Below are 56,848 nucleotides of genomic sequence, written 5' to 3' on the forward strand. Positions count from 1 at the left end.
GGTCCGCATAGGCGCCCTCGACCCGCACGCCCCAGTGCAGATAGCCCTCCGCGCAGTGGGTGGCGCCCGCGACCGTTCCGAGCTCCTGTCCGCGCTCCACGTGCTCTCCGCGCGGGAGCCCGGTGCTGACGGGCTCGAAAGAGGACCGGACGCCCTCTCCGTGGTCCACCACGATCACGCCCCGCCCGGCCACCGTCCCGGCGAAGGCGACGGTGCCCGGAGCGGGGGAGAGGACCGCCGTCCCTTGGGCGGCCGCGAGGTCCGCGCCGCGGTGGCCGCTGAGCCACCGCTGAGGCGGCGGGCGGAACGGACGGAGGACCCTCGGGCGGGGAGAGAGCGGCCAGGTCCAACGGCTCTCCTCGGCTCGCGGACTCGGGCTCCTCTCGCCTGCCTGGGCCGGCGGGCCCTCCAACGGCCTCCCCGGGAGCGCGGCGAGCGGCAGGCCCGCCACGGTGAGCAGGAGAGCGTGGAGGAGCAGTGCGCGGAACAGGTTCATGGCTTCGATTCTGTGCCGGAGAGGCCGGGGCATGTGCCCGCTTCCGTCCGAATGTGGACAACGTTCTGGGGCGGGCTGCCGCGCCCCTAGGCGCCCCGCGCCGTGTATGATGGTGCCTGCAGTGTGCCTTGTGCGCGCTGACTTCGCGTGGTGCTGCTTTTCACCTCTCTGATTCCCTGCAGGCTTCGGTCCGGCTGACGCCGGTGTGCCGGCAGGGCGCCTGACAGGCGGCGCGCCACCAGGGCCTCCCTCGCCGAGGGCGGCATGAACCGAGAAGAACTATGGACAAGGGCCCGCATGCCCCTCTACAGGCGCGGGGTCCTACCCTTGTCCGGAAGGAGTGACGACATGCCCGTCGTTACCATGCGTCAGATGCTCGACTCCGGCGTCCACTTCGGACACCAGACCCGCCGGTGGAACCCGAAGATGAAGCGCTTCATCTTCACCGAGCGCAACGGCATCTACATCATCGACCTCCAGCAGTCGCTGTCCTACGTCGACCGCGCGTACGACTTCGTCAAGCAGACCGTCGCGCACGGCGGCACGATCCTCTTCGTGGGCACCAAGAAGCAGGCCCAGGAGGCCATCGCGGAGCAGGCCAACCGCGTCGGCCAGCCGTACGTGAACCACCGCTGGCTCGGCGGCATGCTCACCAACTTCCAGACGGTCTCCAAGCGCGTTGCCCGCATGAAGGAGCTCGAGGAGATCGACTTCGAGGACGTCGCCGGCTCCGGCCACACGAAGAAGGAGCTCCTCCTCCTCAAGCGCGAGCTCACCAAGCTCCAGTCGAACCTCGGCGGCATCCGCAACCTCTCCAAGTCCCCCTCCGCCATCTGGGTTGTGGACACCAAGAAGGAGCACCTCGCGGTCGACGAGGCCAAGAAGCTCGGCATCCCGGTGGTCGCCATCCTCGACACGAACTGCGACCCGGACGAGGTCTCCTACCCGATCCCGGGCAACGACGACTCGATCCGCTCCGTCAACCTCCTCACGCGCGTCATCGCCGACGCCGTCGCGGACGGCCTCATGGCCCGCAACGGCGGCTCGAAGGACGCCGCCGAGGAGCCCATGGCCGAGTGGGAGCGCGAGCTCCTCGAGCAGGGCCAGTCGGAGAAGTCCGAGACCGCCGAGGCCCCGGCCGCGGCTGCCGACGACGCCAAGTAAGCCCACCTTCTCCACGATCACCAGAGACAAGAAGGGTTCTGATGCCTAACTACACTGCTGCAGACATCAAGGCGCTCCGCGAGCGCACCGGCGCCGGCATGATGGACGTCAAGAAGGCTCTCGACGAGGCCAACGGCGACACGGCCAAGGCGATGGAGATCATCCGCGTCAAGGGCCTCAAGGGCGCCACGAAGCGCGAGGGCCGCTCGGCAGCGGAGGGCCTGGTGGCCGCCCGCGTCGAGAACGGCGTCGGCTACATGATCGAGGTCAACTGCGAGACCGACTTCGTGGCGAAGGCCCCGAAGTTCGTCGAGCTGGCCAACACGGTGCTCGACGCCGCGGTGGCGAGCGGCGCCGGCGATCTCGAGACCCTTCTCGGCGCGGACGTCCAGGGCAAGAAGCTCTCGGACTACGTCGTCGAAGAGGGCGCGACGCTCGGCGAGAAGGTCGTCGTCCGCCGCATCGCCCGCGTCGAGGGCCCCACGGTGGACGCCTACCTGCACAAGACGTCCAAGGACCTCCCGGCGCAGGTCGGCGTTCTCATGGCCGTGGACGGCACGGGCGAGCAGGCTCAGACGGTGGCCCACGACGTCGCGGTCCACACGGCCGCCATGGCCCCGACCTACCTCTCTCGTGACGAGGTCCCGGCGGACACGGTCGAGAACGAGCGCCGCATCGCGGACGAGACCGCTCGCGCCGAGGGCAAGCCGGAGCAGGCTCTGACGAAGATCGTCGAGGGCCGTCTCACGGGCTTCTTCAAGGAGATCGTCCTCGTGGACCAGGCCTTCGCCAAGGACGCCAAGCAGACGGTCGGCAAGGTGTTCGAGGCCGCCGGCGTCAAGCCGGTCGCCTTCGCGCGCTTCCGCGTCGGCTCCTGACCCCGTCGGCGGGCTCGGCGCACGCTGAGCCCGCCGATCAGGTGTGATCGAGGCCGGCCGCCCTTCGGGGTGGCCGGCCTCTTCTGTCCGCTAGAGTTGTGACACGGCACCGAATTCCAGGGCGCTGCTCTCGAGCACGTCGCGTTGAGCGCCGCCCGCTGACTTGAGGAGAACGTTCCGTGGTGAATCCCCAGACGACCAAGCACCGCCGCCGAGTGCTGCTGAAGCTCTCCGGCGAGGTCTTCGGAGCAGGGAAGCTGGGTGTGGACACGGCCACGATCCGCGGGATCGCGGAGCAGATCGCGCGCACGGTCGGCGAGGTCGAGGTCGCCGTCGTCGTCGGCGGCGGAAACTTCTTCCGGGGCGCCGAGCTCAGCCAGAACGGCATGGACCGCTCCCGCGCGGACTACATGGGCATGCTGGGCACCGTCATGAACTGCCTGGCCCTCCAGGACTTCCTCGAGCAGGCGGGCGTGGACACGCGCGTGCAGTCGGCCATCACGATGGGACAGGTGGCGGAGGCCTACATTCCCCGCCGCGCGATCCGGCACCTGGAGAAGGGCCGCGTGGTCATCTTCGGCGCGGGCGCCGGACTCCCGTACTTCTCCACGGACACCGTGGCCGCGCAGCGCGCCCTCGAGGTGCACGCGGACGAGGTCCTCATGGCCAAGAGCGGCGTGGACGGCGTCTACACGGCGGACCCGCACAAGGACGCGAACGCCGAGCGCCTGGACCACCTGACCTACAGCGAGGCGTTCCAGCGGGACATCCGCGTCATGGACCAGACCGCCTTCGCCCTGTGCAAGGACAACGCCCTCGCCATGCGCGTCTTCGGCATGGAGGGGGAGGGGAACGTCACCAAGGCGATCCTCGGCGAGAACATCGGAACCTCCGTCACGGCCTGACGGCCTCCACCCGAACCACCTTCGCCGCCCGCAGCGCGGACGGCTCCGAGCATTCCAGTTGAGGAGAGCACCATGATCGCGGAAACCCTGAAGAACGCAGAAGAGATGATGGACCGATCCATCGAGGCCGCCCGCGAGGACTTCGCGAGCGTCCGCACCGGCCGTGCCAACCCGGGCCTCTACAGCAAGGTCCTCGTGGACTACTACGGCGCGCCGACGCCGCTGCAGCAGCTCGCGCAGTTCGCCACCCCGGACGCCCGGACCCTGCTCATCACGCCGTTCGACGTCTCGGCGCTGCGCTCCATCGAGAAGGCCCTCTCCGACTCGGAGATCGGCGCCAACCCGTCCAATGACGGCAAGGTCATCCGCGTCGTCATGCCGGAGCTCACGGAGGAGCGCCGCAAGGAGTACGTGAAGCTCGTCCGCGGCAAGGCGGAGGACGCCCGCGTCTCCGTGCGCAACGCGCGCCGCAAGGCCAAGGAGGCCGTGGACAAGATGGTCAAGGACAAGGACTCCGAGGTGTCCGAGGACGAGGGCGCCCGCGCGGAGAAGGAGCTGGACGCCAAGACCAAGCTCCACATCGAGAAGATCGACGAGATGCTGAAGTCCAAGGAGTCCGAGCTCCTCTCCGTCTGACCGGCTGAGGCCGGCCGGACACCGCCCACCGTCCATCTTCACGAGGGAGCGCCCGCCAGCATGACCGCTGTCCACGTCCCCGCGCCGGCGCCGAAGAACTCGCGCGCGGGCCGAGACCTGCCGGCCGCGATCAGCGTCGGCGTCGGCCTCGGCGCAGTCGTGCTCGTCGGCGTCGTCTGGTTCGAGCCGCTCTTCGTGGCCACGTGCACGGCGTTCGCCGTCCTGGGCGTCTGGGAGGTGTGCCGGGCGCTGCGCCTCTCGAGGATCCGCGTCCCTCAGGCCCCGCTCTTCGCGGCGGCCGCGGTCATGCCCACCGCCGCATACCTGGGCGGCGAGCAGGTGCTCACGTTCGCGCTGGTGGTGACGGCGGTCGCCGTCGTCGTCTTCAGAGCCTTCGAGCCCGGCGAGGCGCCCTTCCGGGGCGTGCTCGCCGGGCTCTTCGTGCTCATGTGGGTGCCGTTCTTCATCTCGTTCGCGCTGCTGCTCGTGCACCTGCCGGAGGGGAAGTTCCGGCTGCTCGTCCTGCTCATCCTCGTGGTCTCGAACGACACGTTCGGCTACATCTTCGGCGTGCTCTTCGGCAAGCACCCGATGGCGCCCACGGTGAGCCCCAAGAAGTCCTGGGAGGGCATGGCCGGCTCGGTGCTCGGCTCCGCCGTGGTCGGCATGGTCTGCGGCGTGGTGTTCCTCGGGGCGCCGTGGTGGTTCGGCGTCATTCTCGCGTTCGCCGTCGTCGTCGCCGCCACCGCCGGCGACCTGGCCGAGTCGATGGTCAAACGGGAGCTCGGCATCAAGGACATGTCGAGCATGCTGCCCGGGCACGGCGGCGTCATGGACCGGCTGGACTCGATGGTGTTCGGCGTGGTCGTGGCCTACGCCGTCTCGCTCGTCTTCCTCCTGACGGCGGCGTGATGGCAGAGCGGGCTGCAGCAGAGCAGGGCGCGGGAGGCGCCAGGCGGTTCACCCGTCCGTCCGCCAGGGCGTTCACCCGGCCGTCCGCGGGAGTGCAGCGCTCCGGAGCGGAGGCTCCCTTCCGCAGCGTTCCCGCCGACCGCCCCGGATACTCGCCGCGTGACGTGGTCCGCTATGTCGCCGGGGAGGGCCCCGCCTGCTTCGCGGCGGTCCGCGGGGGATACGACCCCGCCGAAGTGGATGCGCTCGTCGACCGGCGCGAGGACCGCCTGGCCCTCGAGGACGCGCGCGCCCGTCGCGAGGAGATCGGGCCTCAGACTCACGACGACGAGCTGGCCGAGGACATCGGCGCCCTGCTTTCACGGGCCAAGCGGGACCGGGGGAGCCGCTTCCGCCCGCCCTCGCGCCGCCGGGCGCAGGGATACCAGGCCGAGGCCGTGGACAGGCTCTGCGAGGAGATCCTGGCCTTCTTCGAGGACCCGGACGCCCCGGAGGCCCTCACCGCCTCCGAGGTCCGGCGCAGGGCGCTTCCGCAGGCCGAGGGGCGCGAGGCCGGCCTGCCGGGCTACGAGGAGTGCCAGGTGGACGCGTTCCTCGAGGACGCCGCACGGCTCATCGCCGTGACGGCGGGATGGGACAAGGAGAGGCCTAGGCGTCCTCGCCGAGCTCGAGGATGACCTCCCGGACCACTTCGCCGCGGGAGGTGGCGAAGGAGCGCTCCTCGCCCATCTCGGTGAAGCCCCGGCCGGTGAGGATGCGCACGGCTGCCTCGTTGTCTGCCACGGCGCGGGCGCGCAGGGGGCGCTCCGGGAAGTCCTGGAGGAACTTCTCGACGGCGGCGGTGGTGATCCCGCGGCCCCAAAACTCCTTGCCGAGCCAGTAGCTGAGGCTGCGCACGTCGTCCTCGATGAAGCTGAGGATGTGGCCGGCCACGCTGCCGTCCACCTCGATGGTGCGGGCCACGATCGAGTCCTCGTTGAGGATGTACTGCCAGTGCTGGTCGAAGACCCCGCGGTCGAAGGGATCCTTGGCGCCGAAGGCGGCCATGTGGTTCGCGTCCTGGTCCTGCTGGTGGACGAAGAAGCTGTCGAGGTCGGACGCCTCGACCGGACGCAAGCGAAGCGAGAAAGTCATGTAGACCACACTAGTCCACCCCTCGAGACGCGGCTCACGTCCGCTTCCCCCGGCGCGCTCCTCGCGGGCGTCCAGGCTCATCCCGGATAATGGCCGGGTGACTTCCTCCTCCGCCTTCGCACCCCTGCCTCCGGGTCGCCTGCGCAGCGTCGCGCTGCTCGGCTCCACCGGGTCGATCGGCACCCAGGCGCTGGACATCGTGCGGCGCAGCCCGGACGCGTTCCGCGTGGACGTCCTGGCCGCCGGCGGGTCCCAGCCGGAGCTGCTCGCGGACCAGATCGCGGAGTTCCGGCCGCAGCGCGTCGCGGTGGCCAGCGGCTCCGCGGACGCGCTCCGCGGGCTGCTCGCGGAACGCGGCGTGCGGGAGGCGCCCCAGATCGAGACCGGCGAGGACGCGGTGGCGTCCGCCGCGGGGTCGGGCGCGGACGTGGTGCTCAACGGCATGACCGGCTCGCGCGGGCTGCGGCCTACCCTGGCGGCGCTCGAGGCGGGGTCCATGCTGGCGCTCGCCAACAAGGAGTCGCTCATCGTCGGCGGCCGCATCGTGAAGGAGGCCGCGGCAGAGGGCCAGATCGTCCCCGTGGACTCGGAGCACTCGGCCATCGCCCAGGCCCTGCGCTCGGGCGCGCCGGAGGAGGTGGAGCGCCTCATCGTCACCGCGTCCGGCGGGCCCTTCCGGGGGATGAGCGCGGCCGAGCTCCGGAGCGTCACCCCGGAGCAGGCCCTCGCGCACCCCACGTGGGACATGGGCCGCGTGGTCACCACCAACTCCGCCTCCATGGTCAACAAGGCGCTCGAGGTCATCGAGGCCCACTATCTCTTCGACGTCCCGCTCGAGCGGATCGACGTCGCCGTCCATCCGCAGTCCATGGTCCACTCGATGGTGGAGTTCATCGACGGCTCCACGATCGCCCAGGTGAGCCCGCCGGACATGCGCCTGCCGATCGCGCTCGGCCTCGCGTGGCCGGCCCGCGTCCGCGGCGCGGCGCGTCCCGCGGAGTTCGCCGCTCCGAGCCGCTGGGACTTCGAGCCGCTGGACGAGGACGTCTTCCCCGCGGTCCGCATCGCCAAGGAGGCCTGCGCCGCCTCCGGCACCCACCTCGCCGTCTTCAACGCGGCCAACGAGGAGGCCGTGGACGCCTTCCACGAGCGCCGCATCGCGTTCCCGGAGATCCTCGACGTGGTCAGAGCGGCCCTGGACCGCCACGAGGGCATCGCCGCCCCGAGCCTCGAGGACGTCCTCGCGGCCGAGGAGAAGGCCCGCGCCTTCGCCCGAGCCCGGATCGGCGGCTCCGCAGAGGCAGGGGAGGTGCGCTAGTGGGCGTCGCTCTCTTCGTCCTCGGCGTCGTCCTCATCGCGCTCGGCGTCTTCGTCTCGGTGGTGCTCCACGAGTTCGGCCACTTCATCCCGGCCAAGCTCTTCGGCGCCCGCATCCCGCAGTTCTTCTTCGGCGCGGGCCGCACCCTGTGGTCCTTCCGGCGGGGCGAGACCGAGTTCGGCATCAAGGCGATCCCGCTCATGGGCTACGTCCAGATCGTCGGCATGGTCCCGCCGCGTCCCGAGGACCCGGACGGCACGGTCCCCGCCGCCACCACCTCCCTCTTCGGCCGCATGGTCGAGGACACGCGCGCCGGGGACCTCGAGCACGTCCGCCCCGGCGAGGAGCACCGCCTCTTCTACCGGATGGCGGTGTGGAAGCGCGTCGTCGTCATGCTCGGCGGGCCGCTCGTCAACCTCGTGCTCGGCCTCCTGCTCATCAGCACCGTCGTCATGGGGTTCGGCACCGCGAAGCCGACGACGACGGTCGGCTACGTCTCCCAGTGCGTCAAGACCGGCGAGGCGGCCCAGGGGAGCGCCCGGCAGGAGTGCACCGCGAAGGACGCCAAGACCCCGGCCCTCCAGGCCGGCCTCAAGGCGGGGGACCGGATCGTCTCCTTCGACGGGCACGCGGCAGGGGACTGGGCGTCCGCGCAGCAGTCCATCCGCGACGCGGCGGGCCGCACGGTGCCGATCGTCGTCGAGCGGGACGGGAAGCGGCTGAGCCTCTCGGTCACGCCCATCCGCACCCAGCGGCCCGAGGCGGACGCCCTCGGCAAGCCGGCCACGGACGCGAGCGGCAAGGTGAAGACGAGCGAGGTCGGATTCATCGGCGTGGCGCCCGTGCAGGAGGTCACCCCGGGCACGTTCGGGGAGGCGCTCAGCCTCACCGGCCAGAACATCACCTCGGTGGCCAACGTGGTCCTCCACCTGCCGCAGCGGCTCTACCAGGTGGGCAAGGTCACGCTCGGCCTCGAGGAGAGGGACCCGAACGGTCCCATGAGCGTCGTCGGCGTCGGGCGGATCGGCGGCGAGATCACCGCGGACTCGGAGATCCCCTGGAAGTCGAAGATCGCCTCGGTGCTGCTCATCCTCGGCAGCCTCAACATCGCGCTGTTCGTCTTCAACCTCATCCCGCTCACCCCGCTGGACGGCGGCAACATCGCCGCGGCCCTGTGGGACGGCGTCCGCCGTCTCTGGGCCCGGCTGCGCGGGAAGGCGGAGCCCCGTCCCTTCGACACCGCCCGCCTCGCGCCCCTGTCCGTCGCCGTGTTCGGGGTCTTCGGACTCATGAGCATCCTGCTCATCTACGCGGACCTCTTCCATCCGGTCTCGCTGAGATGACCCGCGGGGCTCCGCTCCCTGTCAGCGCCCAGCGCGCCGGACTACTGTAGAACCCATACGACCAATCCCCTTCAGGAGAATCGCCACATGACCTCGGTCAACCTCGGAATGCCCTCCGCTCCGCCTCCCACCCTCTCGCCGCGCCGCAAGACCCGGCAGATCCGGGTCGGCAGCGTGGGCGTCGGCAGCGAGTCTCCCGTGAGCGTCCAGTCCATGACGACGACGGCGACGACGGACATCAACGGCACTCTGCAGCAGATCGCCGAGCTCACGGCGGCCGGGTGCGACATCGTCCGCGTGGCCTGCCCCTCGCAGGATGACGCGGAGGCGCTGCCCGTCATCGCCAAGAAGTCCCAGATCCCGGTCATCGCGGACATCCACTTCCAGCCGAAGTACGTCTTCCAGGCCATCGACGCGGGCTGCGCGGGCGTGCGCGTCAACCCGGGCAACATCCGGAAGTTCGACGACCAGGTCAAGGAGATCTCCAAGGCGGCCAAGGACGCCGGGGTCTCCATCCGCATCGGCGTCAACGCCGGCTCGCTGGACAAGCGGATCATGGAGAAGTACGGGAAGGCCACCCCCGAGGCCCTCGTGGAGTCCGCGGTGTGGGAGGCCTCGCTCTTCGAGGAGCACGACTTCCACGACTTCAAGATCTCGGTCAAGCACAACGATCCTGTGGTCATGGTCCGGGCCTACGAGCTCCTCGCGGAGCGGGGGGACTGGCCCCTGCACCTCGGCGTCACAGAGGCTGGCCCGGCCTTCCAGGGCACCATCAAGTCCGCCACGGCCTTCGGCGCGCTCCTCTCCCGGGGCATCGGGGACACCATCCGCGTCTCCCTCTCCGCCCCGCCCGCGGAGGAGGTCAAGGTCGGCCTCCAGATCCTGCAGTCGCTCAACCTGCGCGAGCGCAAGCTCGAGATCGTCTCCTGCCCCTCCTGCGGCCGCGCCCAGGTGGACGTCTACAAGCTCGCGGACGAGGTGACCGCCGGCCTCGAGGGCATGGAGGTCCCGCTCCGCGTGGCCGTCATGGGCTGCGTGGTCAACGGCCCGGGCGAGGCGCGCGAGGCTGACCTCGGCGTGGCCTCCGGCAACGGCAAGGGCCAGATCTTCGTCAAGGGCGAGGTCATCAAGACCGTCCCCGAGGACCAGATCGTGGAGACGCTCATCGACGAGGCCATGCGCATCGCCGAGGAGATGGGCGAGGACGTCGAGGCCGGCAGCCCCAGCGTCTCGGTCTCCTAGGTCCGGCGTGCCGTTCCCCCGTCCGGCCCGGACCGCCCGAGTGCGCGAGCTGGGACGGGAGGACACGGCCCTGCTCAGCTCCTATCTGGACCGCCACGCCGTGAGCGCGGCCTTTCTCCGGGACCGTCTCGAGGCCGCGGGCCACGCCGGCCGCACCGCGCAGGACGCCCGGTTCTACGGCCTCATCACCGGCGCCCGCGGACAGGAGGAGCTGGGCGGCGTGGCCTTCATGGGGGTCAACCTGTTTCCGCACGGCCCCTGGGACGAGGTGCGCGGAGCGGCCCGGCTGCTCGTGGACCGGCTCTACCGGGAGAGCTCCCTTCGCCCGGCCTCGGTGTACGGTCCGGCTCGGCCTGTGCTCGCGGTGGCGGAGCAGCTGCAGATCCACGGCGTCACCCCCGTGGAGACGCGCGCCCATCAGCCGCTCATGGTCCTGACCCGGGAGCGGTTCGAGGAGACGGCCGTCTCCTGGGAGGAGCCGCTGCCCGAGCTGGGTCTGGCCCGCCCGGAGAACGCAGACGAGATCCTGCGGGCGAGCATCGCGATGTTCACCGAGGAGGTGGGCCACTCGCCCGTGGAGCCGTCCGTCAGGGGAGGACGCAGGTACGTCCCCGACGCCCGCGCCTACCAGGCCCGCGTGGACCAGCTCATGGCGCTCGGCCGGACCTACGCGAGGATCGAGCACGGCGAGGTCCTCTTCAAGGCGGAGCTCTCCTCCCTGTCACGCCAGACGGCCGCGGTTCAGGGCGTCTGGCTCAACCCCCGGATGAGGGGGCGGGGGCTCTCCGCCCCGTACATGCGGGCGCTCGCCGGGCAGGTCCTCCAGCGGAGCGAGTCCGTCTCCCTCTACGTCAACGGGTACAACTACCGGGCTCTCGCGGCCTACGCCCGAGCCGGGTTCGAGCAGGCGGGGACCTACGCCACCGTCATGCTCTGAGGGGCCGGGCCGGACTCCCGGGGGAGCCCCGGACTCTTGCTAGATTGGAGGGACGCGCGAGCCGCCGCACAGCTCCGGCCCGCCCAGCACGTCCGTCCGAGCAAAGGTGTTGCCCGTGGTCCTCAAGATGTCCAGCCTCTTCCTCCGCACGCTCCGCGAGGACCCGGTTGACGCCGAGGTCATGAGCCACAAGCTCCTCGTCCGCGCCGGATACATCCGCCGCGCTGCTCCGGGCATCTACTCGTGGCTGCCGCTCGGCCTCGCCGTCCTCGGCAAGGTGGAGCGGATCGTCCGCGAGGAGATGAACGCGATGGGCGGCCAGGAGGTCCACTTCCCGGCCCTGCTGCCGCGCGAGCCGTACGAGGCCACCGGCCGCTGGGAGGAGTACGGGGAGAACCTCTTCCGGCTCAAGGACCGCAAGGACGCGGACTACCTGCTCGCCCCCACGCACGAGGAGATGTTCACGCTTCTCGTCAAGGACCTCTACTCGTCCTACAAGGACCTCCCGGTCACGCTCTACCAGATCCAGACCAAGTACCGGGACGAGGCGCGTCCCCGGGCGGGCCTGCTCCGCGGCCGCGAGTTCATCATGAAGGACTCCTACTCGTTCGACACGACGGACGAGGGCCTCGACGCCTCCTACGCCAAGCACCGGGAGGCGTACCTCAAGATCTTCGAGCGCCTGGGCCTCGAGGTCATCCCGGTGTTCGCCACGGCCGGCGCCATGGGCGGCTCGAAGTCGGAGGAGTTCCTCCACCCGTCCGAGGTCGGCGAGGACACGTTCGTCCGCTCCGCCGGCGGCTACGCGGCCAACGTCGAGGCCGTGACCACCGTGGTTCCGGAGAAGAAGGACTTCTCCAGCGCCCCGCCCGCCCAGGTGGTGGACACCCCGGACTCGCCGACGATCTCCACGCTCGTGGACTTCGTCAACGACGAGTACCCGCAGGCCGCACGCGAATGGACCGCCGCGGACACCCTCAAGAACGTGGTCCTCGCCGTCACGGGCCCGGACGGAGAGCGCCAGCTCGTCGTCGTCGGCATCCCGGGGGACCGGGAGGCGGACCTCAAGCGCATCGAGGCCGGCATCGGAGCCGTGCTCGGGCTGGCCGGCGAGCCGGACGTCGAGCCGGCCACGGACGCGGACCTCGCCAAGCACCCGCTCCTCGTCAAGGGCTACATCGGCCCGGGCGAGTCCCTCGACGCGCCGGTGCTCGGCAGCAAGGGCAGCACGGGCATCCCGTACTTCCTCGACCCCCGCGTCGTGGAGGGCACCACGTGGGTGACGGGCGCCAACGCCAAGCAGAGGCACGTGCTCGGGCTCGTGGCGGGACGCGACTTCCAGGCCGACGGCTTCGTGGAGTGCGCCCAGGTCCTCGCGGGGGACGAGGCGCCGGACGGTTCCGGGCCGCTCGAGATCGCCCGCGGCATGGAGATGGGCCACATCTTCCAGCTCGGCCGCAAGTACGCCGAGTCGCTCGGGCTCAAGGTACTGGACGAGAACGGCAAGCTCGTGACGGTGACCATGGGCTCCTACGGCATCGGCGTGACCCGCGCGCTCGCGGCCATCGCCGAGCAGAGCCATGACGAGCACGGCCTCGTCTGGCCCGCTCAGGTGGCGCCCGCCGAGGTGCACGTCGTCGCCGCCGGCAAGCAGGCCGAGATCCTCGAGGGGGCGGACGCGCTCGCCGCCGATCTCGAGGGCGCAGGGCTCGAGGTCCTGCTCGACGATCGGCCCAAGGTCTCGCCCGGCGTGAAGTTCGGCGACGCCGAGCTCATCGGCGTTCCGGTCATCGTGGTCGTGGGCCGCGCCTTCAAGGACGGCCGGGTCGAGGTCAAGGACCGCCGCAGCGGTGAGCGGACCGAGGTGGAGCTCGCCCAGGTCGCAGACGCCGTGCGGGACCTCCTCCGCAAGGCCTGACCCGTGGAGGCGTTCCTGGGGGCTGGGCTCTTCGGGGACGTCTCGCCGTGGCTGCTCGCCCTCGTCTTCGCGGCCGGACTGGCTGCGGGGTGGGTGGACGCCGTTGTCGGCGGCGGAGGGCTCATCCAGCTGCCCGTGGTGCTCATGCTGCCCGGGCTCAGCCCGCTCCAGGCGGTGGCGACCAACAAGGTGGGCAGCGTCTTCGGCACCACCGTGAGCGCAGCCACCTATGCGCGGCGGGTGAGGCCCGATCCGCGCCAGATGGCCCTCCTCGGGACGGGGGCGCTCGCCGGGGCCGTCCTGGGCGCGCTCGTTGCGAGCTCGCTGCCGAAGCAGCTCTTCACCCCGATTGTCATCGCGGCCCTCGCCGCCGTCCTGCTCGTGACGGTGCTCAAGCCCTCCCTCGGGCAGGTCGAGGCGCTGCGGCACAGCCATCGGGGCCGGACGGCGAGGGGACTCGCCATCGCGCTCGGGATCGGCTTCTACGACGGCGTGCTGGGGCCCGGCACGGGCTCCTTCTTCGTCATGGCCCTCGTCGGCTGGCTGGGCTTCTCCTTCCTCAACGCGAGCGCCCGCGCCAAGATCCTCAACTGGGCCACCAATGTCGGGGCGCTGCTGCTCTTCATCCCCACCGGCGCCGTGCACTGGGGGATCGGGCTGACGCTTGCGGCCGGGAACATGATCGGCGCCCGGATCGGGGCGAGGACGGCGCTCGCGCGGGGATCGGGCTTTGTGCGGATCGTCATGATCGTCGTCGTCTCCGCCCTGCTCGTGAGCCTGACCCTCCAGTACGCGCGCGGCGGCTGAACGGCGCTGCCCCGGATCGGTGCAGCCGCAGAGGCACTGCCCCGGGTCCGCGCAGAGAAGAGGCCCCGCACCCTGTCGGGGTGCGGGGCCTCAACGCTGCCAGGGCCGTCCGGCCGTCAGGTCTTAGCGCTTCTCCTTGAAGTTCTGGACCTCCTGGCGGGCGAACGACTTCAGGCGGCCCCAGAAGCCGGTCGCGTAGTTCTTGTAGTCCTCGGCCACGGGAGCGAGGCGCTCCTTGGCCTCGGCGACCTTGGCCTGAGCCGTGGCCTTGGCCTGCTCCGTCTTGTCCTGGGCGACGGCCTTGGCCTGCTCGGCCTTCTCCTGAGCCGCGGCCTTGGTCTGCTCGGCCTTGTGCTGGGCCGTGACCTTGGCGTCCTGGGCCTTCTCGTTGGCCCGCTGGCCAGCGGTCGGGGCGGGCTGGACGCCTGCAGCGCTCGGGCTGTGGTCGGCCTTCTGCTCGGCGTTGTGGTCCGCGACGAGCGGGCCGCCGGCCTCCGCGCCTGCGGTGCGGCCGGCAGCGGACTGGCCCGTGCCCTCGTGGCGGCCTGCGGCGGCGATGCCCGCGCCCGCAGCTCCAGCACCGGCGACGCCGGCGCCTGCCGCGGCCCCGGAGGCGCCGCTCTGGCGCTCGCCCGAGCCGAGTCCGGACTGACGGTCCTGGTCGGCGAGGAAGCCGCTCTCCGTCGTCGGACGCGCCTCAGCCTTGTTCGTGGCCGGGGCGCCGGTGACGTGGGAGTCGCCGGAGCTCGGGGCGCGGTGGCCCACTTCGTCCGGGGTGAGGTCCGCGTCGCGGGCCTGCATCGGCGCGGCTCCGGCGGCCTCGCGGCCGGCCAGCGTGTCGTCGGCGCCCGGGCGGCGGCCCTGGCCGCCCACGCTCGGGGTGCCCTCGGAGGCGCCCTTCGCTCCGCCGGCACCGGCTGCGGCACCGGTTCCGAGAGCGGCGCCCTTGCCGAGGCTGGAGCCGCCGTCCGAGGTGGCGGACAGGCCTGCGGCGTCATGCGGGTGATCCGCGGTCCGGGCGGCGTCCTGGCCGTCCCGAGCCTCGCCCACGCCGTTCGCGCGGCCGGACTTGCCGGCCTCGGAGCCCTTCTTGCCGCGCACGCCCGCGTAGTAGCTGCGGAGCTTCTCCTCTTCCTCAGCGGTGAGGGACTTGTCGTTCGTCATCGTTGGGGAGTTCGTGATGGAGTCCGTCGAGTACGGGGCGTGGATGGACTCGCCCTCGACGCGGACGTCGTCCAGGGGGATGAAGACCTCGCGGTTGCGAGCGCCCTTGGTGACCACCGTCACCCAGGTGGCATCGCCGGTGTTGTCGTTGGCGAAGACCTGCTGGACGTCGTCGACCTTCTTGCCGTCGATGTCGAACACGGTCTTCGTGAACAGGGACTTCGCATCAATCTTGGACACTGGGGGACACTCTCCTTGATGTGCGATCAGCGCGTTCGGAGGGGTTCCGAGGCGCAGAGACCGCGATGTATGTCGCTTTAGTCGAAGGCTTGCTTCATCTCTTGTCTACCGTGTCCCCACCGCAGAAACAAGGCGTTCCGCGGGGCTTCAGGCCGTTAGGTTGCCGTCACTGCGCTTGGAATTCCCTGACAGCGGCGAGCGCTGCCTTCACCAGCTTCTCCGGCGCCGGGGACGGCCAGTCTGCGGCGGAGGCCACGAGCGCCCGCACGGCATCGTCGGAGGCCTTCGCGGCCGCGGCGGCGTCCGCCGCGCCCCCGGGCGGGCGGGCCAGATCCGCCGGAGGCGTCCCCGGGTTCGCCGCTCGGACGGCGCGGGCTGCGGCGCCCCAGGCGGTCCGCTGCTCCTCGGCAGACTCCTTCGGCCCTCCTGCGCCCTGGCCGTCTGCTCCCTGGGCGGCGACGACGGTCCAGGCCGCCGCGGCCGTGTCCGCAGCGCGGGCCGCCGCCGCGAAGGAGGAGGCGCTCCGGGCCTGGTCCGCCGCGCTGAGAGGGCGGTCTGCCGTGAGCCCAGCCAAACGGGCCGCGTCCCGGTTCGGCCGCTCCAGCGCCGAGAGCACGAGGAGCCACTGCCAGGCCCGACCCCTGGCCTCCGCGTGTCCGGCGGACTCGCGCAGCACCTGCGCGGCGCCGTCGGCGGCCGAGCGCTGGGCGGCGGTCGGGCTCGGAGTCGCGGGCTGGTCCTCGGCCGCCCCGGACTGCGGCGAGGGCTGGGGGACGCCCAGAGCCCGGGCGAGCCGGTCCGCCTTGGACTTGAGGGCGGGATCCTCGTGCTCCAGACGCGTCAGCACTGCGTGCAGCTCGCGTGCGGCCCGCTCGCTCGCCGACTCGCTCTGGTCCTCCGCGCGGTGCCGCGCCGTCGTCTCCGTGGTCCACCACGCCCCTCCGGTGGCGAGGGCGAAGGGCAGGGCGGCCGCTCCCACGAGCACGGCTCGCCGCGGCGGACGGCGGTCCGTGCGCGCCGCGGCGGCTCCCGAGGGGCGGGGGCGACGGCGTTCAGAGGTCATGCCGCTCATTGTCCCATGGCGTTTTCCCAGGGGCCGGGGCCGTCCGGCCGGCGCGGCCTGGTGCGGGCCGGGCCGCTCAGCCGAGGGCGGATGCACAGGACGGCACAAGGTGAGGTGGGTACTCTTGGGTACGTGCACCAGCCGGCGAGCGCTGCCGGACGCGAACAACTGAATGGAGGCGAACAGTGCCGAACGCCGACGAGTCCGCAGGAGACCTGATCGTCATCGGGGCTGCTGAAGACGAGCGAACCCTCACGCCCGCTGAGGAGGCCGTCGCCGAGGCTGTTCGCTCCGCCGTCCAGGACGGCGGGGCCGTTCTCGAGGACGTCGTGGTCCGAGACTCAGGACCGCACCGGAGCGTCCAGATCCTCATCGAGCGCGCCCAGTCCACCGGGACAGCTCTGGACCTGGACGCCATTGCAGAGATCTCGCAGCCGGTCTCCGCGGCGCTGGACGCCTCGGACGCCATGGGGGAGGAGCCGTACGAGCTGGAGGTCTCCACGCCCGGAGCGTCCCGCCCCCTGACCCGCCGCCGCCATCTCGAGCGGAACATCGGCCGCTGGCTCACCGTGAAGCGCCACGGCAAGGAGTCCGCGAAGGGCCGCCTGCTCGAGCTCGGAGAGGACTCTCTCACGCTGCAGGGCGAGCTCCCCGCCAAGAAGGGGGTCACGCCGAAGCCGGCGGACCCTGTCTCCATTCCGTTCACAGACATCGCGCAGGCCCGAGTCGACGTCGAGCTCTCGGCCCGTGACGCCCGCACCGAGGCTGAGGAGGCCTGACATGGACATCGACATGAGCGCTCTGCGCATGCTCGAGACGGAGCGGGACATCCCGCTCGAGAAGATCATCCCGGCGATCGAGCAGGCCGTCCTCATGGCCTACCAGAAGTCGCCCGGCGCCATCTCGCGCTCGCGCGCCGAGCTGGACCGCTCGAGCGGCAAGGTCACCATCTGGGCCCCGGAGGTCGAGGAGGACGGGACCGTCATCGGGGAGTTCGACGACACCCCGAACGGCTTCGGCCGGATCGCCGCCTCGACGGCGCGGCAGGTCATCCAGCAGCGTCTGCGGGACGCGGAGGACGACAACATCCTCGGCTCCTTCAAGGACAAGGAGGGGGAGATCCTCTCCGGCATCATCCAGCAGGGCCGGGACCCGCGTGTGGTGCTCGTGGACCTCGGGACCCTCGAGGCCGCTCTGCCGCCGAGCGAGCAGGCGCCGGGGGAGAAGTACGAGCACGGGCGCCGTCTGCGCTCCTTCGTGGTCCGCGTGGAGCGGGGCTTCAAGGGGCCGCAGGTGACCCTTTCCCGGACTCACCCCGGGCTCGTCAAGAAGCTCTTCGAGCTCGAGGTCCCCGAGATCCTCGCCGGCCATGTGGAGATCGTCGCCCTGGCCCGCGAGGCCGGCCACCGCTCCAAGATCGCCGTGGCGGCCACGGCGCCCGGCATCAACGCCAAGGGCGCGTGCATCGGCGAGATGGGCACGCGCGTTCGGGCTGTGACCAACGAGCTCAACGACGAGAAGATCGACATCGTCGACTTCGACAAAGACCCCCGGACCTTCATCGCGAACGCCCTCAGCCCCTCCAAGGTGACGAGTGTCACCGTGCTCGACGAGGGGCTCAAGGCCGCCCGCGTCGTCGTCCCGGACAACCAGCTCTCCCTCGCCATCGGCAAGGAGGGGCAGAACGCCCGCCTCGCGGCGAAGCTGACCGGCTGGCGGATCGACATCAAGCCGGAGTCCAAGGCCGCGCCCGCCCAGGAGGGCTGAGCCCTCCGGTGCGTCGGGACAGGCCCCGGACGCCCCTCTGGCGTGCGCGGCGGCCGTCTCGCGTTAGGATGAAGGGTGACCCTTTCTCGCGGCGGCAGTGTGAGCCCGGGCCCGGAAGCCGAGGCTTCCGTCCGGACACAGCGCAGCACGCCGCAGAGAACCTGCATCGGGTGCCGCTCGGTCTCTGACCGCTCGGCCCTGGTGCGCCTGGCGCTCGAACAGCACGGTGACGTGCCGAGCGTCGTCGTCGACCCTCGCGCGGCGCTCCCCGGCCGGGGAGCGTGGATCCACCGGGATCCCGCGTGCGTCTCGGCGGCACTGAAGCGGAAGGCCGCTCACCGAGCTTTCCGTCGGGGCGTTGACGACGCCCCGTTGTCGGAGTGGCTTTCCACCTTGACGAACATGTCCGTGAATCCAGCATGAAAGCGGGTCTGACTCCAATGGACACCCGATGAGCAACAAGCGATGAGTGCTTCACGATGAAGTTCACATTCTGCGCTTTCAACTGCTGCGTCACGCCTCGTCTCGGGGCGGTGAACAGCGAAGACTAACGGCCCGAACCTGTCCGGCTCGGGCCAGACAGGAGAAGAGTGGCTAAGGTCCGCGTTCACGAGCTCGCGAAAGAGCTCAACATCACCTCGAAAGAGGCTCTCGACAAATTGAAGGAGATGGGCGAGTTCGTCCGCTCCGCATCCTCCACGGTGGAGCCCCCCGTGGTGAAGAAGCTCCGCGGCGCGTACGCGGACAAGGGCGGCGCCGCCAAGCCCGCTGAGTCCGCCGCGCCGAAGCAGGGCGGCTCTGCCCAGTCCGGCTCCGCGCAGTCCGGCTCCCAGCCGAGCGCGGCCAAGGCGGGGGAGTCCTCCGCCAAGCCGGGCGCGGGCAAGCAGTCCGCAGGCGCCGCCAAGAAGCCGGCCGCCTCGTCCGCCGGCGCACCCACGCCCGGTCCCAAGCCGGGGCAGGCCACGCCGGCCACGGCCGGCAAGGCCGCACCCGCGTCCGCGCAGAAGGCCTCTGACCCTGCTGCGAGCGCTCCGGCCGCGTCGGAGAAGCCCGCGCCTCAGGCACCGGCTCAGTCCTCGGCGCCCAAGCCCTCCCAGCAGGGGCAGGGCGCGCGCCCCACGCCCGGCCGTGCGCCGAGCCCGGGCCCCCGTCCGGGCAACAACCCGTTCGGTGTGGGACAGGGCTCCCGCTCGCCCCGCCCCGGCGCCCAGCAGGGCCAGGGCAGCCGCAGCGGCGGTCCGCGCCCCGGTGCACCGCGTCCGGGCAACAACCCGTTCGCCACGAGCCAGGGCATGCCGCGTCCGGCAGGCCGCGACGGCCAGGCTGGCCAGGGCGGTCCGCGTCCGGGCGCACCCCGTCCTCCGCGGGACGGCCGCACGGCCGCACCGCGGCCCGGCCAGGCCGGTCAGGGCGGTCCCCGTCCGGGCGCGCCCCGCACCGGCGCACCGCGTCCGGGCCAGGCCGGTCAGGGCGGCCCCCGTCCCGGCGCACCGCGCCCGAACCCGAACATGATGCCCAAGAGCGTCGAGCGTCCCGCACCGTCCGGCGGCGGCCGTCCTGGCCGTCCCGGCGGCGGTCCCGGCCGTCCGGGCGGTCCCGGCGGCGGCTTCCGTCCGGGCGGCGGCGGCCGAGGCCGCGGCGGCACGGCCGGAGCCTTCGGCAAGGGCGGTCCGAGCCGCGGCAAGCAGCGCAAGTCGAAGCGGGCCAAGCGGCAGGAGCTGGAGCAGATGAGCGCTCCGTCGCTCGGCGGCGTGAGCGTCCCGCGCGGCAACGGCGAGACGGTCATCCGCCTGCGCCGCGGCTCCTCGGCCACGGACTTCGCGGAGAAGATCAACGCCAACCCGGCGGCGCTCGTCACTGTGCTCTTCCACCTCGGCGAGATGGCCACGGCCACGCAGTCGCTGGACGAGGCCACGTTCGAGGTCCTCGGCGAGGAGCTCGGCTACAAGATCGAGGTCGTCTCGCCGGAGGACGAGGAGCGCGAGCTCTTCGAGTCCTTCGACATCAACCTCGAGGACGAGCTCGAGGCCGAGTCTGACGAGGACCGTCTCCCGCGGCCCCCGGTGGTCACGGTCATGGGCCACGTGGACCACGGCAAGACCCGCCTCCTCGACGCGATCCGCAAGTCCAACGTCATCGAGGGCGAGCACGGAGGCATCACCCAGCACATCGGCGCCTACCAGGTGCGGCATGAGCACGAGGGCGACGACCGCCAGATCACCTTCATCGACACCCCGGGCCACGAGGCCTTCACGGCCATGCGCGCCCGCGGCGCCAAGGTGACGGACATCGCGGTCCTCGTGGTCGCGGCCGACGACGGCGTCATGCCCCAGACGGTCGAGGCGCTCAACCACGCCCAGGCCGCCGAGGTGCCGATCGTCGTCGCCGTCAACAAGGTGGACAAGGACGGGGCCAACCCGGACAAGATCAAGGGCCAGCTCACCGAGTACGGCCTGGTGCCGGAGGAGTACGGCGGCGACACGATGTTCGTCGAGGTCTCCGCGCTCCAGAACCAGGGCATCGACGAGCTCCTCGAGGCGGTCCTCCTCACGGCGGACGCCGCGCTCGAGCTCACGGCCAACCCGGACAAGGACGCCCGAGGCATCGCGATCGAGGCGAACCTGGACAAGGGCCGCGGCTCCGTCGCCACGGTGCTGGTCCAGTCGGGCACGCTCGCCATCGGCGACGCGATCGTCGCGGGCGTGGCCCACGGCAAGGTCCGCGCGATGTTCGACGAGAACGGCGAGAAGGTCAAGAAGGCCGGACCGTCGCGTCCCGTCCAGGTGCTCGGCCTCTCCACGGTCCCGCGGGCCGGCGACACGTTCATCGTCACCGACGACGAGCGCACCGCCCGCCAGATCGCCGAGAAGCGCGAGGCCGCGGACCGTGCGGCGCTCCTGGCGAAGCGCCGCAAGCGCGTCAGCCTCGAGGACCTGGACCAGGCTGTGGCCGAGGGCAAGATCGACACCCTCAACCTCATCCTCAAGGGCGACGTCTCCGGTGCCGTCGAGGCGCTCGAGGACTCGCTCCTCAAGATCGAGGTGGACGACTCGGTCCAGCTGCGCGTCATCCACCGCGGCGTCGGCGCCATCACGCAGAACGACGTGAACCTGGCGACGGTGGACAACGCGATCATCATCGGCTTCAACGTGCGCCCGGCAGAGCGCGTCCAGGAGCTGGCGGACAAGGAGGGCGTGGACATGCGCTACTACTCCGTCATCTACCAGGCGCTCGACGAGATCGAGGCGGCCCTCAAGGGCATGCTCAAGCCGGAGTACGAGGAGGTCCAGCTCGGCACGGCGGAGATCCGCGAGGTCTTCCGCTCCTCGAAGTTCGGCAACATCGCCGGCTCGATCGTCCGCGACGGCATCATCCGCCGCAACGCCAAGGCCCGCCTCGTGCGGGACGGCAGCGTGGTCGGAGAGGGCCTCGCCATCGAGTCGCTGCGCCGCTTCAAGGACGACGCGACCGAGGTCCGCGAGGGCTACGAGTGCGGTATCGGGCTCGGATCCTTCAACGACATCAAGGAAGGCGACATCATCGAGACGTTCGAGATGCGCGAGAAGCCCCGCGACTAGCATTCGCGGAGCGCACGGCCCGGCCAGCATCCCGCTGGCCGGGCCGTCCTAGACTTAAGGGCGGGCCGTCCGGGTGAGGGCGGCCCCCACCACGCCGACCGGAGGTTCCCATGGCAGATCCCGCACGCGCAGCCAAGCTCGCCGACCGCATCAAGTCCGTTGTCGCGCGGGCTCTCGAGACGCGCATCAAGGACGAGCGCCTCGGCTTCGTGACCATCACCGACGCGCGGGTCACCAACGACCTCCAGCACGCCACCGTCTACTACACGGTCTTCGGGGACGAGGAGGCCAAGGCGAACTCCGTGGCCGCCCTCGAGGCCAACCGCGGACGGCTCCGCAAGGCCATCGGGGACAACATCCGCATGCGCCTCACGCCGACGCTGACGCTCGTGGCGGACGAGGTCCCGGAGAACGCCCAGCAGGTGGAGGACCTGCTCCGCGCCGCCCGCGAGCGGGACGCGGAGGTCGCCAAGCTCGCCGAGGGCGCCCAGTACGCCGGCGGGGAGAACCCGTACGCAGCGGACGAGGACGACGAGGAGGACGCCTCCAAGTGACGCCTCGCCCCTCACACGGCGGCCATCCGCGCGGGGGAGCTGCTCCCGCGGCGAACGGCCTCGTCGTCGTCGACAAGCCCCAGGGCATGACGAGCCACGACGTCGTGGCCCGGGTGCGCCGCCTCGCGGGCACCCGGAAGGTAGGTCACGCGGGGACGCTGGACCCGATGGCCACCGGCGTGCTCATCGTGGGCGTCAACAAGGCGACGCGACTGCTCACGTTCATCGTGGGCACGAGCAAGGAGTACACCGCCACGATGCGCCTCGGCGAGACGACGGTGACGGACGACGCGGAGTCGGAGGTCGTCGAGCGGAGGATCGCCGCGGCCGTGACCCGGGAATCCTTCGAGGAGGCCGCTCGGCGCTTCCGCGGCGAGATCATGCAGATCCCGTCCGCCGTGAGCGCCATCAAGGTCAAGGGCCAGCGAGCGTATGACATGGTCCGCAAGGGCGAGAACGTGGAGCTCGAGCCGCGGCCCGTCACGGTGTTCTCGCTCGACGTCCTCGACTTCCGCCGCGCCCCGGACGGCAAGACCATCGACGTGGACGTCCGCGTCCGCTGCTCCTCCGGCACGTACATCCGCGCCCTCGCGCGGGATCTCGGCGAGACGCTCGACGTCGGCGCGCACCTCACCGCCCTGCGCCGCACCGAGGTGGGCCCCTACACGCTCGAGCACGCCTCGAGCCTGGACGAGCTCGCCGAGGACTTCCGAGTCCTCGATCTCGACGAGGCCGCAGCGGCCCTGCTCCCGAACCGCGAGCTGACGGCCGAGGAGGCCGTGGAGGTCGGGTTCGGACGGAAGATCGCCTCCTCCGGATGGGACGGCCCGACGGCGGCCGTGGACCCCGAGGGCCGTGTCGTGGCGATCGTCGAGGACCGCGGGGACACGGTGAAGTCGCTCGTCGTGTTCCGCCCCGGCGAGGAGATGCAGGCGGCCGCCGAGAGCGGGAAGGCGGGCGGCGCCTGATGTGGGACTGGAACTTCTGGGTGGTCTTCGCGGCGGGCGCTGTCTGCACCGTGGCGGGCGTCTGGTTCGCGCTGAAGAACCACGGGCCGAATGACGTCACGATGGGCGGGGCGGGCCTCGTCCTCCTGGCGACGCTCGTCTACGCCGTGGCGGCCGTGGTGCGCCCCGCTGCGGGCGACCACCCGCAGGGCAGCGTCCCCGAGCTCTGGGCGTACATGCTCACGGCGCTTGTGCTGCCGGTGGGCGGCGTGTGGTGGGCGCTCGTGGAGCGTACCCGCTGGTCCAACCTCGTCCTCGCGGCCGTGGGGCTCGTGGGCATCGTCATGGCAGGCCGCATGAACCAGATCTGGTACGGAGGAGGGCTCGGCGGATGAGCCGGAGCGAGAAGCGGGCGGACAGGTTGGATCGGACGAACCGGCGAGATGCCGCCGCTGAAAACGGCGGGCACGGCCCCGGTCGCCTGCTCGTGGCGGTCTATGCCGTGTTCGCCATCGCGGCCACAGCCCGAGGCCTCTTCCAGATCCTGACCAAGTTCGGCGAGGCCCCGCTCGCGTACGTCCTCAGCCTCGTCGCGGGGCTCGTGTACATCGTGGTCACGGTTGCGCTCGCCCGCCGCGGCGAGCGGTGGCGGAAGATCGCGACGGCGGCCCTCGTGGTGGAACTCCTCGGCGTGCTCGTGATCGGCACGTTCAGCCTCCTGGCGCCCGGCGACTTCCCGCACGACACCGTGTGGTCCGTCTACGGGCGCGGCTACCTCTTCATCCCGCTCGTCCTGCCGGTGCTGGGCCTGTGGTGGGTGCGGCGCCAGGCTGCTGACGGCAGCTGAGACGAAGATGCAGGCGGACAACGCCTGTGATAGGAATGAGGCCACCCACCGGCTGACCGTCAGCAGCTGATCCCCTTCGACATCCGCTTCAAGGCGAAGGAGGGGCACGTGACAGTGACGCCCGCAGGAGACGTCCGGTCAGCTCGGAAGACGGCGAGCCGGACGTGCTGAAAACAGCTCTGCGCGTCATCGCGGCACTGGTCGGTCTGCTGTGCTGCCTCTTCTCGTTCCTGTCTGTGCGCGCGGCGGACGAGGCGTTTCCAGCGCAGTCTCAGGGCAGGTTCTCGTTCAAGGTCGGTGCCGCGCAGCTGAGCAAGGACGAGCTCGTCGCCGGTTTGGATGCCTTCGCCCGAGACCAGGGCGTCGACATCATCAAAGAGGTCCCGAACCCGGAGAACTTCCATGCGGGAAAGGACCTCGTTCTCTTCGGCAGCCGCCCGGACTATCTCGGGACCGAGGTGCCGTATACCGACCCGTGGACTCACGGCACGTGGAGGGGGCCGGACCAGCTGGGCTCTGCCAGCCTCGACGGGACCTTCCTGATCCGCGGGGACCGGCTTCCCTTTGCGGAGCTCAGAGACTGGGCGGCGGCGCGCCACCTCGAGGTGGACTTCACCGCGGAGAAGAGCGCGGCACTCGTGCTCCAGATGGCGCTCGTGAGCACGGGGGCGTGGGTTCCGGCTCTGACGAGCGGGGCGCTCCTCCTCGCCTTGGCTCTCATGTGGTCCTGCGCCCGATCGACTGACCGCAGGTGTCGTCTCCAGCTGGGCGTGCGAAGCGCCTCCGTCCTCGCCACGGAGACAGTCTCACTTCTCAAGGCGGTCGCCCCGCCTCTCGTGGCCGGGACGGCGCTCGGCCTCTTCTGCGCTGTGCCAGCGGCAGGGGAGCCCTGGCTGTGGGGCTACGCCCTGCTCTCCATGGGGGCGGCCGCTGCCCTCGGCGTGCTCGTCGTGGCGGCATACATCCTGGTGGCGGCCGCGTCCTGGCCGTCCGTGAAGCAGCTGACGTCCCGGCGGCCGTCCATCGCCGGACATCGGTTTGCCGCCCAGGCCGTCGCGTGGGCCTCCCTGTTCCTTGTGGTGACCTCGCTCCCGGCGGTGGGGCATTCCACTGTCCGGGCCTTCGAAGCTTCACGGGACCTGGCCCAGTGGAGCAGATTCGGCGACTTCGCTTCGGTGCGCGTGCGGGGCTCCCTGGAAAACGCCGCTGTGACGGACCCGGCCCTGGCCCGAGTCGCCCGGGAGCATGAGCGGGAGGGCGGCCTGTTCTTCAGCCAGGTGGTGGATCCTGAACAGCTGCCCCCGCTCGGGGCGAGCGGGTTCGACGCCGTCGTCATCGTCAACCGGGCCTACGCAGAGCAGGCCGGGGTGCGGGGAGGGGGCCGCCTTGTGCCTGTTGAAGACACCCGGATCGGGCCGTCTCTCAAGGCTGAACTCGAGGCCGTGACGGAGCTGTGGCTCCGTCCGGTGGGCTACGGCGAAAAGCCAGGCTGGCCGTTCTCCCTCGTCACGGCGGAGGCGGGCGCGTTCACGGTCATCGAGCACCAGGACAAGCCGCTCCGCCGCCTGGAGAAACCGCTGATCCTCGTGACAGACGCCGCAGCGGAGGCCTTCAAAGACGGCCACCTGGTCTCCCTCATGACAACCGGAAACGTCCTCTTCGGTCCGAGCGAGCAGCTCAGCCGGCGAGTGGCGGCGAGCGAGGCCGCCCCGATCGTCCTCTCCGTGGACCGGGTGGCGGACACCGCTCTGGCGGAGAGCCGCAGACACGCACAGACAGCGTGGATGAACGTCATCGGCCTGCTGCTCGCCCTCGTCGCGCTCGTCTTCTCGGCAGGGATCTCGGCGTGGACCTGCGCGGCCGTTCGAGCGCAGCGGATCGCCGCCCAGCGTCGCGCCGGCTGGGCGTGGGCGAAGATCCTGGCCAGGCGCGTTGTGGGGGAGTCCGCCGTCGCGGTGATCCTCTCCGCGGGCGTGGCGCTCGCCGGGCTCGCCTTCTCCGGCACGTCGGGCCTGTGGGCGCTCGGAGCGGTGCCGCTCTTCGTCCTCGTCAGCGGCGCATCGCTGTTCGCTGCCTCTCGCGCCGTCTTCGAGGGCTCAGCTCGGAGGCGGTCGTGAGCCGCACGCCGGAGGGCGGCCCCCGCATCCACGCCACCACACCCAGGCGGGCTTCCGCCTCGCGCAGAAATCGGAGTCACACCATGAGCACGGGAACAGCCGTCGTCGCCCGAGACGTCTCCATCACGGTCGCCGGGCGCGCCATCATCACCGGAGTGAGCGCGGAGCTCGCGCCGGGCCGGTCGCTTGCCCTCGTTGGTGCGAGCGGCGCCGGGAAGACCACTCTCCTCAACGCCCTCGGCCTCCTGCAGCCCGTCAGCGGCGGGAGCATCACCGTGGGCGATGCGCCGGCCCACCGTTGGAAGGACGGGCAGAGGAGGAGGTTCTGGCGGGACCACATGGCGTTCATCGCCCAGGACTACGGGCTTGTGGAGGACGAGACCGTGGCGTACAACGTCGCCCTCCACGCCCTCTCCGTGTGGCGCGGCGCCGCGCCACACCGGGCGGGAGTGCGCGCGGCGCTCGCGGCCGTGGGCCTGGAGGGCCGGGAGAAGGACCGGGTCTCGACGCTGAGCGGCGGCGAGCGGCAGCGCGTGGGCATCGCCCGGGCGGTCTTCAAACGGGGAGACGTCATCCTGGCCGACGAGCCCACGGCCTCCCTGGACGAGGACAACCGCGAGGCCATCGCCGGACTGCTCTTCGAGCGGGTCAGGGAGGGGGCTGCGCTCGCCATCGCCACGCATGATCTGGACCTGGCCGCGCGCTGCGACTCCGTCCTGGAGCTCTCGTGACGAGTGCGCCGGGCTGCTGACCGCAGGCCTCTCTAGACTGGGAGGCATGAGCCGCATCTTCACCACGAGCGTCGCGTCCGTCTATCCGCACTATGCGGCCAAGGCGGAGAAGAAGGGCCGCACGGAGGCCGAGGTGCGCGAGGCCATGTGCTGGCTCACCGGCTTCACCGACGCCCAGCTCCAGCAGCATCTCGATGAGGGGACCACCTTCGAGGACTTCTTCGCCGCCGCAGACCTCAATCCCAACGCCGAGCTCATCACCGGCGTGGTGTGCGGGGTCCGCGTGGAGAGCGTCGAGGACCCGCTCATGCAGAAGATCCGGTACCTGGACAAGCTCGTGGACGAGATCGCCCGCGGCAAGGCCATGGACAAGGTGCTCCGCTCCTGACTGCCGGCTGGCCTCGGCGCGTGCCCAGCCGGCCCGCCCGGACCGTGCCCAGCCGGCCCGCCCGGACCGTGCCGAGCCGCATGAGCGCCTCCTTGCGCCGCCCGGCTGCCGCCTGTCCGTGCGATAAGGTGTCGGAGGTCGAACAACGCCGAGACGAGGAGCGAAGTGCAGTACTTCGAAGGGCTTGAGTCTGTGCCGGAGGGCTTCGGGCCGAGCGTCGTCACCCTCGGCAACTTCGACGGCGTCCACCGCGGCCACCAGCGCGTCCTCCAGACCGTTCTGGAGCGCGCCGAGTCCACAGGAGCGGTGTCCGTGGCCGTGACGTTCGACCCGCATCCGGCCACCGTGCACCGCCCCGAGGACGAGCACCCCGAGATCATGAGCCTCGAGGACCGTCTCGAGGCCCTCGACGCGATGGGCCTCGACGCCGTCGTCGTCATCGCCTACTCGCTCGAGTTCGCCGCTCAGCAGCCGGAGGACTTCATCCGCCGCGCGTTCGTGGAGGCGCTGGACGCGAGCTGCGTCGTCGTCGGGCCGGACACCCGCTTCGGCAAGGGGAACAGCGGCGACGTCTCCACTCTGCAGAGGGCGGGGGAGGAGAACGGCTTCGAGGTCGTCGTGGTGGACGAGTTCGAGGCGAACGACGGCGAGGCCGGCCGCCGCTGCTCCTCCACGTGGATCCGCTCGCTGCTTGCGGTCGGCAACGTGGAGCGGGCCGCCGAGATCATCGGCACCCCGCACAAGGTCCGCGGCGAGGTGGTCCGCGGCTTCCAGCGCGGGCGCGAGCTCGGCTTCCCCACAGCCAACCTGTCCCCGGACTCCCACGGGCTCGTCCCCGCGGAGGGCGTCTACGCGGGGTGGCTCACCGACGAGTCGGGTGTCCGCTGGCCGGCCGCCATCTCGGTGGGCAAGAACCCGACGTTCGACGGCGTCACCCGCACCACCGTCGAGGCGCACGTCCTCGGACGGCCGGAGAAGGAGCCCGTCGAGAGCTTCAACCTGTACGGACAGACGGTTTCCGTGGAGTTCGTGCACCGGCTGCGCGGGATGGTCGCGTTCAAGGGCGTGGAGCAGCTCGTGGAGCAGATCTCGGAGGACGTGGAGCGCGCCACGGACCTCCTCGGCTTCCCGGCGAGCGTGAGCACGGGCCAGACCGGAACCGTGGCCACGGGAGCCCCGTCCGGCGAGTAGGCCGCGCGCGTTCCCGGCTGATAGACTGGCGGACGCGTCTGGCTGCGGTCCGTGGCTGCTGGGCGCCGTCGCTGTTCTCCAGCGGCGCCCCCGTCTCGCGAGATCTTCCGGGCGGGCCTCACGGCACAACCCAAGGAGTTCACATGGCACTCGACGCAGCCGTCAAGCAGCAGATCATCCAGGAATACGCCACCCACGAGGGTGACACGGGCTCGCCCGAGGTCCAGATCGCTGTCCTGTCCCGCCGCATCAAGGACCTCACCGAGCACCTCAAGATGCACAAGCACGACCACCACACCCGCCGTGGCCTCATGGCGATGGTCGGCCGCCGCAAGCGCATGCTCACCTACCTCGCCGACACGGACATCGAGCGCTACCGCTCGCTCATCCGCCGTCTCGGCCTCCGCCGCTAGCACTGGCGGTCCGCGCGTTCCGGCGCGCAGAACGGTAGACTGGGAGGCGGTCCCCTTCACGGGGGATCGCCTCTTGCCGTATCCGCGCTCAGCGAGCGCTGCGGCACACTGCCCCCGCCCGCCGGGAATGACGCATTCGCGGTCCTCGGTAGTGGCCTCCGGGATGACGCCAGCCGGGCACCGGCTGCGGCGAACACGCCCGTGGGCCTCGATCGAAGACCGGATCGGCATCACCGGCGCGGGGGATTCACATGGAATCTCACGAAAGGAAGGTCCTCGTGGAGGGCACTGACGTTCAGTACACCGAGGCCGTCATCGACAACGGCCGCTTCGGCAAGCGCACCATCCGCTTCGAGACCGGCCGCCTCGCCAAGCAGGCCGCCGGCTCCGCGCTCGTCACGATCGACGACGACACGACGCTCCTCTCCGCCACCGCGATCGGCAAGTCGCCGCGCGAGGGCTTCGACTTCTTCCCCCTCACGGTGGACGTCGAGGAGCGCATGTACGCCGCCGGCCGCATCCCCGGCTCGTTCTTCCGCCGCGAGGGCCGCCCCTCGACGGACGCGATCCTCGCCTGCCGCCTCATCGACCGCCCGCTCCGCCCGGCGTTCGTCAAGGGCCTGCGCAACGAGGTCCAGGTCGTCGTGACCGTTCTCGCGATCAACCCGGAGGAGCTCTACGACGTGGTGGCCATCAACGCCGCCTCGATGTCCACGCAGCTCACCGGCGCTCCGTTCTCGGGCCCCATCGGCGGCGTTCGCGTGGCGCTCGTGACCGAGGGCGGCGCGAACCAGTGGGTCGCGTTCCCGACGCACAGCCAGCTCCAGAACGCGGTCTTCGACATGGTCGTGGCCGGCCGTGTGGTGGGCGACGACGTCGCGATCATGATGGTCGAGGCCGAGGCCACCGACAACTCCTGGAGCCTCATCAAGGAGGACGGTGCCGTGGCGCCGACCGAGGAGATCGTGGCCGAGGGCCTCGAGTCCGCCAAGCCGTTCATCCGCGCCCTCTGCGAGGCCCAGGCCGAGCTCGCGCGCCGCGTGGACAAGCCGGCCCTCGAGCTGCCGACGTTCGGCGACTACGACGACGAGGTCCTCAAGGCCGTCCAGGACCGCGCCGGCGAGGAGCTCGCCCGCGTGTTCCAGATCGCCGGCAAGCAGGAGCGCGAGGCCGCCTCGGACGAGCTCATCCAGGCGACGATCGAGGACCTCGCGGGCGAGGGCAAGCCGTTCGAGGGCCGCGAGAAGGAAGTGGCCGCCGCGTTCAACTCGGTGACCAAGCAGACCATCCGCCAGCGCATCCTGCGGGACCAGGTCCGCATCGACGGCCGCGGCCTCACCGACATCCGCGCTCTCAGCGCCGAGGTCGAGGTCCTGCCGCGCGTGCACGGCTCCGCCATCTTCGAGCGCGGCGAGACCCAGATCATGGGCGTCACCACGCTCAACATGCTCAAGATGGAGCAGCAGATCGACTCGCTCTCCCCGGAGAAGTCGAAGCGCTACATGCACAACTACAACTTCCCGCCGTACTCCACGGGTGAGACGGGTCGCGTCGGCTCGCCGAAGCGCCGCGAGATCGGCCACGGCGCCCTCGCCGAGCGCGCCCTCGTGCCGGTCCTGCCGAGCCGCGAGGAGTTCCCGTACGCGATCCGCCAGGTCTCCGAGGCGCTCGGCTCCAACGGTTCGACGTCGATGGGCTCCGTCTGCGCCTCGACGCTCTCGCTGCTCAACGCCGGCGTGCCGCTCAAGGCCCCGGTGGCGGGCATCGCCATGGGCCTCGTCTCGGACCAGGTGGACGGCGAGACCCGCTACGCGGCGCTCACGGACATCCTCGGCGCCGAGGACGCGTTCGGCGACATGGACTTCAAGGTGGCCGGCACGTCCGAGTTCGTCACGGCGATCCAGCTGGACACCAAGCTGGACGGCATCCCGGCCTCGGTCCTCGCCGCCGCGCTGACCCAGGCCCGCGAGGCGCGCCTGCACATCCTGGACGTCCTCACGCAGGCCATCGACGCTCCGGACGAGATGAGCCCGTTCGCACCGCGCATCATCTCCGTCAAGATCCCGGTGGACAAGATCGGCGAGGTGATCGGCCCGAAGGGCAAGGTCATCAACCAGATCCAGGAGGACACGGGCGCGGACATCTCCATCGAGGACGACGGCACCGTGCTCATCGGTGCCACGGACGGCACCGCCGCCGAGGCCGCGCGCTCGGCGATCAACGCGATCGCCAACCCGCAGGTCCCGGAGGTCGGCGAGCGCTACCTCGGCACGGTCGTCAAGACCACGTCGTTCGGCGCCTTCGTCTCCCTCACCCCGGGCAAGGACGGCCTCCTGCACATCTCCGAGCTGCGCAAGCTCGCGGGCGGCAAGCGCGTCGAGGACGTCGAGGACGTCGTCGAGGTGGGCCAGAAGGTCCAGGTCGAGATCACGAAGATCGACGACCGCGGCAAGCTGTCCCTGGCCCCCGTCGTCGCCGACGAGGAGCAGGGCGGCGAGGCCCAGGCTGACGAGTCCTAAGGGAACCTCAGCTTGAGCGACGTCGCAGCTCTGCCCCTGACGGCCGGACCAGACGGGGCGGACTCGATCATCCATGAGGGGGAAGGCGGTGCGCGCGTCATGCGCACCGTCTTCCCCTCCGGGGTGCGCGTGCTCACGGAGCACATGCCCACCATGCGCTCGGCCACCGTGGGCTTCTGGCTGGGCGTCGGCTCCCGGGACGAGGCCCCGGGGCACGAGGGCTCCACGCACTTCCTGGAGCACCTCCTCTTCAAGGGCACCGGGCGCCGCAGCGCGCTCGAGATCGCCGAGGTGTTCGACTCGGTGGGCGGCGAGTCCAACGCCGCCACCGCCAAAGAGAGCACCTGCTACTACGCCCGCGTGCTCAGCCGGGACCTCCCGCAGGCCGTGGACGTCATCGCGGACATGGTCACAGGCGCGAGGATCGATCCGGACGACCTCGAGCAGGAGCGGGACGTCATCCTCGAGGAGCTCGCGATGGACGCGGACGACCTCACCGAGGTGGCCCACGAGCGCTTCGCCCAGGCCGTGCTCGGGACGCACCCGCTCGGCCTGCCCATCGGCGGCACTCCGGAGGCCATCCGGGCTGTGCCGCGCGAGGCCGTCGTCGCGCACTACCGCGCGCACTACCGTCCGCAGGACCTCGTCATCACGGCCGCGGGCGGGCTGGACCACGAGAAGTTCTGCGCGCTGGTGCGCGAGCGTCTCGAGGCAGCCGGATGGGACCTCGAGTCTCCGGCGGAGCCCGTCTCCCGGCGGGCCAGCGATCCCGCGGACATCCGCCCGACGACGGGGCTCACGGCCGTCCCGCGGGACTCTGAGCAGACCCATGTCATCCTCGGCGCGCCCGGCATCCACGCGACGGACGAGCGGCGCTACACGCTGAGCGTCCTCAACGCGATCCTCGGCGGAGGCATGTCCTCGCGCCTCTTCCAGGAGGTCCGGGAGAAGCGCGGGATGGCCTACGCGGTCTACTCGTTCGCGAGCTCGTTCTCGGACACCGGGTACTTCGGCGTCTACGCCGGCTGTTCTCCGCACCGCACGGCGGACGTGATCCGGGTGATCCGGGCCGTTCTCCGGGACTTCGCGGAGCACGGAGTCACGGAGGAGGAGATCATCCGCGCCCGCGGGCAGATCGCCGGAGCCTCCGTCATGGCCCTCGAGGACCCCGGGGCTCGGATGACCCGCCTGGGCCGCTCGGAGCTCGTGACCGGGGAGTTCGTGGACGCGGACGAGGCTCTGCGGCGCATCGACGCCGTCACCCGCGAGGACGTGCAGGAGCTTGCGCGGGTGCTCATCGACACTGCTCCCACCGCGGTCGTGGTCGGCCGCATCGACGACCACGCCGTCCTCGCCTCCGCCCTGGAAGGACCGCTGACATGACGAGCGCAGATACGATGAGCGCCGACACGATAAGCGCTGACCAGATGAGCGCCGCTCCGTCCTCCTCCGCGCAAGAGGGCTCCCTTCAGGCGGCCCAGGACGCGCCTTACCGCATTCTCATGGTCTGCACGGGCAACATCTGCCGGTCCGCGTACGCCGAGCACGTTCTCCAGGACGGGCTCGACGCGGCGGCCCCGGGGGAGTTCGAGGTCGGCTCGGCCGGAACGCTCGGACTGCCGCGCAGGCCCGTGGAGCCGCCGATGGACGGCTACCTCGCGGAGCGGGGGATCGACTCCTCGGACTTCGAGTCCCGGCGGATCAGCCGCGCTCTGCTCGACATGGCGGACGCCGTCGTCGCCCTGTCCGGAGAGCACCGGGACGAGCTGCTGCGCATGTCCCCGGCTGCGCTCAAGCGCACCTTCACCCTGAACGAGATGGCCGCGGCGGCCCGCGGCCTCGCCCCCGACGAGCTGGAACGGCTCCGGGGACGCCCTCTGCGCGAGCGCTGGGCGGGCCTCCTCGGCGCGGCCTTGACAGCCGGTCCGCGGCTCCGCCGGCTCGGCGGCGCGGACATCGAGGATCCCTTCCGCCAGAAGGACGCCGTGTTCCAGCGCGTCGCGGGCGAGATCGACGAGGCGCTCGAGGCCCTCGTGGACTTCGAGCGGACCACACGAGAGGAGAGCCGAGCATGATCAAGGTCGCCGTCCTGGGCAAGAGCGGACGCATGGGCTCCGAGGCCGTCAAGGCCGTGGAGTCCGCACCGGACATGGAGCTCGTGGCCGCCCTCGGCTCATCGGACCCGCTGGAGTCCGTGCTCGAGGCCGGCGCCACGCACCTCGTGGACCTCACCGTCCCCTCGGCCACGGAGGCGAACGTCCGCTTCGCCGTGGAGCACGGCCTGCACGCTGTGGTGGGCACCACGGGCTGGGACGAGTCCAAGCGCGCCGAGCTCGAGCGGCTCCTGGCCGAGCACCCGGAGACCGGCGTCCTCATTGCACCCAGCTTCGCGGTGGGGAGCGTCCTGGCCTCGGCCTTCGCCGCGGCCGCGTCCCGGTACTTCGAATCGGTGGAGCTCGTTGAGCTGCACCACCCGAACAAGGTGGACGCCCCCTCGGGCACGGCGGTCCGCACGGCCGAGCTCATCGCCCGCTCCCGCGAGGAGGCGGGCGTGCCCGCCTCGCCGGACGCCACGGAGTCCCAGCTGGACGGCGCCCGCGGCGCGGTGGTGGACGGCGTGCACGTCCACGCCGTGCGGCTGCGCGGGCTGGTGGCCCACCAGGAGGTCCTCCTCGGCGGGGAGGGCGAGCAGCTGACCATCCGCCACGACTCGTTCGACCGGGCCTCGTTCATGCCCGGCGTCCTGCTGGGCCTCCGCGAGGTCGCCTCCCGTCCGGGGCTGGCCTACGGCCTCGACGCCTACCTGGACCTGGGGATCGGAGCGTGACCCGCACCAAGCTGTGGGTGGCCGCCGTCGTCGTCCTCGGGCTGTTCTTCCTGGGGCTCGTCGTGAGCCGCGGCGTGCTGTTCCTCGTCCAGCCGGAGCCGGCGGCCAAGGGGATCGGGGCCGCGTTCCTCGTCATCGGCGCCGTGGGCGCGTGGACGATGTGGCGGGAGATCGTGTTCGGCTTCGCCTCACAGCGCCTGGCCGCGATCCTCGAGAAGGAGGGCGGCCTTCCGGAGGACACGCTTCCGAGGACTCCCGGCGGCCGGATCGTGCGCTCGGCGGCGGACGAGCAGTTCGCCCGCTATCAGGCGGAGGCGGAGGCCGCGCCGGAGGACTGGCGCGTCTGGTACCGCCTGTCCCTCGCATATGACGCGGCAGGGGACCGGCGGCGCGCCCGTCGGGCCGCCCGCACGGCGATCTCCCTCGAGAAGTCCGGGGCAGAGGGACGGGTAGGCTAGGCGCATGAGCACTTCGGCTGCGTCCCCCCGCGTCACTGACGTCTTCGGCACCGTCTCCACGGCCATGGTCACCCCCTTCACGGCCGAGGGAGCAGTGGACTTCCCCGAGGCCGAGCGCCTCGCGGACTACCTCGTCCGGAACGGCTGCGACTCCCTCGTGGTCTCCGGCACCACCGGAGAGACCTCCACGCTCGAGGACCAGGAGAAGGAGGACCTCGTCCGCGCCGTCGTGAACGCGGTCGGCGGACGGGCCACGGTCATCGCGGGAACAGGCACCAACCACACGAGCCACTCGGTGGAGATGGCGCACCGCGCAGTCAAGGCGGGCGCGGACGGCCAGCTCGTGGTGACGCCGTACTACAACAAGCCCACCCAGTCCGGCGTTCTGGGCCACTTCGAGGCCGTGGCCAGGGCCACGGACCTGCCGATCATGGTCTATGACATCCCGGGCCGCGCCGGCATCCCCATCACGACGGCGACGATGCAGCGCCTCGCTGAGATCGAGACGGTCCTGGCGCTCAAGGACGCCAAGGGGGACATCGCCGCGACGAGCGAGGTCATCGCCAAGACGGACCTCGGCGTCTACTCGGGGGAGGACGCGCTGACGCTTCCCCTTCTCTCGGTCGGCGCCCTCGGCGTCGTCTCCGTGACGGCCCACGTGGCCGCGCCGCTGTTCCGCCGCATGGCGGACGCCGCGGCGTCGGGCGACGTCGCGGCCGCCCGGACCGCCCACTATGAGCTTGAACCCGTTGTGCGCGCGGTGATGTCGCACATTCCAGGCGCCATGGCAGCCAAGGAGCTGCTCGCACGGGCCGGGGTGATCTCCTCCGCTGACGTGAGGCTTCCCCTCGTGCGGGCGAGCGAGGACGAGCTCGCGCCCGTCCTCGCCGCCATGGCCGAATCGAGCTGGGAGATCCCGGCTCTCAACGGCTGAGGCCAGAAAGAGGTTTACATGCAAGAGGCACCCGTAGGACTCCAGCGACCGCCCAAGCTGAAGGCGGACACGCTGAGGATCGTCCCGCTCGGTGGTCTCGGCGAGATCGGCCGCAACATGACGGTGTACGAGCTGAACGGAAAGCTCCTCATCGTGGACTGCGGCGTCCTCTTCCCGGAGGAGGAGCAGCCCGGCGTCGACCTGATCCTGCCGGACTTCTCCTACATCGAGAACCGGCTCGACGACGTCGTCGGCATCGTCCTGACCCACGGCCACGAGGACCACATCGGCGCCGTCCCGTACCTTCTGCGGATGCGGCGGGACATCCCGCTCATCGGCTCCACGCTCACGCTCGCGCTCGTCGAGGCGAAGCTGCTCGAGCACCGCATCAAGCCGCTGTGCCTCGAGGTGACCGAGGGACAGGTCGAGCAGATCGGCCCGTTCTCCTGCGAGTTCGTGGCGGTCAACCACTCGATCCCGGACGCGCTCGCCGTCTTCTTCCGCACGAGCGCCGGCACGGTGCTCCACACGGGCGACTTCAAGATGGACCAGCTGCCGCTCGACGGCCGCATCACGGACCTGCGCGCCTTCGCCCGCCTCGGCGAGGAGGGCGTGGACCTCTTCGTCCCGGACTCGACCAACGCGGACGTGCCCGGGTTCACCACGGCGGAGCGGGAGATCGGCCCGGTCCTCGAGCGGCTCTTCGGCCAGGTGAAGAAGCGCATCATCGTCGCCTCCTTCTCCTCCCACATCCACCGCGTCCAGCAGGTGCTCGACGCCGCGGCGGCGCACAAGCGCAAGGTGGCGTTCGTGGGCCGCTCCATGGTCCGCAACATGCAGATCGCCGAGAAGCTCGGCTACCTCAACGTGCCGGACGGCATCATCGTGGACATCAAGAAGGTGGACGACCTCCCGCAGGACCGCGTGGTCCTCATGTCCACCGGCTCCCAGGGCGAGCCGATGGCGGCCCTCTCCCGCATGGCCAACGGCGACCACCGCGTCCAGGTGGGCAAGGGGGACACGGTCATCCTCGCGTCCTCGCTCATCCCGGGCAACGAGAACGCGGTGTTCCGCGTCATCAACGGGCTGCTCAAGCTCGGCGCGGACGTCATCCACAAGGGCATGGCGAAGATCCACGTCTCGGGCCACGCCGCCGCCGGCGAGCTGCTCTACTGCTACAACATCCTGAAGCCGAAGAACGTCCTGCCGGTCCACGGCGAGACACGGCACCTCATCGCGAGCGGCAAGCTCGCGATCGACACGGGCGTGCCCCCGGAGCGGGTCCTCCTCGGCGAGGACGGGTCGGTCCTGGACCTCAAAAACGGCGTGGCCAAGTTCGTCGGCCAGGTCGAGTGCGGCTACATCTACGTGGACGGCTCCTCTGTGGGCGAGATCACCGACGACGACCTCAAGGACCGCCGCGTCCTCTCCGAGGAGGGCTTCATCTCCGTCATCACGGTGGTCAACCGGGACACGGGCAAGATCATCTCCGGCCCGGAGATCCACGCCCGCGGCTTCGCGCCCGACGACGAGGTCTTCGAGGAGATCCGGCCCAAGATCGTCGCCGAGCTGGAGAAGGCCGCGCACGGCCGGGAGCACTCGGTGCACCAGCTGCAGCAGACGGTCCGCCGCGTCATCGGCACGTGGGTCAACCGCAAGCACCGCCGCCGTCCGATGATCGTCCCGGTGGTCCTCGAGGCCTAGTGCTGACGCCTGCCTGGTAGTTTTGAGGGTATGGCGACGAGCACTTCCCCCAAGTCGCAGCAAGGACGGGCCAAGAAGACGTCGAGCGTCAAGAAGAAGCCCTCGTCCTCCGCTGCCAGCACCGCAGCACAGAGCGAGGACCCTCTTGAGGAGACCTCGCCTGTGGCGCGGTTCCTCTATGCCGCCTGGATGGTGGTGGCCTCGCCCGTGGGCGCGGCCTTCCGCCAGCTGGGCCGCAACCTGAGGATCCCGCAGTCTGAGCGCAGGGACGGCTCCGGCCTCTTCCTGCTCGTCCTGGCGGTGCTCGTGGCCCTGGCCGCATGGTTCCCGTCCGCAGGCGGCCCGTTCGCGGCCGTCGGCCGGGTTCTGGCCACGCTCTTCGGCGCCACGGCGGTGCTGATCCCGCTGGGCCTCGGCATCAACGCCTGGCGCATGTTCCGGCATCCCGCGGAGCACCGGGCGAACGGGCGCATCTCCATCGGCGAGTTCGTCCTGCTCCTCGGCGCGGCCGGGGCGGTCCAGGGCTTCAGCGGCGCGCCCGCCCTTCTCTCCGCTGCGTCCGACCGGGCGGGCGGACTGCTCGGCTCGGTGACGGGCGGCGCGCTCGCCGCCGTCGTCACCGCCGTTCCCGCGGGGCTCATCATGGTCCTCGTCGGGCTCGTCGGCCTGCTCATCCTGACGGCCACGCCGGTGCGGCACGTTCCGTACCGCGTCTCGCAGGCCGCTCACCGTCTCATCGGCGAGGATCCCCGTGCCGAGGAGCGCTCGGCGGAGTTCGGCCTCTCCGGCGAGGGCGAGCCGCACGACCAGTCCTACCTCACCCAGCACGAGGGCCGCCGCCACGAGGCCCCCGCGAAGCGCCGCGGGCTCTTCGCCCGCCTCTTCGGCGCGCAGGAGGACGAGTTCGAGGACGAGCGCGAGGGCGATGTCGCCTTCGACTCCGCGCTCGTCGAGGACCGCGAACACGGCGCCCGTGAGGACGCCTCGTCCGAGCGGGACGACGACGCTGCCGGCCAGGCCGTGCGCAGCCGCCGTCAGGGTGCGCAGGCCCGCGGCCACCAGCGCACGCAGGACGTGTTCGACGCCGAGCGGCCTCCCCAGGCCCCCCGCCGCCCGGAGCGGGACCCGAACGCCCCGTTCGACGCCGCCGAGGTCTTCGGCTCCGAGGACGAGCGCGAGGGCTCGCATGCCGGTGCCCCGGCGGAGCAGGGCGGCCGCGCCGGATCGCACTCCGCCGGCGCAGCGCCGTCGGCCTCGCCGTCGGCCTCGCCTTCGGGCGCGGACTCGGATCCGGACGCGTTCGAGACGGCCGTCATCGCGCCCGAGGACGTCGAGGAGGAGAGCGGACCCGCAGTGCCTCCCGGCGTCCGCCGTCCCACCCAGGCAGAGCTGCGCGCGGACGAGCTGCGCCGCAGCCAGGGCCTGAGCCCCAAGTCCGGCGGGGGAGCGGACGAGGCGAACGACCGCAGCGAGCAGCCGACGACGGCGCTCTCGACGGTCCGCGAGCCCATGCCGAGCGGAAGCGAGCAGCTGAGCCTCGACGGCGAGGTGGCCTACGTGCTCCCGAGCCCCGATTTCCTCCCGGCGGGCCCGGCGGCGAAGGAGCGCAGCGAGGTCAACGACCAGGTGGTCCACGCGCTGACCGAGACGCTCCAGCAGTTCAAGGTGGACGCGAGCGTCACGGGCTTCTCGCGCGGCCCGACCGTCACGCGCTACGAGATCGAGCTCGCCCCCGGCACGAAGGTCGAGCGCGTCACGGCGCTGTCCAAGAACATCTCCTACGCCGTGGCCAGCTCGGACGTGCGCATCCTCAGCCCGATCCCGGGCAAGTCCGCGATCGGCATCGAGATCCCCAACGCGGACCGCGAGACGGTCTCGCTCGGCGACGTCCTGCGCTCGAACGTGGCCCGCAAGAGCGAACACCCCATGGTCATGGGCGTCGGCAAGGACGTCGAGGGCGGCTATGTCGTGGCCAACCTCGCCAAGATGCCGCACATGCTCGTGGCCGGCGCCACCGGCGCGGGCAAGTCCTCGTTCGTCAACTCGATGATCACGTCGATCCTCATGCGCGCCACGCCGGACGAGGTCCGCATGGTCATGGTGGACCCGAAGCGCGTGGAGCTCACGGCGTACGAGGGCGTGCCGCACCTCATCACGCCGATCATCACTAACCCGAAGAAGGCCGCGGAGGCCCTCCAGTGGGTGGTCCGCGAGATGGACACCCGCTACGACGACCTCGCCAACTTCGGCTTCAAGCACATCGACGACTTCAACAAGGCCGTCCGCGCCGGAAAGGTGCAGCTCCCGCCGGACTCGAAGCGGGTCCTGCGGCCGTACCCGTACCTGCTCGTCATCGTGGACGAGCTCGCCGACCTCATGATGGTGGCGCCGAGGGACGTCGAGGACTCGATCGTCCGCATCACGCAGCTGGCCCGCGCGGCCGGCATTCACCTCGTCCTCGCGACGCAGCGCCCGTCCGTGGACGTGGTCACGGGCCTCATCAAGGCGAACGTGCCCTCCCGCATGGCGTTCGCCACGTCCTCCGTGACGGACTCCCGCGTGGTCCTCGACCAGCCGGGCGCGGAGAAGCTCATCGGCCAGGGCGACGCCCTCTTCCTCCCGATGGGCGCCTCGAAGCCCATGCGCGTGCAGGGCGCGTGGGTGAACGAGTCCGAGATCGAGCGCGTCGTCGAGCACGTCAAGGGCCAGATGAAGACCGAGTACCGCGACGACGTTGCGGCGGACGCGCCCAAGAAGCAGATCGACGAGGAGATCGGCGACGATCTCGACGTCCTGCTGCAGGCCGTGGAGCTCGTCGTCACCACCCAGTTCGGCTCGACCTCGATGCTCCAGCGCAAGCTCCGCGTGGGCTTCGCCAAGGCCGGCCGCCTCATGGACCTCATGGAGTCCCGCGGCGTCGTCGGCCCCTCGGAGGGCTCGAAGGCGCGCGACGTGCTCGTCAAGCCCGACGACCTCGCCGCGACCCTCGCGGCGATCCGGGGCGACGACCCACAGGAGGCCGGCTCGGACGCGCAGTCCGCCGCGCTGGCGGAGAACGCCAACGAGAACCACCGCGGACCGTCCTCCGAGGAGGACCCGTACGGCTCCGACGCCGTCTCCCGGGACGCGGAGGCGCGGATGGCCGGCCTCGAGGAGGTCGAGTCCTCCGAGTCCGAGGACGCCTGGAACCTGACGGGCCGCTAGGCTGGCACCGTGAGCACCCCGACGCCCCGAGCCGCCGAGCCCGACGTGAGCCGCCAGGTCTGGAACCTGCCGAACGTGCTCACGATGGGCCGGATCGCCATGATCCCGTTCTTCATCTGGGCCCTCGTGGCGGACGCGTCCAGGGCGGGGGAGCCCTGGGGTGACCCGCGCTACGGCGTGGCCCGCTGGATCGCGCTGGTCCTCTTCGGCCTCGCGATGTACACGGACATGCTGGACGGGCAGATCGCCCGGCGCCGGAACCTCATCACGGACTTCGGCAAGATCGCCGACCCGATCGCGGACAAGGCGCTGACCGGCTCCGCGATGATCCTCCTCTCCCTCGTGGGAGACCTGCCCTGGTGGGTCACGGTCCTCATCCTGGTGCGGGAGTGGGGGATCACCCTGCTGCGCCTGGCGGTGGTGCGCCACGGCGTCATGGCGGCGTCCAAGGGCGGCAAGCTGAAGACGGTCCTCCAGGCCGCGGGCCTCGTCCTGCTGCTCATCCCGTTCGCGGCGAATCCCGTGTGGCACATCGTGGCGCTCATCGTCATGTACGCCGCCCTCGTCGTCACGGTGGTGACGGGCGTGGACTACGCGGTCAAGGCGGCTCAGCTCGTCCGCTCGTCCAAGGCCGGCCGTGAGCGCTGAGCAGCCCCGGCCTGCGGAGGGCGAGGGCGCGTCGGGCGGCTCCGGGGAGACCGGGGCGAGGCACGTCGTCGAAGAGTGCACCCGCCGCGGCCTGACGCTGGCCGCGTGCGAGTCCCTGACGGCCGGCCTCGTGAGCGCCCGGATCGCGGACGTGCCCGGCGCCTCCGCGGTGCTCCGCGGCGGCCTGGTCACCTACGCGACGGACCTCAAGGAGTCCCTTGCCGGGGTGGACCCCGATCGCCTCGCGGAGACCGGCCCGGTGGACGGCGAGGTCGCCCGTCAGATGGCCGAGGGAGCGCGGCGAGCGTGCGGTGCGGATCTCGCGGTGGCGACGACGGGTGTGGCCGGCCCTGACCCGGTGGGGGAGCAGGAAGCCGGGACCGTGTGGATCGCCGTGACGGGGCTGGCCCCTCGCCGCCTCTCGCTCCCGGGGGACCGGGCCGCGGTGCGCGCCGGAGCGGCGGAGGCGGCCATCGCGCTCGTGGCGGAGGCCCTGCGGCAGCTGCCGGAGGACGCCGGCGGTCCGGACCTGGACGCCAGCTAGTCCCCGTCCGGCAATTGCCCCGAAATGCCGTCCGGAGCTCGGGATCGGGCGGCCTCAGGGCCCGGGAGCCGGTAGCCTTGACCAAGAGCCTGAGTCGCCTCGGCTCAACTCTGGATGTCGGCGAGACGGCTCGGGAATAAGGCCGCGGCCGCCGTCGTTGCATCCACAGACAGCCCTGCGAGCCGACGTGCGAGTGATGCCGGCTCGGCCTGAGAGGGGCTGGACGTATGAGACCAGGAGTGAGCATACCTATGGCAAAGCAACCCGTATCCGTGAACGGCGTGGTTCGTTGGCGCGATGTGGGCATGTCCGAATCCGCCCCCGCCAAGCCCCTCGAGCCCAAGGTGATCGTCCTGCGGCATGAGATCGGCGAGGTGCTCCGCGAGGCGCGCCAGCGCCAGGGGCGCACCCTGCGAGAGGTGAGCCATGACGCCCGCGTCTCGCTCGGCTACCTCTCCGAGGTGGAGCGCGGACAGAAGGAGGCCTCGAGCGAGCTGCTCGCCTCGATCGCCGAAGCGCTCGACGTTCCGATGTCGAGCCTGCTCCATGACGTTGCGGACCGCATTGCGCTCCAGGAGGGCGTCCCGTTCGGCATGACCGTCCCGGACACCGTGCCGGACCAGATGGCGGCCGACTACGGCGGCCGGGCGGCGGCCACGGCCTGAGGCAGATCCGCACCGAGACCAGCGCCCTCCGGTGTGGGAGGGCGAGACGCTGACGGGCAGTCCCGCGCCTGCGGGGCTGCCCGTCAGCGCGTGTGGACCACTGAGAACGACGACGGCGGGGCTGACGGGACAGTTCTGACGGAGAGGAGAGAGCCGGATGAGGATGAGCGAGTTCGATCGGCTCATGGCGGACGAGTTCGGAGCCGCATACGCGTCCCTGCTCAAGCGGGACCTGCACCTGCCCGGCGTCGGCGGCAGGACGGCCTCCGAGGCGCTGGCCGCCGGCGTGGACCCCAAGGCCGTGTGGCTGGCCGTGTGCGAGCAGCAGTCCGTGCCGCAGGAGCGCCGTTTGGGCAGGGACATCGAGCCGAAGCCCGCCTCGGGCCTCGATTTCGGCTGAGGCGCCAGGGCCGAGCCGGGCTGAGGCCCCGAGACGATTCGGGCTGAGGTTCCGAGTCGAGGCGCGTCGAGGCGGGGCTGGCCGAGGTCCCGAGTCGAGGCGGGGCTAGACGCCGGCGCGCCGTCTTTCGAACTTATGTTCGAACAGCGCTAGGATGGGACGCGAGGAAAGTTATCCACGAACGGCGCCGCGTGCGCTTAGAGTGTCCAGGGCTCTCCCTAGGGTTGACTCTGGAAGCTGAGAAGAGCGTGCGCCCCGCCGCAGCGGGTGCACCCACAGAGCAAAGGATTGATCATGGCAGCAGCGATGGACCGCGAGAAGGCACTGGACACCGTCCTCGCCCAGATTGACAAGCAGTTCGGCAAGGGCTCCGTCATGCGGCTCGGGGAGGAGACCCGGGCGCCCATCGAGACCATCTCCACCTCGTCCATCGCCCTGGACGTGGCGCTCGGCATCGGCGGTCTTCCCCGTGGCCGCGTCGTGGAGATCTACGGCCCGGAGTCCTCCGGCAAGACCACGGTCGCGCTGCACGCCGTGGCCAATGCTCAGCGCAACGGCGGCATCGCGGCGTTCATCGATGCGGAGCACGCCCTGGATCCGGAGTACGCCAAGAAGCTCGGCGTGGACACGGACGCTCTGCTTGTGGCCCAGCCGGACACCGGTGAGCAGGCGCTGGAGATCATGGACATGCTGGTGAGCTCCGGCTCCCTGGACGTGGTCGTGGTGGACTCCGTGGCCGCGCTCGTGCCCAAGGCGGAGATCGAGGGCGAGATGGGAGACTCGCACGTCGGTCTTCAAGCCCGTCTCATGTCGCAGGCGCTCCGCAAGATCACGGGCCGTCTCAACCAGGCCAAGACCACGGCCATCTTCATCAACCAGCTCCGCGAGAAGATCGGCGTCTTCTTCGGCTCTCCGGAGACCACCACGGGCGGCAAGGCGCTCAAGTTCTACGCCTCGGTCCGCATTGACGTGCGCCGCATCGAGACGCTCAAGGAGGGGTCGGAGCCCGTGGGCAACCGCACCCGGGCCAAGATCGTGAAGAACAAGATGGCGCCGCCGTTCAAGCAGGCGGAGTTCGACATCCTCTACGGCCAGGGCATCTCCCGCGAGGGCGGCCTCCTGGACCTCGGAGTGGAGAACAACATCGTGAAGAAGTCCGGCGCCTGGTTCACCTATGACGGTGACCAGCTGGGCCAGGGCAAGGAGAAGGCGCGCCAGTTCCTCAAGGACAACCCGGAGCTCGCCAATGAGATCGAGCGCCGCATCCGTGAGGCCGTGGGCATCGACAAGATCGAGGAAGCGGCCCAGGAGGGCCAGCCCCTCGAGGTGCCTGAAGGCGCCTCCTTCTAGAGCGGAGCCGAGCGGTCGCCATGCAGAGTCCTGATAGCCGGGAAAGCCGGGCGGTGCAGAGCGCCGGTGACGGTCCTGGCCGCGCCGGCGGGCCGCGTGAGCAGTCCGGCGGTGACCGGGACGCCCTCGCCTCGCTCAAAGACAAGCTGCAGGAGTACGCGGAGCGGCAGGCGGCTGGCGAGGCCGGTCCGGATCCCGAGCGGCTGAAGCTCGAGGAGAAGGCCCGGAACATCGCCACCCGCTCCCTCAACGCCGCGCCCCGGACCCGCTCCCAGCTGCGTTCCAAGCTCCTGGAGAAGGAGATCCCGGAGGACGTGGCGGACGAGGTGCTCGAGCGGTTCGAGGACGTCGGACTCGTGGATGACCGCGAGTTCGCCCGGGGATGGATCCGAGCCCGTTCGGAGTCCAAGGGCGTGGCCTCGCGCGCTCTTCGGGAGGAGCTCGTCAAGAAGGGCGTTCCCTCAGACGTGATCGAAGACGCTCTGGTCGAATGCCTCGAGCCGGAGCGGGAGGACGAGTTCGGAGCGGATCTCGCCCGGGTCAAGGCCCGGGCCGTCGTGGCGCGCATGGGCGCTGCCTCGCTGCAGTCGCGCCCCGAGCAGGAGAAGGCGCTGCGCAAGATCGTGGCAGCGGTGGCCCGCAAGGGCCACGCGCCGGGACGGGCTCTGGGGTGGGCGAGGACCGCTTTGGACGAGGAGCTTGCCGAACAGGGAGCCCCCTGAGGGCAGGCGAGAACCACTAGAATTGCCAGGTGACTTCCACGATGACCGCCCCCGCACGCCAGCGCACGTACGAGGTCCGCACCTTCGGGTGCCAGATGAACGTGCATGACTCCGAGCGCATGGCAGGCCTGCTTGAAGAGGCCGGCCTTGCCCCGGTGGCGGACGGACTGGCGGACGTCATCGTGTTCAACACGTGCGCAGTCCGTGAGAACGCGGACAACAAGCTCTACGGAAACCTCGGGCGCCTCGCTCCCGTCAAGGAGAAGAACCCCGAGCTGCAGATCGCCGTGGGCGGCTGCCTCGCGCAGAAGGACCAGGACGCCATCGCGGAGAAGGCTCCGTGGGTGGACGTGGTGTTCGGCACGCACAATGTCGGCGCGCTGCCGGCCCTCCTCGAACGGGCCCGGCACAACAAGAAGGCCGAGGTGGAGATCCTCGAGTCCCTGGACGTTTTCCCGTCCACTCTCCCCACCAAGCGCGAGTCCGCCTATTCGGGGTGGGTCTCCATCTCCGTGGGCTGCAACAACACCTGCACGTTCTGCATCGTCCCCAGTCTGCGCGGCAAGGAGCGGGACCGCCGTCCCGGGGAGATCCTCGCGGAGATCGAGGCGCTTGTGGCCAGCGGCGTCGTGGAGGTCACCCTCCTCGGCCAGAACGTGAACTCGTACGGAGTGGAGTTCGGGGATCGGCTCGCCTTCGGCAAGCTGTTGCGCGCCTGCGGCGAGATCGAGGGGCTGGAGCGGGTCCGCTTCACGAGCCCGCACCCGGCGGCCTTCACTGACGACGTCATCGAGGCCATGGCGGAGACCCCCAATGTCATGCCGCAGCTGCACATGCCTCTGCAGTCGGGCTCGGACAAGGTCCTCAAGGACATGCGTCGCTCCTACCGCTCGGCCAAGTTCCTCCGGATCCTGGAGAAGGTCCGGGACCGGATGCCCCACGCTGCGATCTCCACGGACATCATCGTCGGCTTCCCCGGCGAGACGGAGGAGGACTTCCAGGAGACGCTCCGCGTCGTTGAGGAGTCCCGTTTCGCCTCCGCGTTCACGTTCCAGTACTCCCAGCGTCCGGGGACGCCTGCGGCGGACCTGCCGGACCAGCTGCCCAAGAGCGTGGTCCAGGAGCGCTACGAGCGCCTCATCGCTCTCCAGGACCGCATCTCCCGCGAGGAGAACGAGAAGACGGTCGGCTCGCGGGTCGAGCTGCTCGTCGCGGAGAACAGCGGCCGGAAGAACGAGGAGACCGGCCGCATGTCCGGGCGGGCGCCGGACCAGCGTCTCGTCCACTTCACGGTGCCGGAGGGGGCGGAGACGCCGAGGCCGGGCGACATGGTCACGCTCACCATCACTGAGGCGGCCGGTTTCCACCTCCTGGCGGACGTGTCCGCCGATGACTTCAGCGTTCGCCGCACGCGCGCCGGCGACGCGTGGGACCGCGCCCAGGCAGACTCCTGCGGCATTCCTGCGCAGCCGGGGACCGCGGCGGGGTCGGTTCCGACGAAAGGCCCGGTGAGCCTCGGCATGCCGGCCATGCCGTCCTCAGCGGGGGCGTCCGCAGGGGCCGCGCCGCACGGGGGCTGACGTGGGCGGCGTCGGGCCGGGGCGGGGCGTCGTCGCCGTCGTCGGTGCAACGGGCACCGGGAAGAGCGATCTGGCCATCGAGATCGCCCGGGCCGTGGGCGGTGAGATCGTCAACACGGACTCCATGCAGTTCTACCGGGGCATGGACATCGGCACCGCCAAGCTGGCGCCCGAGGAGCGGGGCGGAATTCCGCACCACCTCCTGGACGTGCTGGAGGTGACGGAGGAGGCAAGCGTCGCCGCCTTCCAGGCCGAGGCGGACGCGGCCGTGCGGCAGCTCCTGGACCGCGGGAAGACGCCCGTCCTCGTCGGCGGGTCGGGACTGTACGTCAGGGCCGCCGTGGACGAGCTCGAGTTCCCTCCGACGGATCCGCAGGTCCGCTCCCGGCTCGAGGAGGAGGCGCGGCGTCGCGGCATCGGGCCTCTGGCCGAGCGGCTCGCAGCCGTGGACCCCGTGTCAGCCGGGCGGCTCAAGGACGAGCGCCGCATCATCCGCGCGCTCGAGGTCCACGAGATCACAGGGCGGACCTTCGAGTCCTTCATGCCGCAGCGCCGCTACCTGCGCCCCACGGTGCAGCTCGGCCTCGCCATGGACCGGGCCGAGCTGCATGCGAGGCTCGAGCTCCGCATCGAGAGGATGATGCGCGAAGGGCTCGTCGAGGAGGCGAGGCGGCTGTGCGGCCATGGTCTCCGGGAGGCCAGGACGGCGAGCCGTGCCATCGGATACCGGCAGGCCCTCGAGGTGATCGACGGCACCATGAACGAGGCCGAGGCGGCGGCGTCGACCCTCACGGCCACGCGCCAGTTCGCGCGCCGCCAGGAGACCTGGTTCCGGGCTGACCCGCGCGTGATCTGGCTGGACGCCACCGCCCCGGACCTCCTCGAGCAGGCCCTTCGCGCGGTGGCGGACGGGCTGCCGCACGGCGATACGCTGGTGCCATGACTGCACGCGCGCTGACCCGATTCGCCCTCGGACACGGGACGGGCAATGACTTCGTCCTCCTCACGGACCCGGAGAACGCGCTGGACCTCCCGGCCGCGCGCGTCGCCGCGTGGTGCGACCGGCGCCGGGGGCTCGGCGGAGACGGGCTCATCCGCGCCGTGCGAACCCGCTGCCTCCCGGAGGGAGAAGCGCTGCTGGAGCAGGAGCCGCAGGCCGAGTGGTTCATGGACTATCGCAACGCGGACGGCAGCGTCGCCGAGATGTGCGGCAACGGAGTGCGCGTCTTCATCCACTATCTGCGGGCGGAAGGGCTCATCGAGCTGGCGGAAGGCGAGGAGATCGTCATCGGAACCCGTGGGGGCGTCAAGAGCGTGGTGCGCGTGTCGCCGCAGACGGTGGACCCGGAGGCTGCTCCTGACCAGGCCACTTCGGCCCAGACCACTTCGGCCCAGACGGCCTCAGCCCAGCTCGACTCCGCCCCGGCAGGCCGCGGGGCGGTCGAGCTGGGCGAGGAAGGGCACTACGCCGTCGACCTCGGTCCCTGGACGCTCGCCGAGCCGGAGACGGCGGCACAGCGGGGAGCGGATGCGCTCGTCGAGGCGCGAGGCCTCGACATCCCGCGGCCGGGCGTCTCGGTGGACATGGGCAACCCGCACACGGTCGTGGCGCTGGCGCACGAGGAGGAGCTGGAGCAGCTCGACCTGGCGAGCGCGCCCGGCGTCGAGCCGGCCCCAGCGTCGGGCAGCAACGTCGAGTTCGTCGTCCCGATGGACGGGGGCGCACAGGAGGGCGTGGGGGAGATCCGGATGAGGGTCTTCGAGCGAGGCGTGGGCGAGACGCTCTCGTGCGGCACAGGCGCCGCCGCGGCGGCCGCGGCGACTATGTTCTGGGGCGGTGCCGCCGCGCCCAAGCACTGGCTCGTGGACATTCCCGGAGGCCGCGTCCGCGTCTCCTTCCAGGACGCCGGCAACGGGACGGAGCACGCGGTGCTCGCGGGGCCGGCCGTGATCGTGGCTAGGGGAGACGCCGCACTCTGAGGATCCGGAAGCCCTTGTCCGTGGCGGCCCGGTCCACAGCGAACCCCTCGCCGAGCGAGCGCTCCAGCCACGCCTGAAGCGAGTCCGAGCCGAGGTTCTTCTGCACGACGAGCCACGCCGTCCCGCCCCGTGCGAGCCGCGGGAGCCAGGTGAGCAGGATCGTGTGGAGGGCCTCCTTGCCCACGCGGATGGGCGGGTTCGAGTAGATGCGGTCGAACTCCAGGTCCTCCGCGACGTCCTCCGGCTGTGAGGCCTCGAGAGACAGGCCCGCGGCCTGCGCGTTGCGGCGGGCCAGGTCGAGTGACCGCTCGTTGACGTCGACGGCGACGAGCCGCGCGCTCGGGTCCGAGATCCCGGCGGCCAGGATGACGGGCCCCCACCCGCAGCCGATGTCCAGAACCGTCTCTCCGCTGCGGGCGAGAGGCTCCCACGGGGCGTGCTTCAGCAGGACGGCCGTGCCTTTGTCGATCCCGCCGGGGGAGAAGATCCCGTTGGCCGTCGTCACCGAGAGCCGACGCCCCGCGAGCTCCACCTCCAGGCGGCGCTCCCTCGCGGGCCCCTCGGGAGAGGTGAAGTAGTGCTGCGGCGAGGAGCCGCTCTTCGCTGTGGCGCGGGGATCCGAGTTGGGCATGGGTCCATCGTATCCAGCCCCGCTTCGAGTGATAGAGTTTTCTCAATCACTCTTCGGCGGTGAGCGAATCGCCGTCGTTCCCGAGGGGGAGGAGCCTAGGATGGTACGCAGGCTCGGTTCGCCCGAGACCCACTCTCACCCACATGCAAAGGACACAGTGACCCACACCAGCAGCCATGACGAGCGGGACGGCCGGGATCCCGTCGAGCGGATCCTCGCGTCCGAGGACTCGGGGCGGGGAAGCATCTTCCGGGACGGCCGCGCCCAGGCGCTCAGCGACCTCTCGCGGGAGCACTCCGAGGCGGACGGCGCCCAGGAGGACCTTGCCGATCGCCGCGCCCTCCGCCGCGTCGCGGGCCTGTCCACGGAGCTCGAGGACGTCACCGAGGTCGAGTACCGCCAGCTGCGCCTCGAGCGCGTGGTCCTCGCGGGCCTCTGGACGGACGGGACGGTCGCGGAGGCGGAGAACTCCCTGCGCGAGCTCGCCGCCCTCGCCGAGACGGCGGGCTCCGAGGTGCTCGACGGCGTGGTCCAGCGCCGCACCAAACCGGATCCCGGCACGTTCCTTGGCTCGGGCAAGGCGGAGGAGCTGAAGGGCATTGTGGCGGAGACAGGCGCTGACACGGTGATCGTGGACGCCGAGCTCTCCCCGTCCCAGCGCCGCGGCCTCGAGGACGTGGTCCAGGTCAAGGTCATCGACAGGACCGCGCTCATCCTCGACATCTTCGCCCAGCACGCCAAGTCCCGTGAGGGCAAGGCGCAGGTGGAGCTCGCGCAGATGGAGTACATGATCCCGCGCCTGCGCGGCTGGGGCGAGTCCCTGTCCCGTCAGGCCGGCGGTCGCGTCGGCGCAGCCGGCGGCGGCATCGGCTCCCGCGGTCCCGGCGAGACGAAGATCGAGCTGGACCGCCGCCGCATCCGCGCCCGGATGGCCAAGCTCAAGCGCGAGATCGCGGGGATGAAGCCCGCTCGCGAGGCCAAGCGCGCCAACCGCAAGCGCAACGCGGTGCCCGCCGTGGCCATCGCGGGCTACACGAACGCAGGCAAGTCCTCGCTCCTCAACCGCCTGACCCACGCGGGGGCGCTCGTGGAGAACGCGCTCTTCGCCACGCTCGATCCCACGGTCCGCCATGCGCAGACCGAGGACGGCATCGGCTACACGCTGGCGGACACCGTCGGGTTCGTCCGCTCGCTGCCCACCCAGCTCGTCGAGGCCTTCCGCTCCACGCTCGAGGAAGTCGCGGACGCGGACGTCATCCTGCACGTGGTGGACGCCTCGCACCCGGACCCCGAGGGCCAGATCTCCGCGGTCCGGCAGGTGCTCGCCGAGGTGGACGCCCAGAACATCCCGGAGATCATCGTCCTCAACAAGGCGGACGCGGCGGACCCGATCGTCGTCGGGCGCCTGCGCAACCGGGAGCGCTCCAGCGTGGTCGTCTCCGCTCGCACCGGCGAGGGGATCGAGGAGCTCGAGCGGCGGATCTCCGAGGCGATTCCCCGCCCGAACGTGACCATGGAGCTCCTCATCCCGTACACCGAGGGGGCAGCGCTCGCGCGGCTTCACGGGGACGACGCCGAGATCCTGGACCAGGAGCACCTCGAGAGCGGAACGCGGGTCCTCGTGCGGGTGAGGGAGTCCCTCGCGGCCTCGATGGAGCGGTTCGCCACGAGCGCGCCGTCGGCGTCCTGAGGCTCCGCTGTGCCGTCGCCTGAGTCGCGCGCCCTCGAGCTGCTGGGCATCGCCGTCGAAGAGCTCGGCGGCAGCCGGCGCGAGGGGCAGGAGGAGATGGCGTCCGCCGTCGCGCGGGCGCTCTCCCGGAGGGAGCACCTCCTCGTCCAGGCGGGCACGGGCACGGGCAAGTCGCTCGGCTACCTCGTGCCGCTCCTCGCCCACGCGCAGCGGGAGGAGCTGCCGATGGTCATCGCGACGGCGACGCTCGCGCTCCAGGCGCAGATCGTCCGCCGAGACGTCCCTCGGCTGCTCGAGGCCGTGGGGCCGCACCTCGCGAGGGACGTGGACGTGGCCCTGCTCAAGGGCCGCTCGAACTACGTCTGCCTCAACAAGCTCGAGGGCGGCTACCCGGAGGACGAGCAGGACGCGCTCTTCGACGATCCGGAGGAGTCCGCCGCCCAGCACCCGGACGGGCCCCGGATCACGGGCATGAAGACGTATTCGAGCGGCACGAGCCGGCTCGGCGAGGAGGTCCAGCGCCTGCGCGAGTGGGCCGAGGAGACGGAGACCGGGGACCGCGACGAGCTGGTCCCGGGCGTCTCCAACCAGGCCTGGCGGCAGGTCTCCGTGACCGCGCAGGAGTGCATGGGCGCCCAGCGCTGCCCCCTCGCCGAGCAGTGCTTCAGCGAGCGGGCCCGCGAGGAGGCCTCCAACGCGGACATCGTCATCACCAACCACGCGCTGCTCGCGATCTCTGCGTTCGAGGGCATCTCGGTCCTCCCGGACTACTCCGCGGTGGTCATCGACGAGGCGCACGAGCTCCAGGACCGCGTCACGACGGCGGTGACCGGCTCCCTCACCTCCGCCATGATCGCCGCGGCGGCGAGCGGCGCCCGCAAGGCCTCGAAGGTCGACGACGAGCCGCTGGCCGGTGCGGCGGAGGCGCTGCAGGTAGAGCTCTCCCTGCTCGAGGAGGGGCTCCTCCCGCAGGGGCTCTCCCGCTCCGGCGAAGGCGCCGTGGCGATGGTCCGCGACGCCGCCCGCGCCCTCCTCACGGACCTCAAGCCCGCGCAGGGAGAGGACGGCGACGGCGCCGCTCAGATGGCCCGCTCGCGCGTCCAGGAGGTCTTCCAGGCGGCGGAGCGAGTGCTGGCGGCGGGCCAGTCGGGCGAGGTGCTGTGGGTGACCCGCCCGAGCGAGTACACGCCGGGTCAGGGCTACTCCTCAGATCCCACGGCCGCCGCGACCCTCAACGTGGCCCCGGTCTCCGTGGCCATGAAGCTGCGGGACGGGCTGTTCGACGGCCACACGGTGGTGCTCACGAGCGCCACGCTCACCGTGGGCGGCAGCTTCGACGCCGTGGCCGGGGACCTCGGCCTGGCGGGGCCCGGCGCGCCCCCGTACGAGGAGATCGACGTCGGCTCGCCCTTCAACTACGCGAAGCAGGGCATCCTCTACGTTCCGAGGCACCTGCCGAAGCCGTCCATGCACGCCTCCGCCGAGACGCGCGAGGAGCTGCTTCGGCTCATCAAGGCCTCAGGCGGAGGGGCGCTCGGCCTCTTCTCCTCGAAGCGGGCCGCCCAGGAGGCCGCGGAGTGGATCCGCGAGCGGGTGGACGTCGAGGTCCTGTGCCAGGGGGACGGCTCGACGGCGGCGCTCGTCACCCAGTTCGCCGAAGAGGAGTCCACGTGCCTCTTCGGCACCATGACGCTCTGGCAGGGCGTGGACGTCCCGGGCTCGAGCTGCCGGCTCGTGGTCATCGACCGCATTCCCTTCCCACGGCCAGACGACCCGATGGCGACGGCGCGCTCCCGCGCCATCGCCCGGTCCGGCGGAAACGGTTTCATGCGGGTGGCGGCGGCGACGGCGGCCACCAAGCTGGCCCAGGGCGTGGGCCGGCTCATCCGCTCGACGGGGGACAAGGGCGTCGTCGCGATCCTCGACTCCCGCCTGCGGACGGAGCGCTACGGGCAGTACCTGCTGCGCTCGCTTCCGCCGCTCTGGCCGACCGAGAACCTCGCCATTGTGGAAGGCGCGCTCTCGCGCCTGGCCGCAGAGGCGGCGTCCGGGGACTGAGTCCGGACCGGACGCCCGAGGGCGTGAGTCGAGCGTCTCTGGGCTGAGCGGCTCAGAGCGAGCGCATGACCGAGACGACCTTGCCCATGATGACGGCGTGGTCTCCGAGGATGGGCTCGTACTGGGAGTTCTGGGGCAGGAGCCACGTGTGGCCGTCCCGCTGGCGGAAGGTCTTGACCGTGGCCTCGTCGTCCAGCAGGGCGGCGACGATGTCACCGTTCGACGCCGTCGGCTGGCGGCGGACCACGATCCAGTCCCCGTCGCAGATCGCCGCGTCCACCATCGAGTCTCCGCGCACCTGGAGCATGAAGAGCTCGCCGTGGCCCACGAGCTGGCGGGGGAGGGAGATGACATCTTCCACGTTCTGCTCTGCCGTGATCGGGCCGCCAGCCGCGATGCGGCCGACGAGCGGCACGGGCACTCCCTCGCCGGAACTCGCGTAGCTCGGCTCCGAGGCGTTCGAAGACGCCCCGCTCGCCGCGCCGCCCTCGATGACGCCCAGGCCGGAGGCCTCCGCACGAGGAGGCTCTGAAGCCTGGGGGGCTCCTGTGCTCTTCTCCAGCTCCAGAGGCTTCAGGACCTCGATGGAGCGGGGGCGGTTCTCCGGCCGGCGGATGTAGCCGAGGTCCACGAGCCGCTTCAGCTGGTAGTTGACCGAGGAGGTGGACGTCAGCCCGGTGGCCTGCCCGATGTCTCGCAGAGACGGTGCGAAGCCGTTCACCGCGTGGAAGGTCTGCAGACACTCCATGACGGCTCGCTGAGTCGAGGTCAGCGCCTTGGGGGCGCGAGCGGCGTCTTGGGCCATGGATGCGTCTCCTTAGAGTGTCCACCCCGCCCTGTTCTCTTGATCGTGGCGGATGCACCCAGCCTACGGCGAACGGGTGTTCGAATCAAACATATTTTCGAATGCCTCTGGACATCCTTCGAACACCAGTGCTAAAACTGATGTATCGAACAGGTGTTCGAACACCGTGGCTCGCCACGCTCCGCCTGTTCGAGGCGCCGATGACCGGCGCAGCCCCGGCACCTCGCCGGGGCACAGGAGAAAGGGAACGCAGGACAATGAGCACTACGGCATACACCCCGTCATCGTTCGCAGCAGAAGCGCGGCAGGCCGCGTCTGCCCGTGTCCGTCTGACGCGCCGCGGGCGCCTGGTCTTCCTCGGGCTTCCGGTCGTCGCCCTTCTGACGGCCCTCATCCTCGGGCTCACGCTCGCAGTGTCCTCGGCAGACGCTGCAACGGACAAGCAGCCGGCCCTGGTCACCGTGACCGTGGGCAGCGGGGAGTCGCTGTGGCACGTGGCCCAGCGGACCAACCCCAAGGCGGACCCCAGGGACGTCGTCAAGGAGATCGTCTCCGTGAACGGCCTCCAGTCCACGCAGCTCTCCGCGGGTCAGCAGCTCGAGGTTCCGTCCTTCGAGAACGGCGGTCGTTGACCGGACTGTCTGCCCGGAGCAGCCGGCCGCCCGCACACAGGCGGGGCCGGCTCGCCCGTCCGGGCGGGGCGCCGGAGCACACCGGATGTCGTCCGGCAGGCGGCGAGCGATAGGCTGGTTCGTGTGAATGCTCGACTTGAGGCTCTCCAGTCCCTTCCGCTCCGGGACGGTCTGCGCGGGAAGTCGCCCTACGGCGCGCCCCAGATCGCCGTGCCCTATGCCCTCAATGTCAATGAGAACACCCATCCGCTTCCGGCCGAGGTGAAACAGGCTATCCAGGCGGGTGTGACGCAGGCCGTCGAGGGGCTGAACCGCTATCCAGACCGGGACGCGGTTGAGCTCAGGAGGAGGCTCGCCGCCTATCTCTCAGCAAGCGTGCCGGGCGTCAGCCTGGAGACGGACAACGTCTGGGCCGCCAACGGGTCCAACGAGATCCTCCAGCAGGTTCTGCAGGCCTTCGGGGGCCCCGGGCGCACGCTGCTGAGCTTCACCCCCACCTATTCCATGTATCCGCTGCTCGCGGACGGAACGGAGACCGTCTACGCTGCGGGAGGCCGGAACGCGGACTTCACGCTGGACGCGGAGGCGGCCGCCGAGCAGGTTCGCACGCACAAGCCGGCCGTCGTCTTCCTCGCCTCGCCGAACAATCCCACGGCCACGGAGCTCCGCGCCGAGGTGATCGAGGCCGTCTATGCGGCGGGCGAGGAGTTCCAGACCGTCGTCGTCGTGGACGAGGCGTATGCGGAGTTCGCGCGGGACACCTCCCACAGCGCTCTGCCTCTTCTCGTGGGCCGCCCCCGGCTCATCGTCTCCCGCACCATGAGCAAGGCGTTCGGGCTGGCCGGCGCGCGGATCGGATACATGGCCGCGGCCCCCGAGGTCGTGGACGCCCTCCAGCTCGTCCGCCTTCCGTACCACCTGTCCGCGGTCACCCAGGCGGTGGGCATTGCCGCGCTCGAGCACGTGGAGGTCCTGCTCCGCACGGTGGACGACATCCGCGGGCAGCGGGACCGGATCGTCGGGGAGCTGCGGGCACACGGGTTCGAGGTGTACGCCTCGGACGCCAACTTCGTCTTCTTCGGCGGGGTGACGGACCCGCACGGCCTCTTCGAGGAGCTGCTGAGCCGGGGCATCCTCATCCGGGACGTGGGCATTCCGCACACCCTGCGCGTCACCGCAGGCACTCGGGAGGAGACCGCCGCCTTCCTCGGGGCCATGGAGGAGCTGGCGCCGCGGTTTGCGCAGAGCACGCGCGAGGCCCAGGGAACGGCCGGCCGGAATCCGCAGAACACCACAGGAACGGGAACAGCATGAGCACCAACCCCGCAGAGCGCACGGCGAGCCTCGAGCGCGTCACGAGCGAATCGGCCGTCCGCCTCAGCCTCAACCTGGACGGCACCGGGACCTCGGACATCTCCACGGGGGTTCCGTTCTACGACCACATGCTCACGGCCCTCTCGAAGCACTCTCTCATCGACCTCACGGTGAAGGCCAAGGGGGACACGCACATCGACGCGCACCACACGGTCGAGGACGTGGCCATCGTCCTCGGAGAGGCGCTGCGGCAGGCGCTCGGCGACAAGCGCGGCATTGCCCGTTTCGGGCAGGCCTCGGTTCCCCTGGACGAGGCGCTGGCGAGCGCCGTCGTGGACGTCTCGGGGCGTCCGTACCTCGTCCACAGCGGCGAGCCGGCCGGGCAGGAGTACCACCTCATCGGCGGGCACTTCACGGGCTCGCTGACGCGCCACGTCTTCGAGGCCATCACGCTTCACGCTCATATCTGCCTTCACATGACGGTGCTCGCGGGGCGGGACCCGCATCACATCGTCGAGGCCCAGTTCAAGGCTTTCGCCCGGGCGCTGCGCTCCGCCACGGAGCGGGATCCGCGCGTCACCGGCGTGCCCTCCACGAAGGGCGCCCTGTGAGCGGCCCTCGCGTCGCGGTCCTCGACTACGGCTCGGGGAACGTCCGCTCGGCGGTGCGGGCCCTCGAGCACGTCGGCGCTGAGGTTGAGCTGACTCGCAGCCCGGACGCGGTCCAGGCAGCGGACGGTCTGCTCGTCCCGGGCGTCGGCGCCTTCGCCGCCGTCATGGAGCAGCTGGAGTCGGTCCACGGCGCCCGGCTCATCGGCCGTCGCGTCGCAGGAGGCCGCCCGGTCCTCGGGATCTGCGTGGGCATGCAGGTCCTCTTCGAACGAGGCGTGGAGCACGGCACCGAGTCCCAGGGCATGGGGGAGTGGCCCGGCGTCGTCGAGCGCCTCGACGCGGATGTCGTCCCGCACATGGGGTGGAACACCGTCCGCCCGCCGGAGGGCTCGGCCCTGTTCGCGGGCATCGAGGACGAGCGCTTCTACTTCGTGCACTCGTACGGCGTGCAGTCCTGGGAGTTCGACGTCGCCCAGCCGCTCATGACTCCGCCGGCGGTGACGTGGGCGAGCCACGGCGGAGACTTCATCGCCGCGGTGGAGAACGGACCGCTGACGGCGACGCAGTTCCACCCCGAGAAGTCCGGCGAGGCCGGCCTTCAGCTGCTGCGCAACTGGATGGAGACCTTCTGATGAGCAACTGGACCACGGTGGCCCTCATGGCCCTTGCCGGCGTGCTTCTCGGCGGCGCCTACTCGCTGCGGCAGCAGGAGCTGCCCCGCTGGACCTGGATCGCCTGCCTCGTGCTCGTGGCCATGTCCCTCCTCGCCGCCTTCCTCCTCCGATCCTGACCTGACCCTGCCCAGCGGCCACGCGGGGCCGCACCTCCACACCAGCAAGGAATCACGCCATGACCGACATCCTCGAACTCCTTCCCGCCGTC

General features: G+C 70.9%; 56 protein-coding genes (2 of these 56 cut by a window edge). 50 read left to right on the forward strand and 6 right to left on the reverse strand.

What is annotated here, in order from left to right; translation table 11 throughout:
- A protein-coding gene (locus tag H9I38_RS04645; RefSeq protein WP_226337572.1) for a M23 family metallopeptidase crosses the window boundary here: on the reverse strand, positions 1–496 show its 5' portion. It extends 56 nt beyond the left edge of the window; only the first 496 of its 552 coding nucleotides appear in the window; its start codon is at positions 494–496; its stop codon lies off the left edge, out of view.
- A 348-nt stretch (positions 497–844) separates the two neighbouring features.
- On the opposite strand from H9I38_RS04645, the gene rpsB reads away from it, so the two are divergent.
- The 6 genes from rpsB to H9I38_RS04675 all read left to right on the forward strand — a co-directional run bounded on the left by rpsB (position 845) and on the right by H9I38_RS04675 (position 5,668).
- The gene (rpsB, locus tag H9I38_RS04650; protein WP_226337573.1) at positions 845–1,660 is read left to right on the forward strand and encodes a 30S ribosomal protein S2; all 816 of its coding nucleotides are present in this window, start codon (positions 845–847) and stop codon (positions 1,658–1,660) included.
- Positions 1,661–1,701: 41 nt separating this feature from the next.
- On the forward strand, positions 1,702–2,538 hold the full coding sequence (gene tsf, locus H9I38_RS04655) for a translation elongation factor Ts (protein WP_226337574.1): 837 nt from the start codon (positions 1,702–1,704) through the stop codon (positions 2,536–2,538).
- A 179-nt stretch (positions 2,539–2,717) separates the two neighbouring features.
- A complete protein-coding gene (gene pyrH, locus H9I38_RS04660) occupies positions 2,718–3,443 on the forward strand; it encodes a UMP kinase (protein ID WP_226337575.1) in 726 nt (241 codons plus the stop codon).
- A 72-nt stretch (positions 3,444–3,515) separates the two neighbouring features.
- Positions 3,516–4,079: a ribosome recycling factor gene (frr, locus tag H9I38_RS04665; protein WP_226337576.1), complete on the forward strand. Its 564-nt coding sequence runs from the start codon at positions 3,516–3,518 to the stop codon at positions 4,077–4,079.
- A gap of 60 nt (positions 4,080–4,139) precedes the next feature.
- The gene (locus tag H9I38_RS04670) at positions 4,140–4,991 is read left to right on the forward strand and encodes a phosphatidate cytidylyltransferase (RefSeq protein WP_226337577.1); all 852 of its coding nucleotides are present in this window, start codon (positions 4,140–4,142) and stop codon (positions 4,989–4,991) included.
- Positions 4,991–5,668 (forward strand): hypothetical protein, encoded by a 678-nt coding sequence (locus H9I38_RS04675; RefSeq protein ID WP_226337578.1) that lies wholly within the window; start codon positions 4,991–4,993, stop codon positions 5,666–5,668. The genes H9I38_RS04670 and H9I38_RS04675 overlap by 1 nt, the downstream gene beginning before the upstream one ends.
- Here H9I38_RS04675 and H9I38_RS04680 read toward each other — a convergent pair.
- Complete coding sequence (locus tag H9I38_RS04680) at positions 5,640–6,125, reverse strand: GNAT family N-acetyltransferase (protein WP_226337579.1); 486 nt, start codon at positions 6,123–6,125, stop codon at positions 5,640–5,642. The two genes, H9I38_RS04675 and H9I38_RS04680, sit on opposite strands and share 29 nt — an antisense overlap.
- Before the next feature lie 139 nt (positions 6,126–6,264).
- Here H9I38_RS04680 and dxr point away from each other — a divergent pair, with 139 nt between their 5' ends.
- The 6 genes from dxr (at position 6,265) to H9I38_RS04710 (ending at position 13,690) form a co-directional block, all read left to right on the forward strand.
- Positions 6,265–7,443 (forward strand): 1-deoxy-D-xylulose-5-phosphate reductoisomerase, encoded by a 1,179-nt coding sequence (gene dxr / locus H9I38_RS04685; protein WP_413463521.1) that lies wholly within the window; start codon positions 6,265–6,267, stop codon positions 7,441–7,443.
- Positions 7,443–8,786 (forward strand): M50 family metallopeptidase, encoded by a 1,344-nt coding sequence (locus tag H9I38_RS04690; protein WP_226337580.1) that lies wholly within the window; start codon positions 7,443–7,445, stop codon positions 8,784–8,786. The genes dxr and H9I38_RS04690 overlap by 1 nt, the downstream gene beginning before the upstream one ends.
- A gap of 87 nt (positions 8,787–8,873) precedes the next feature.
- Complete coding sequence (gene ispG, locus H9I38_RS04695) at positions 8,874–10,028, forward strand: flavodoxin-dependent (E)-4-hydroxy-3-methylbut-2-enyl-diphosphate synthase (protein ID WP_226337581.1); 1,155 nt, start codon at positions 8,874–8,876, stop codon at positions 10,026–10,028.
- A 7-nt stretch (positions 10,029–10,035) separates the two neighbouring features.
- Positions 10,036–10,965 (forward strand): GNAT family N-acetyltransferase, encoded by a 930-nt coding sequence (locus H9I38_RS04700; RefSeq protein ID WP_226337582.1) that lies wholly within the window; start codon positions 10,036–10,038, stop codon positions 10,963–10,965.
- Between the two features lie 115 nt (positions 10,966–11,080).
- Positions 11,081–12,883 (forward strand): proline--tRNA ligase, encoded by a 1,803-nt coding sequence (locus H9I38_RS04705; protein WP_226337583.1) that lies wholly within the window; start codon positions 11,081–11,083, stop codon positions 12,881–12,883.
- A 3-nt stretch (positions 12,884–12,886) separates the two neighbouring features.
- Positions 12,887–13,690: a TSUP family transporter gene (locus H9I38_RS04710; RefSeq protein ID WP_226337584.1), complete on the forward strand. Its 804-nt coding sequence runs from the start codon at positions 12,887–12,889 to the stop codon at positions 13,688–13,690.
- A gap of 123 nt (positions 13,691–13,813) precedes the next feature.
- Here the strand turns inward: H9I38_RS04710 and H9I38_RS04715 are convergent, their stop codons facing one another.
- The gene (locus H9I38_RS04715; protein ID WP_226337585.1) at positions 13,814–15,094 is read right to left on the reverse strand and encodes a PRC-barrel domain-containing protein; all 1,281 of its coding nucleotides are present in this window, start codon (positions 15,092–15,094) and stop codon (positions 13,814–13,816) included.
- Positions 15,095–15,260: 166 nt separating this feature from the next.
- Positions 15,261–16,157: a hypothetical protein gene (locus H9I38_RS04720; RefSeq protein ID WP_226337586.1), complete on the reverse strand. Its 897-nt coding sequence runs from the start codon at positions 16,155–16,157 to the stop codon at positions 15,261–15,263.
- 185 nt (positions 16,158–16,342) lie between these two features.
- On the opposite strand from H9I38_RS04720, the gene rimP reads away from it, so the two are divergent.
- The 30 genes from rimP (at position 16,343) to H9I38_RS04870 (ending at position 48,225) form a co-directional block, all read left to right on the forward strand.
- On the forward strand, positions 16,343–16,936 hold the full coding sequence (gene rimP / locus H9I38_RS04725) for a ribosome maturation factor RimP (RefSeq protein WP_226337587.1): 594 nt from the start codon (positions 16,343–16,345) through the stop codon (positions 16,934–16,936).
- 1 nt (position 16,937) lies between these two features.
- On the forward strand, positions 16,938–17,924 hold the full coding sequence (nusA, locus tag H9I38_RS04730; protein WP_226337588.1) for a transcription termination factor NusA: 987 nt from the start codon (positions 16,938–16,940) through the stop codon (positions 17,922–17,924).
- A gap of 99 nt (positions 17,925–18,023) precedes the next feature.
- Positions 18,024–18,347 (forward strand): YlxR family protein, encoded by a 324-nt coding sequence (locus tag H9I38_RS04735; protein WP_226337669.1) that lies wholly within the window; start codon positions 18,024–18,026, stop codon positions 18,345–18,347.
- A 167-nt stretch (positions 18,348–18,514) separates the two neighbouring features.
- Complete coding sequence (gene infB, locus H9I38_RS04740; protein WP_226337589.1) at positions 18,515–21,502, forward strand: translation initiation factor IF-2; 2,988 nt, start codon at positions 18,515–18,517, stop codon at positions 21,500–21,502.
- A 110-nt stretch (positions 21,503–21,612) separates the two neighbouring features.
- The gene (gene rbfA / locus H9I38_RS04745; RefSeq protein WP_226337590.1) at positions 21,613–22,056 is read left to right on the forward strand and encodes a 30S ribosome-binding factor RbfA; all 444 of its coding nucleotides are present in this window, start codon (positions 21,613–21,615) and stop codon (positions 22,054–22,056) included.
- An 86-nt stretch (positions 22,057–22,142) separates the two neighbouring features.
- Entirely contained in the window at positions 22,143–23,024 is an 882-nt protein-coding gene (truB, locus tag H9I38_RS04750; protein ID WP_413463522.1) for a tRNA pseudouridine(55) synthase TruB, read from the forward strand.
- A complete protein-coding gene (locus H9I38_RS04755) occupies positions 23,024–23,398 on the forward strand; it encodes a hypothetical protein (RefSeq protein WP_226337592.1) in 375 nt (124 codons plus the stop codon). The genes truB and H9I38_RS04755 overlap by 1 nt, the downstream gene beginning before the upstream one ends.
- Positions 23,395–23,850 (forward strand): hypothetical protein, encoded by a 456-nt coding sequence (locus H9I38_RS04760; RefSeq protein ID WP_226337593.1) that lies wholly within the window; start codon positions 23,395–23,397, stop codon positions 23,848–23,850. Before H9I38_RS04755 ends, H9I38_RS04760 begins: the two co-directional genes overlap by 4 nt.
- Before the next feature lie 164 nt (positions 23,851–24,014).
- Positions 24,015–25,967 (forward strand): hypothetical protein, encoded by a 1,953-nt coding sequence (locus tag H9I38_RS04765; protein WP_226337594.1) that lies wholly within the window; start codon positions 24,015–24,017, stop codon positions 25,965–25,967.
- Between the two features lie 83 nt (positions 25,968–26,050).
- Positions 26,051–26,698: an ABC transporter ATP-binding protein gene (locus H9I38_RS04770; protein ID WP_226337595.1), complete on the forward strand. Its 648-nt coding sequence runs from the start codon at positions 26,051–26,053 to the stop codon at positions 26,696–26,698.
- Positions 26,699–26,744: 46 nt separating this feature from the next.
- Positions 26,745–27,086 carry a DUF2200 domain-containing protein gene (locus H9I38_RS04775; RefSeq protein WP_226337596.1) on the forward strand — a complete coding sequence of 114 codons (342 nt, stop codon included), beginning with the start codon at positions 26,745–26,747 and terminating at the stop codon, positions 27,084–27,086.
- Positions 27,087–27,251: 165 nt separating this feature from the next.
- Positions 27,252–28,277 carry a bifunctional riboflavin kinase/FAD synthetase gene (locus tag H9I38_RS04780; RefSeq protein ID WP_226337597.1) on the forward strand — a complete coding sequence of 342 codons (1,026 nt, stop codon included), beginning with the start codon at positions 27,252–27,254 and terminating at the stop codon, positions 28,275–28,277.
- A gap of 143 nt (positions 28,278–28,420) precedes the next feature.
- Positions 28,421–28,690, forward strand: coding sequence for a 30S ribosomal protein S15 (rpsO, locus tag H9I38_RS04785; RefSeq protein ID WP_226337598.1), 270 nt, complete (start codon positions 28,421–28,423; stop codon positions 28,688–28,690).
- Between the two features lie 251 nt (positions 28,691–28,941).
- Entirely contained in the window at positions 28,942–31,209 is a 2,268-nt protein-coding gene (locus H9I38_RS04790) for a polyribonucleotide nucleotidyltransferase (RefSeq protein ID WP_264177385.1), read from the forward strand.
- Between the two features lie 12 nt (positions 31,210–31,221).
- On the forward strand, positions 31,222–32,592 hold the full coding sequence (locus H9I38_RS04795) for a M16 family metallopeptidase (protein ID WP_413463518.1): 1,371 nt from the start codon (positions 31,222–31,224) through the stop codon (positions 32,590–32,592).
- Entirely contained in the window at positions 32,589–33,284 is a 696-nt protein-coding gene (locus tag H9I38_RS04800) for a hypothetical protein (RefSeq protein WP_226337599.1), read from the forward strand. The genes H9I38_RS04795 and H9I38_RS04800 overlap by 4 nt, the downstream gene beginning before the upstream one ends.
- Positions 33,281–34,036 (forward strand): 4-hydroxy-tetrahydrodipicolinate reductase, encoded by a 756-nt coding sequence (gene dapB, locus H9I38_RS04805; RefSeq protein WP_226337600.1) that lies wholly within the window; start codon positions 33,281–33,283, stop codon positions 34,034–34,036. The genes H9I38_RS04800 and dapB overlap by 4 nt, the downstream gene beginning before the upstream one ends.
- Entirely contained in the window at positions 34,033–34,494 is a 462-nt protein-coding gene (locus H9I38_RS04810; protein WP_226337601.1) for a hypothetical protein, read from the forward strand. Before dapB ends, H9I38_RS04810 begins: the two co-directional genes overlap by 4 nt.
- 4 nt (positions 34,495–34,498) lie before the next feature.
- Positions 34,499–35,428: a 4-hydroxy-tetrahydrodipicolinate synthase gene (gene dapA / locus H9I38_RS04815; protein WP_226337602.1), complete on the forward strand. Its 930-nt coding sequence runs from the start codon at positions 34,499–34,501 to the stop codon at positions 35,426–35,428.
- A gap of 18 nt (positions 35,429–35,446) precedes the next feature.
- Positions 35,447–37,132 (forward strand): ribonuclease J, encoded by a 1,686-nt coding sequence (locus tag H9I38_RS04820; RefSeq protein ID WP_226337603.1) that lies wholly within the window; start codon positions 35,447–35,449, stop codon positions 37,130–37,132.
- A gap of 30 nt (positions 37,133–37,162) precedes the next feature.
- Positions 37,163–40,336 carry a DNA translocase FtsK 4TM domain-containing protein gene (locus H9I38_RS04825; RefSeq protein WP_226337604.1) on the forward strand — a complete coding sequence of 1,058 codons (3,174 nt, stop codon included), beginning with the start codon at positions 37,163–37,165 and terminating at the stop codon, positions 40,334–40,336.
- 9 nt (positions 40,337–40,345) lie between these two features.
- The gene (gene pgsA, locus H9I38_RS04830) at positions 40,346–40,984 is read left to right on the forward strand and encodes a CDP-diacylglycerol--glycerol-3-phosphate 3-phosphatidyltransferase (protein ID WP_226337605.1); all 639 of its coding nucleotides are present in this window, start codon (positions 40,346–40,348) and stop codon (positions 40,982–40,984) included.
- Positions 40,974–41,528 carry a CinA family protein gene (locus H9I38_RS04835; protein ID WP_226337606.1) on the forward strand — a complete coding sequence of 185 codons (555 nt, stop codon included), beginning with the start codon at positions 40,974–40,976 and terminating at the stop codon, positions 41,526–41,528. The genes pgsA and H9I38_RS04835 overlap by 11 nt, the downstream gene beginning before the upstream one ends.
- 251 nt (positions 41,529–41,779) lie before the next feature.
- Positions 41,780–42,193, forward strand: coding sequence for a helix-turn-helix transcriptional regulator (locus H9I38_RS04840; RefSeq protein ID WP_319002179.1), 414 nt, complete (start codon positions 41,780–41,782; stop codon positions 42,191–42,193).
- A gap of 157 nt (positions 42,194–42,350) precedes the next feature.
- Positions 42,351–42,593 (forward strand): DUF3046 domain-containing protein, encoded by a 243-nt coding sequence (locus tag H9I38_RS04845; RefSeq protein ID WP_226337608.1) that lies wholly within the window; start codon positions 42,351–42,353, stop codon positions 42,591–42,593.
- A gap of 294 nt (positions 42,594–42,887) precedes the next feature.
- Positions 42,888–43,943 carry a recombinase RecA gene (gene recA, locus H9I38_RS04850; protein WP_226337609.1) on the forward strand — a complete coding sequence of 352 codons (1,056 nt, stop codon included), beginning with the start codon at positions 42,888–42,890 and terminating at the stop codon, positions 43,941–43,943.
- Between the two features lie 53 nt (positions 43,944–43,996).
- A complete protein-coding gene (locus H9I38_RS04855; RefSeq protein ID WP_226337610.1) occupies positions 43,997–44,665 on the forward strand; it encodes a regulatory protein RecX in 669 nt (222 codons plus the stop codon).
- Between the two features lie 41 nt (positions 44,666–44,706).
- A complete protein-coding gene (miaB, locus tag H9I38_RS04860; RefSeq protein ID WP_226337672.1) occupies positions 44,707–46,245 on the forward strand; it encodes a tRNA (N6-isopentenyl adenosine(37)-C2)-methylthiotransferase MiaB in 1,539 nt (512 codons plus the stop codon).
- A gap of 1 nt (position 46,246) precedes the next feature.
- Positions 46,247–47,188 (forward strand): tRNA (adenosine(37)-N6)-dimethylallyltransferase MiaA, encoded by a 942-nt coding sequence (gene miaA / locus H9I38_RS04865; protein WP_226337611.1) that lies wholly within the window; start codon positions 46,247–46,249, stop codon positions 47,186–47,188.
- Positions 47,185–48,225: a diaminopimelate epimerase gene (locus tag H9I38_RS04870; RefSeq protein WP_226337612.1), complete on the forward strand. Its 1,041-nt coding sequence runs from the start codon at positions 47,185–47,187 to the stop codon at positions 48,223–48,225. Before miaA ends, H9I38_RS04870 begins: the two co-directional genes overlap by 4 nt.
- On the opposite strand, the gene H9I38_RS04875 is transcribed toward H9I38_RS04870, so the two are convergent.
- Positions 48,203–48,856, reverse strand: coding sequence for a class I SAM-dependent methyltransferase (locus tag H9I38_RS04875; RefSeq protein WP_226337613.1), 654 nt, complete (start codon positions 48,854–48,856; stop codon positions 48,203–48,205). The genes H9I38_RS04870 and H9I38_RS04875 overlap by 23 nt on opposite strands.
- Before the next feature lie 100 nt (positions 48,857–48,956).
- Here H9I38_RS04875 and hflX point away from each other — a divergent pair, with 100 nt between their 5' ends.
- Together hflX and H9I38_RS04885 are read left to right on the forward strand one after the other, a co-directional pair.
- Complete coding sequence (gene hflX, locus H9I38_RS04880; RefSeq protein ID WP_413463519.1) at positions 48,957–50,546, forward strand: GTPase HflX; 1,590 nt, start codon at positions 48,957–48,959, stop codon at positions 50,544–50,546.
- Positions 50,547–50,555: 9 nt separating this feature from the next.
- Entirely contained in the window at positions 50,556–52,604 is a 2,049-nt protein-coding gene (locus tag H9I38_RS04885) for an ATP-dependent DNA helicase (RefSeq protein WP_226337614.1), read from the forward strand.
- A 52-nt stretch (positions 52,605–52,656) separates the two neighbouring features.
- Here the strand turns inward: H9I38_RS04885 and lexA are convergent, their stop codons facing one another.
- Positions 52,657–53,409 (reverse strand): transcriptional repressor LexA, encoded by a 753-nt coding sequence (gene lexA, locus H9I38_RS04890; RefSeq protein WP_226337615.1) that lies wholly within the window; start codon positions 53,407–53,409, stop codon positions 52,657–52,659.
- Between the two features lie 257 nt (positions 53,410–53,666).
- On the opposite strand from lexA, the gene H9I38_RS04895 reads away from it, so the two are divergent.
- The 6 genes from H9I38_RS04895 to priA form a co-directional block, all read left to right on the forward strand.
- Positions 53,667–54,041: a LysM peptidoglycan-binding domain-containing protein gene (locus H9I38_RS04895; protein ID WP_226337616.1), complete on the forward strand. Its 375-nt coding sequence runs from the start codon at positions 53,667–53,669 to the stop codon at positions 54,039–54,041.
- Positions 54,042–54,164: 123 nt separating this feature from the next.
- Positions 54,165–55,355, forward strand: a complete 1,191-nt coding sequence (locus H9I38_RS04900) for a histidinol-phosphate transaminase (protein ID WP_226337617.1) — start codon at positions 54,165–54,167, stop codon at positions 55,353–55,355.
- Positions 55,352–55,966 (forward strand): imidazoleglycerol-phosphate dehydratase HisB, encoded by a 615-nt coding sequence (gene hisB, locus H9I38_RS04905; RefSeq protein ID WP_226337618.1) that lies wholly within the window; start codon positions 55,352–55,354, stop codon positions 55,964–55,966. The genes H9I38_RS04900 and hisB overlap by 4 nt, the downstream gene beginning before the upstream one ends.
- Positions 55,963–56,598, forward strand: a complete 636-nt coding sequence (hisH, locus tag H9I38_RS04910; protein WP_226337619.1) for an imidazole glycerol phosphate synthase subunit HisH — start codon at positions 55,963–55,965, stop codon at positions 56,596–56,598. The genes hisB and hisH overlap by 4 nt, the downstream gene beginning before the upstream one ends.
- Positions 56,598–56,756 (forward strand): hypothetical protein, encoded by a 159-nt coding sequence (locus H9I38_RS04915; RefSeq protein WP_226337620.1) that lies wholly within the window; start codon positions 56,598–56,600, stop codon positions 56,754–56,756. Before hisH ends, H9I38_RS04915 begins: the two co-directional genes overlap by 1 nt.
- 59 nt (positions 56,757–56,815) lie before the next feature.
- A protein-coding gene (gene priA, locus H9I38_RS04920) for a bifunctional 1-(5-phosphoribosyl)-5-((5-phosphoribosylamino)methylideneamino)imidazole-4-carboxamide isomerase/phosphoribosylanthranilate isomerase PriA (RefSeq protein WP_226337621.1) crosses the window boundary here: on the forward strand, positions 56,816–56,848 show its beginning. The gene runs 702 nt beyond the window's last position; 33 of the gene's 735 nt are visible here — the first part of the coding sequence; it begins with the start codon at positions 56,816–56,818; the stop codon falls past the right edge of the window.

The organism is Arthrobacter sp. UM1 (assembly GCF_020483305.1).
Taxonomy (GTDB): domain Bacteria; phylum Actinomycetota; class Actinomycetes; order Actinomycetales; family Micrococcaceae; genus Falsarthrobacter.

Coding starts and splice junctions, on each gene's coding strand:
- H9I38_RS04895 (WP_226337616.1), top strand. CDS start 53,667: ATGAGCACTACGGCATACACCCCGTCATCGTTCGCAGCAGAAGCGCGG.
- ispG (WP_226337581.1), top strand. CDS start 8,874: ATGACCTCGGTCAACCTCGGAATGCCCTCCGCTCCGCCTCCCACCCTC.
- lexA (WP_226337615.1), bottom strand. CDS start 53,409: ATGGCCCAAGACGCCGCTCGCGCCCCCAAGGCGCTGACCTCGACTCAG.
- frr (WP_226337576.1), top strand. CDS start 3,516: ATGATCGCGGAAACCCTGAAGAACGCAGAAGAGATGATGGACCGATCC.
- H9I38_RS04870 (WP_226337612.1), top strand. CDS start 47,185: ATGACTGCACGCGCGCTGACCCGATTCGCCCTCGGACACGGGACGGGC.
- rpsB (WP_226337573.1), top strand. CDS start 845: ATGCCCGTCGTTACCATGCGTCAGATGCTCGACTCCGGCGTCCACTTC.
- H9I38_RS04720 (WP_226337586.1), bottom strand. CDS start 16,157: ATGACCTCTGAACGCCGTCGCCCCCGCCCCTCGGGAGCCGCCGCGGCG.
- hisB (WP_226337618.1), top strand. CDS start 55,352: ATGAGCACCAACCCCGCAGAGCGCACGGCGAGCCTCGAGCGCGTCACG.
- H9I38_RS04915 (WP_226337620.1), top strand. CDS start 56,598: ATGAGCAACTGGACCACGGTGGCCCTCATGGCCCTTGCCGGCGTGCTT.
- tsf (WP_226337574.1), top strand. CDS start 1,702: ATGCCTAACTACACTGCTGCAGACATCAAGGCGCTCCGCGAGCGCACC.
- dapA (WP_226337602.1), top strand. CDS start 34,499: ATGAGCACTTCGGCTGCGTCCCCCCGCGTCACTGACGTCTTCGGCACC.
- H9I38_RS04770 (WP_226337595.1), top strand. CDS start 26,051: ATGAGCACGGGAACAGCCGTCGTCGCCCGAGACGTCTCCATCACGGTC.
- H9I38_RS04875 (WP_226337613.1), bottom strand. CDS start 48,856: ATGCCCAACTCGGATCCCCGCGCCACAGCGAAGAGCGGCTCCTCGCCG.
- H9I38_RS04820 (WP_226337603.1), top strand. CDS start 35,447: ATGCAAGAGGCACCCGTAGGACTCCAGCGACCGCCCAAGCTGAAGGCG.
- miaB (WP_226337672.1), top strand. CDS start 44,707: ATGACCGCCCCCGCACGCCAGCGCACGTACGAGGTCCGCACCTTCGGG.
- H9I38_RS04825 (WP_226337604.1), top strand. CDS start 37,163: ATGGCGACGAGCACTTCCCCCAAGTCGCAGCAAGGACGGGCCAAGAAG.
- H9I38_RS04845 (WP_226337608.1), top strand. CDS start 42,351: ATGAGGATGAGCGAGTTCGATCGGCTCATGGCGGACGAGTTCGGAGCC.
- truB (WP_413463522.1), top strand. CDS start 22,143: ATGACGAGCCACGACGTCGTGGCCCGGGTGCGCCGCCTCGCGGGCACC.
- hflX (WP_413463519.1), top strand. CDS start 48,957: ATGGTACGCAGGCTCGGTTCGCCCGAGACCCACTCTCACCCACATGCA.
- H9I38_RS04670 (WP_226337577.1), top strand. CDS start 4,140: ATGACCGCTGTCCACGTCCCCGCGCCGGCGCCGAAGAACTCGCGCGCG.
- H9I38_RS04775 (WP_226337596.1), top strand. CDS start 26,745: ATGAGCCGCATCTTCACCACGAGCGTCGCGTCCGTCTATCCGCACTAT.
- H9I38_RS04760 (WP_226337593.1), top strand. CDS start 23,395: ATGAGCCGGAGCGAGAAGCGGGCGGACAGGTTGGATCGGACGAACCGG.
- H9I38_RS04675 (WP_226337578.1), top strand. CDS start 4,991: ATGGCAGAGCGGGCTGCAGCAGAGCAGGGCGCGGGAGGCGCCAGGCGG.
- H9I38_RS04790 (WP_264177385.1), top strand. CDS start 28,942: ATGGAATCTCACGAAAGGAAGGTCCTCGTGGAGGGCACTGACGTTCAG.
- H9I38_RS04755 (WP_226337592.1), top strand. CDS start 23,024: ATGTGGGACTGGAACTTCTGGGTGGTCTTCGCGGCGGGCGCTGTCTGC.
- rpsO (WP_226337598.1), top strand. CDS start 28,421: ATGGCACTCGACGCAGCCGTCAAGCAGCAGATCATCCAGGAATACGCC.
- nusA (WP_226337588.1), top strand. CDS start 16,938: ATGGACATCGACATGAGCGCTCTGCGCATGCTCGAGACGGAGCGGGAC.
- rbfA (WP_226337590.1), top strand. CDS start 21,613: ATGGCAGATCCCGCACGCGCAGCCAAGCTCGCCGACCGCATCAAGTCC.
- H9I38_RS04800 (WP_226337599.1), top strand. CDS start 32,589: ATGACGAGCGCAGATACGATGAGCGCCGACACGATAAGCGCTGACCAG.
- H9I38_RS04680 (WP_226337579.1), bottom strand. CDS start 6,125: ATGACTTTCTCGCTTCGCTTGCGTCCGGTCGAGGCGTCCGACCTCGAC.
- dapB (WP_226337600.1), top strand. CDS start 33,281: ATGATCAAGGTCGCCGTCCTGGGCAAGAGCGGACGCATGGGCTCCGAG.
- recA (WP_226337609.1), top strand. CDS start 42,888: ATGGCAGCAGCGATGGACCGCGAGAAGGCACTGGACACCGTCCTCGCC.
- H9I38_RS04840 (WP_319002179.1), top strand. CDS start 41,780: ATGGCAAAGCAACCCGTATCCGTGAACGGCGTGGTTCGTTGGCGCGAT.